A 57,032-nucleotide genomic window follows, 5' to 3' on the forward strand; every position below is an offset into this window, starting at 1 on the left:
GACAGGGTGCGGCTCACCGCTGGAAACCTGGGGCGCAACCGTGGCGGCCACAGGCTCACCGGCGACCGGGGCCGACTCCGACGCCCCGACGACAGGGTGCGGCTCACCGCTGGAAACCTGGGGCGCAACCGTGGCGGCCACAGGCTCACCGGCGACCGGGGCCGACTCCGACGCCCCGACGACAGGGTACGGCTCACCGCTGGAAACCTGGGGCGCAACGGTCGCCCGGTGCGCGTCGGCGACGTGCCCGGGCTCGGCACCCGCGCGCACCGGCTCCACGCCGACGAGCTCGAGCGTGTCGGCGGACGATCGCGCTGCGTCGGTCTTGTGCGACTCGCCCGCCGCCTGCCCAGCCTTGCCCAGGCCCGCGTCACGGCCGCCATGCGGCTCAGCTGCCCGCACCGCCCCTGCCCCTGGGCCCATGTCCCCGATCTCGTCGGCGAGTTGGTGGACGACGATGCCGTGGCGGAACGCCGTCTCGCCGACCTCCGCGCAGGTACTGCCGTACACGGAGAGGCGGTTGCCGCCTTCTCGTACGACCTCGACGGAGCGCTGTGCGGTGCGGGCCTGCTTGGCCAGGAGAGCCGCCAGACGGGCCGCGTGCGGGCTGCGTACGGCGACCCGGGGACGCAGGCGGGTGCGTGCGAACTCCGCGGCCTCCTGGTCGGCCACGAGCCTCCCCTGTTCCAGCGTGACGACGCGGTCGGCGGTGCGCGCGGCCTCCTTGGGGTCGGCCGTGGTGAACAGGACCGTGCCGCCCTGGGCGGCGTGTGCGCGCAGCATGCCGTGCAGCCAGTGGCTCTCGCGGGCGGACAGCCCGTCGGCGGGATCGTCGAGGACGAGCGTGTGCGGGTCGGCCAGGAGGACGCAGGCCAGGCCCAGGCGGCGGTCCATGCCGCGTGAGAGGGTGCCGAGGCGTTCGCCGCGCAGGCTCACGAGCCCGACCGCCTCGAGCACTTCGTCGGCGCGCCGGACCGGAACGCCTGCGGCGGCGCACAGCATGCGCAGATGACCGCGGACCGTGCGGGCCGGGTGACCCGGCACGTCGCCCAGCAGCACACCGACCTCGCGCGAAGGGTGGGCGATGCGGCGCAGGGGGCGGCCCCGGAAGTAGGTGATGCCACGCCCCTGTTGGAGGTCCAGCATCAGTCTGAGAACTGTCGTCTTGCCTGCGCCCGGTGCTCCGAGCAGCGCGGAGACGCGGCCCGCTCGCGCCTCGAAGGAGACGTCGTCGGCTGCGGGCGGAAGCTCTTTGCGGGGGTTGCTGGTCAGTCCGAAGGCCTCGATCACCCGCAGCAAGATAGCGCGCTATGTCCGGTTTTTCGGGCAGCGCGAGGCCTGCCTCGGGCACCACAATCGCTCTTGTCCGGGCAGCGGGCGCGTGGCGGTCCGGACCCGGCGTCACACCTCGGGGCGCAGCATCGGAGGGTTGAGCAGAGTCGCACCACCGGCACGGAAGAGCTGAGCCGGGCGGCCGCCCTGGCGGGTGGTCGTCCCACCGGTGGGGACGAGGAAGCCCGGTGTGCCCGTGACCTTGCGGTGAAAGTTGCGCGGGTCGAGCGCCACGCCCCACACCGCCTCGTAGACACGGCGCAGCTCTCCGACGGTGAACTCGGGCGGGCAGAAGGCTGTGGCCAGCGACGAGTACTCGATCTTGGACCGAGCACGCTCCACACCGTCCGACAGGATCTGCGCGTGGTCGAACGCGAGCGGCGCGACCGGCTCGGCGTCACGCCCGTAGCCGCCCTGCTGCAACAGTTCCTCCACGGGAGCCCAGCGTGCGTTGCTTGCGTCGCCGCCTGCCCTGGGCGCGGGCAGGTCGGGAGCGAGCGCGAGGTGGGCGACACTGACGACCCGCATCCTGGGGTCCCGCTTGGGGTCGCCGTAGGTGGCGAGCTGTTCCAGGTGGGCCCCATTGTCCTGGGCGGGGACGGACGGGTCGTGGACGCGCAGCCCGGTCTCCTCGGCCAGCTCGCGTGCCGCGGCCTGCGCCAGGTCCTCGTCGGCCCGTACGAAGCCGCCGGGGAGCGCCCAACGCCCCTGGAACGGCGGTTCGCCCCTGCGTACAGCCAGCGCACACAGGGCATGGCGGCGCACGGTCAGCACGACCAGGTCCACGGTGACGGCAAAGGGTGGAAACGCTGACGGGTCGTAGGGCATGCGGCGATCATAGTCGTCTGCCTGACGATAAACACTCTCTTCGCCGGTCGCATCGGCGACTGATCCACTTCGGTCGGATATGGACTTCACTCTCCGGCCCGGTTGTCAGCGGTTGAACGTCGTACCAGGTCACACCCCCAGTTGAAGTCCGTCGGCCGCTTCCTCGACCATGGCGAGGCCGAGCCGACTGACGCGCACGGAGAACGGGGCGTTCGCGATCCGCAGTCCCGTGAAGCCGATCTCGCCCAGAGGCGCGCTGCGCATGGGGTGCAGGGTGACCGTCCCGGCCGGGGCGTCGGGGCGGATGCCGACGAGCGCGGTCAGCAGCAGCACTCCGGCGGCCGCCGATGTGGCCGCCGGGCGACAGGCCGCCGGGTGCGGGAGAGGAGCGCTCCCCTCCGTGCGCTGTTCCCCCGCGTACATGTCGGGCAGCCGGTGGGCGAAGGTCTCGGCGGCCGCGAGTACGCCGCGCAGCAGCGAGGTCGCCTCCTTCTCGTAGCCGGCGGCGGCCAGGCCCGCGACGGCGAGTGCGGTCTCCTGGACCCGTACGGCCCCGGCGCGGTGGCCGAACGGATTGAATCCCGGTTCTTTCGCGCCCAGTCCGCGCAGGCCCCAGCCCGAGTCCATGACAGGGCTGCCGAGCAGCCGGGCGAGCTTCTCGGTCTGGACTTTGTCGAGCAGACCGGGTGCCTGGGCGCCCTCGCCCAGCAGGCCGGTGTCGAGGAGGTGGACGGCGGCCGCGCCCAGATGAGGTATGGGCCTGCCGTCCGGGGCACGGGCTGCCGCCGGCCGACCGCCCCCGAGGTCGTCGACCCAGAAATCCCTGCGGAAGTCGGTTCTCAAGGCCTGTGCCCACTGCCGGAGTGCCGGTCCGCCCGAGCGGCCGCAGGCGTCGAGCAGATCGGCGCCGAGGAGCCCTGCACGGTGTGCGTGGGCCTGTGTCTCGCAGCGGACGGGACCGCCGGGGTGCGGGTCGCTCAGGTACGTGTCGTCGCCCACGGTGGTTCGCAGCCAGGACAGACAGCGCTCGGCGGCGGGCAGCAGTTCCTCCGTCTCCTGCTCGCCGAGACCCCAGCGGCGGGCCTCGGCGAGCAGTGCGGGGAAGAGCAGTGTGGCCTCCGTACCGGTGCACTGCGGGGGAAGGTGCGGGCCTGCGTCCCGTCTCGGTCCGGGGATCATCCCGGACTGTGGTCCCGGGCCGGTCAGTTGGGTACGGGCGAGGATCCGCAGCGTCCCCGCTGCCAGGCCCGTACCGAGCGGCAGGGCCATCCGGGCGGCCACGAGCGCGTCGGCGGGGGCCAGACCGCAGCGCCAGGGTGCCCCGGCCGCGAGGTGGGTGTCGGAGGGGTTCGCGGAATCACGCAGCAGGAGGGCCTGGAGGTCCTCGATGCTCGTCCTCAGGAGGGGGAGGACTCTGGGGTCGTCCCCTTCGGCTCGCACGGCGGCGAGAGGGCTGGTCGCCGCGCGGCCCACGGCTCGGAGGGGACCGGCGCCGTCCGATCGCACCCGCAGCTCCACGCTTGTGCTGCCGCCCGGCGGCAGGTCGAGCTCCCACCGCAGCAGCCCGGCCGAGGCCAGGGCGTCCGAGGGAGGCGGCGCGGCCGTGACGGACGCGTTGCCGGTGGCGCAGGACCAGCGCAGGCCGGAGTCGTGGACGCCGGCGGGGAGTTCGGGTCCGGCGCGGCCCGAGGCGATCGACCCGAGGTCGGCGAGGTCCGTGCCCAGGGACACCTCGACCGGCAGACGCAGCGGGCGGGGTGCCGCGCTGTGCAGGGTGATCCGCTCCGTGCCGTCCGCGAGACGGTTGCGTTCCACGACCACGTCCGGATCCGGGCCTGCCTGCGGCGACGTGCGGAGCGTGCCCACGAACCTGGCGCGGTCGGCTGCAGCCATGCGGGCCTGCACGGCGAGCGGTTCCCGCCCGGCCACGCGGATCGCGCACCGGGAGAGCACGCGCCGGCCGGCACGATAGAAGCCTTCCAGCCCCCGGCCGGTCATCTGCCCTCCCTCCGTCGAGATGGCCAGACCGGGAAGCGCGACACAGATCATCATGGTGTGGGCGGGCGGCAGGTCGGCAGACCAGCGCAGGCCGGGGGTCGTGGCGCCCCGGGGAGGCCCGGCGGGCTGCCCCGCGGAGGACGGGAGTCGGCTCTGAGGCAAGGGCGGCAGGGGCGAACCGTCCCCCGAGGCGGCACCAGGACGACGATTCTGGCTCGCCCTGTGGGGGGACGAACGGCCCCGGTCCGGTGTCGAGGGCGGACACGAGCCCGGGCCGGTGGGGAGCGAGGCTGGTGAGGCACCTCCGGGGAGCCTGGGCCCGACTCCGTCGACACGTGCCGCCGGCCGCGGAGGGGCGTCTTGGTCCCCCGACCGCAGAGTCCCGGCCCCGGGCAGGCCGGGGCTCGACGCGCGGGGCGGCGGGGGCCCGCCCGGGGCGTGGCGGTCGTCGGCGGCGGGGGAGGGCGGAGTCGGCTGATGCATGGAGAGGCTTCCTCTGAGCTCTGTGCGCCTCGATCGGGTTCGGCGCCGGTACCGGAGGGCTCCGACGGGGCCGGGGCAGTGCGGCGTCACACCCCGTCCAGGCGTTCCGCCACTCAGGTGAACGGCGTGACCCTCCTGCGGGTCACGCCCGCGTTCCCGCCCCGGGCGCGCCGAGGCCACCAGGAGGACACTCACTCCTCCCCCTCCGTGCTCTGCCCGGGCTGTACGCCTTCCTGGCCCGCGCCCTGGCACGGCATGGCCGCCTGCCGCGACGCACGCGCACGCGTGCCGCCCGTGCGTACGCTGCCTGACCGCGCGGTACCCACGGCCGCTCGCCCGACGCGCGTGCCGGCTTCTTCGGCACCGGCAGGGCGCGCGGTGCCCGTCGAAGTACGCCGACGGGAAGCCCGGGCGCTTGGGGCACGGTCTCCCGCGCGGGCACCGCTCCGGGCCGTGCCGACGGCACCTGCGGAACGGGTACGGCGTGGGCGACGCGAGGGCACCACTGTGGACGCGGGCGCGGGCTCCGGCTCGCACTCGGGCACGGCTGGCTCGTCCGGGGCGACCCCCTCGGCGTCCGGCCGAGCCGGGGAGCTGTCCTTCTGCGCGACGGAGCTGTCCGCCCGCCCGGCGGAGTCATCTTCCCTGGCCTGGGAGCTGTCCGCCGGCTCGACGCAATCCTCCGCCCCACCAAGGAAACCGCCCATTCGCTCGACGCAGTCGTCCGCCGGAGCCAGGGAGCCGCCCACCCGCTCGACACACTCTTCCGTCCGAGCCAGGGAGCCGCTCGCCCGAGCATCCAAGCCGTCGGCCCGAACGGCCGAGCCGACAGCTCCCGGGCGCCCATGACCTTCGCGCTCCGCACGCAGGCAGCTGCGGATCGACTCCGGGTCCAGGCCCTCATTGCAGGCCTGGTGCAGGAGACGCGCGAAGAGGTAGTCGGGATCCGCGCTCAGGGCCATGGCGAGGGCTTCCCGGGCCTCCAGTTCGTCGCCGGTGGACCATGCGACCCATCCGGCGAGAGTGAGCGGCGCAGCGGCGTGCTCGCCGTAGGGTCCGACGCAGCGGCGGGCCAGCGACCGCCAGAGGCGAAGGGCCTGTCCGGCCTCGTCACCCTCCATCCACTCGGCCGCGCGGTCACGGGTCGCGCGGTCCTGGAGGCCGAGGATCAACCGCGCTGCCTCGTCGTGCCCGAGTAGTTCGTCGTCCCGGAGATCCGCCAGGAGCATGCCGGAGACGGGCTGCGCCCCGGCGAAGCGGTCCAGGATCCGCCCGGCCAGTTCCAGTGTCTCGTCGGCCACCTCGGCTCGGCCGGCATCGTCCAGGATCCTCGGGACCAGCGCCAGGCTGGCGGCGTCCAGGGCGGTCTCCTGCTCGAGAGCGGCGGCGTTCTCCCAGGGGAGCAGCCGGGCCCGCAGCTCTCGCAGGGTGCCGCGCACCTGAATCCCCGCGTAGGTGGCAGCAGCCGCCAGCACCGATGTGCCGGGCAGGCCCATGAGGGCTCCCTCGGGCGGGCAGCATGCCGGGTTGTCACAGCAGTACGACCAGTAACGGCCGTCGGAGATGCACAGGGCCTCGACCACCGTCACGTCCAGGGAACCGCACTCCACGCGCAGCTTGTGGGCCAGCGGCCTCAGCCGCTCCATGACCTGTCGGCCGGACTCGCCCTTCTCCGGTTCCTGGCAGAGGAACGCGACCATCGAATCGGGCCGGGCCCCTCGGCGCTCGCTGCCTGTCACCAGGCCGTGGGCCAGTTGCCGGGCCGCTGACGGCCAGTCGTCCGCGTTCGCCGGGATGCCGAGCCGGGCCCGGCCGCCGAACCGCCCGCGTCCGTCCCTGTCGTGCAGGGCGACCAGGACGATGCTGTCCTCGGGGCGGTATCCGAGCAGATACGGCAGGGCGTCGGCCAGCTCGGCCGGGGTGCGCAGGGTGACCTGATGTTCGCCGCCATGGCCGTCATAGGCGGGACTGGGGACGTGCGGCCCGGTCCCGGCGCTCCCCCGCAGGTCCTGTCCACCGTCCTTGTGCATGCCGTGCGCGTCGGGCCCGCCGATGTCGCCGTTTTCGGAGGATCCAGTCGTTTCGCTGTGGTTCGTCATGCGAAGACGATCTCGCGGAATCCGAAGCTCCGCTTGACCCTGTGGATAACTTCGATCAGGGACACGTCACTCAAGACTGCGAGGTGCCTGATTACCTCGTGCACCGCTCGCGCTGTCAGTGCCGTCCTGTTGTATGGAACGCATGGAGCACACGAGCAACGCGGATCTCCGGGCGGCGGCCGACGCGGTCCTCGCCCGTCTCGTCGGGGACGTCTCGGGAACGGCCCGGCTGCGCGAGGACCAGTGGCGGGCGATCGAGGCACTGGTCGCCGACAGACGGCGCGCCCTTGTCGTCCAGCGCACGGGCTGGGGCAAGTCCGCGGTCTACTTCGTGGCGACCTCGCTGTTGCGGGCCCAGGGCAGCGGTCCGACCGTGATCGTGTCCCCGCTGCTCGCGCTCATGCGGAACCAGGTCGAGGCGGCGGCCCGGGCCGGCATCCACGCCCGGACCATCAACTCCTCCAACACCGAGGAGTGGGAGGCCGTTCAGGACGAGATCGCCGCGGGTGAGGTCGACGTCCTGCTGGTGAGTCCCGAGCGGCTCAACAACCCGGACTTCCGGGATCAGGTGCTGCCCCGGCTCGCGGCCGCCACCGGGCTGCTGGTGGTGGACGAGGCGCACTGCATCTCCGACTGGGGCCACGACTTCCGGCCGGACTACCGCCGCCTGCGCACGATGCTCGCCGACCTCCCTCCCGGTGTGCCGGTGCTCGCGACCACCGCCACCGCCAACGCGCGCGTGACCGCCGACGTCGCGGAACAGCTCGGCACCGGCGGCAGTTCGGACGCCCTCGTGCTGCGGGGTCCGCTGGACCGGGACAGCCTGAGTCTGAGCGTGCTACGGCTGTCGGACGCCGCGCACCGGATGGCCTGGCTCGCCGAACACCTCGACGAACTGCCGGGTTCCGGGATCATCTACACGCTCACCGTGGCCGCCGCCGAGGAGGTCACCGCCTTCCTCCGGCAGCGCGGGCACACGGTCGCCTCGTACACGGGCAAGACGGAGAACGCCGACCGTCAGCAGGCCGAGGAGGATCTGCTCGCCAACAAGGTGAAGGCGCTGGTCGCCACCTCCGCGCTCGGTATGGGCTTCGACAAGCCCGATCTGGGCTTCGTGGTCCACCTCGGGTCACCCTCCTCCCCCATCGCCTACTACCAGCAGGTGGGCCGCGCGGGACGCGGTGTGGAGCACGCCGAGGTGCTCCTGCTCCCCGGGAAGGAGGACGAGGCGATCTGGGAGTACTTCGCGTCGCTGGCCTTCCCCACGGAAGAGCTGGTGCGCCGCACGCTCGACATCCTCGCGCACGCGGAGAAGCCCCTCTCGCTGCCCGCCCTGGAGCCCCTGGTGGAGCTGCGCCGCTCCCGCCTGGAGTCCATGCTCAAGGTCCTCGACGTGGACGGGGCGGTCAAGCGGGTCAAGGGAGGCTGGATCGCGACCGGGCAGCCGTGGACGTACGACGCCGAGCGGTACGCGTGGGTGGCGCGTCAGCGGAAGGCCGAGCAGCAGGCGATGCGCGAGTACGCGTCGACGACGGACTGCCGGATGGAGTTCTTGCAGCGCCAGCTGGACGACGAGGCCGCCAAGCCGTGCGGTCGATGCGACAACTGCGCGGGCCCGCGCTTCACCGCGGACATGTCCGAGGAGGCGCTCGACGCGGCGCGCGTGGATCTGGGGCGGGCGGGTGTCGAGGTGGAGCCCCGCCGGATGTGGCCGACCGGGCTGCCGGCGATCGGAGTGGACCTCAAGGGACGTATCCCGGCCGGCGAACAGGCCGCGCCGGGTCGTGCGTTGGGGCGCCTGTCGGACATCGGCTGGGGCAACCGGCTGCGGCCCATGCTCGCGGCCCAGGCCCCCGACGGACCCGTGCCGGACGACGTGGCGAAGGCCGTGGTGGGCGTGCTGGCCGACTGGGCCAGGGGACCCGGCGGCTGGGCCCCGGGTGCGTCGGACCCGCAGCCCCGCCCGGTGGGCGTCGTCACCGTCGCCTCGCGCGCACGGCCCCGGCTGATCCACTCCCTGGGAGCACGTATCGCGGAGGTCGGTCGGCTGCCGCTGCTGGGGGCCGTCGAGTACACGGGCGACGTGCACCCGGGGCCCCGGAGCAACAGCGCGCAGCGGCTGAAGACGCTCGACGGGGCACTGACCGTGCCGCCCGCCCTCGCGTCCGCCCTTGCCGAGGCCCAGGGCCCGGTCCTCCTCGTGGACGACTACACGGAGACCGGCTGGACCCTCGCGGCCGCGGCCCGCATGCTCCGACGCTCCGGTGCGCAGGGGGTGTTGCCGCTGGTGCTGGCCGTGCAGGGCTGACCGCGCGTCGAGAACCACGGCCGCCGCACCCTGGCCGGGCATCGGCGCTCTGCCCGGGCACCGCCACCTGCCTGGTCGCGCACACCTCTGGACGCCATGCACCCCCGTGGCGTACGAACGTGTCGTGCTCGAACGCCCCATGGGTGGCCCGGCGACGCACAGGGTGGGGATATTAGCCGCGCATCATCTGATAACGGTCGGCTGCCCCAATTGCTCGTTGCCGCATTCAAGTTCGACAGGAAGAATTGAGGTCCGCTCCCGCACGGCACGACCGCCGGTCCGGTAGGGCTTCGCTGCGGTGCGCGCTCCCAGAATCCGACCCCGCCCGCAGTGTGGGCGCGTAGCCGAAGGGAGGACCGTGACCTTCGGATTCGCTCCGGCCTCGGCAGCGGCGTCGACGTCCGCCGCTTCCGCCAACCGCTTGCTCGAACCCGCGGAATGGGCCGCCGCCGGGATCCCGCTGCTCCGCAACCCCCGTGAAGTCGTCAGCGGACTGCACGCCCGGCACCACCCGCAGCCGGCGACCGCTGTCATCGCCGTGCTCGACCCGGACGAGCGGCTGCGGGCGAGCGCCTCGTTCGTCCGCCGACCGGCCCCGGCCGACGGCTGGATGTTCCGCAACGTGCTGCTGGCGCAGCTGCGCCGGATCATCCCGCACGATCTGCGGCGCCGCACACCGGTGCGCACCGCCGTGCTGCTCTACTGCCGTGAGGGCGACGCGCGTTGGACGGAGGAGGACGGCGCGTGGATGTGGGGACTGCGCGACGCCTGCACCCTGCACGGGCTGCGCTGCGGGGCGTACATCACGCTGACCCGTGACGGCTGGCAGGTGCTCGGCGAGGGCCGCGGCGGACGCCGCCCCCACTCGGCCTCGGCACCGGAGCCGTTCGCCACGTCGGAGGCACCGCCGCCGCTGCCGCGCACCGGTGGCGCCGCATCCGAGGTGCTGCGCCGCGCTGCGGCGGCACGCTGAGGCCCCGGGCAGACCGTTCCGCACGGACTCGGGCCGAGCGCCGGCGCACGGCACACCACGGTTCCTGTGACCGACGGTCGGAGCGAGCCCCCGGACAGCGCTGAGGCCACCCGGGCAAGACCCGTACGCCGCCCCGCCGTTCAGCCCTCCGGGCACGCCGAACCAGCCGCCGTGCGGAGCCGCCGGAGCGGCGCCTGAAGTCAGCCCCCGGCGCCCGACCGGACGCCGCGGCACCAACTCAGACGCTCGTGCCCAGCACCGAGTTGATCCGCTGCGGATCACCGCAGACGATCAGCAGGGCGGTGGCCCGGGAGTGAGCCAGGGACAGGGCACTCGCGGCTGCGGCCTCGGCACCGCCGTTGACGGCGACCACGATCACCGGACGAGACGCGGCGCGGCCGGCGACGGTGGCGTCCGTATAGAAGACGTCGTCACCGGCGTCGTGCTGGGCCCAGTAGGAGGTCTCGCCGAAGGACAGCTCGTGGGCGGCCCACGGGTGCTGTTCGCCGGTCGTGACCACCAGGACGTCGCCGGGGGCGCGGCCGGACTCCAGGAGCAGGTCCACGGCCTCCTCGGCGGCGTCGAGCGCGCCTTCGGCTGAAGCCGGGATCAGCTGGATCTGCGGCGCGGCCGGAGCGGCGGCACCGGCTGCGGGACCCGACGGGCCGGGCTTGGCGGCCGCGTCACGCGGCGTGCGCTGAACCGGCGGCGCGGGCCGAAGAGGACCGGGACGCCCGGGACGCGACGGAGCCGCGGGACGGGGGCCGGGTACGGGGCGAGGGGTCGGCGCGGTGCGGCCGCTGGCCGGAGTGGCGCGGGGACCCTGGGCACTCTCGTGAATCTGAGGCTCCTCGGGAATGAGAGGCATGGGTTGATATTTATCAAACGTTGGTACGGCCCGCTTCGGCGGGTGGCGCATGCGTGCGAACGAAACCATCAGAAATCGAAGCCGAGCTGACCCTCGATTTCCGGAACGCTTCCGTCCGTACAGCTGCGGACCTTCTTGAGGTGCCGCCACTGGGGCAGCGCATCAAGATACGCCCACGACAACCGGTGGTAGGGGGTGGGGCCCCGCTCCGCCAGTGCGGTCTTGTGCACGGGTGAGGGATACCCGGCGTTGTCCGCAAAACCGAAGTCTGCATGGTCGATACCCAGTTCGGCCATCATTTTGTCGCGCTGAACCTTGGCGATCACCGAGGCCGCCGCCACCGCCACGCACGACTGGTCGCCCTTGATCACCGTACGGACCCGCCAGGGCGCACCGAGGTAGTCGTGCTTCCCGTCGAGGATGACGGCGTCGGGGCGGACCGGCAGGGAGTCCAGGGCACGGCCCGCGGCGAGCCGCAGCGCGGCCGTCATCCCCAGGTCGTCTATCTCCTCCGGGGAGGCGTGTCCCAAGGCGTACGACGTCACCCACTTCCGCAGTTCCTGGGCGAGTTCGGTGCGTCGCTTGATGGTGAGCAGCTTCGAGTCGGTGAGACCCTCGGGCGGCCGGCGGAGTCCGGTGATCGCCGCGCAGACGGTGACGGGACCGGCCCAGGCGCCGCGCCCCACCTCGTCGACACCTGCAACGATCTTCGCTCCGGTCGTGGCTCGAAGGGAGCGCTCGACGGTGTGAGTAGGCGGTTCGTACGGCATGGCGACCCTAGGTTACGCCGCCCGGAACCGCCCGCGACACCCCGGTCGGCCCCGGCGGTGTCACGACCCTCGCCGGCCCCTGTCAGGCGCCGCTCGACCGCAGCAGCGGAACCATCAACTGGCCGATCATCTCCTCGATTTCCTGGTCCCTCCATTCGCAGCCGCACATCTTGGAGCGGTACATCATCATCGCCGGGATGGCATCGAAGACGTATCCGTTCGCAGCGTCGGTACGCACCTCGCCGCGCTTGATTCCGCGCTCGATGACCTCCCGCAGCGCCTTGATCGTGGGCTCCACGACCCCGTCGAAGATCACGGCATGAAAGCGCTCGGCCTGCGTCGTGTCGCATTCGTGAATCACCGAGCGAAGCGCGAAACCCGGACGGGAGAACATCGCGTCACGGACTCGCCGGCACAGCGCCAAGAGGTCCTCGCGCACGCTGCCCTCGTCCGGTACCGCACCGAAGGGCGGCATTCCGGAGCGCAGGGCGTCGGCGACGAGGTCCTCCTTGGACGGCCAGCGCCTGTAGACGGCGGCCTTTCCCGTCTGGGCGCCGGCGGCGACGCCTTCCATCGTCAGGCCGTTCCAGCCGACGGTGCTGAGTTGATCCAGCGCGGCGTCGAGGATCGCGCGTTCGAGCACGGCGCCGCGGCGGCGGGCGGCCGTCTGAGCGGGGGCGTCCGCCCAGCTCGGGGTAACCATCGAACTCTCTCCAACGAGCAGAGGAAGCGGGGATTTTGGGGGCGGGGAACGTGCCGGACGGCAGCAAAGGGGGACGTGCCGCACGACGACGCCACAAGTGAACGCTTGCGTTCACTGTCGGGGACTCACTACCGTTGACGCGACAGTGAACGCGAGCGTTCACTAACGCACTCGTGGGGGACCCATAGTGACAACCTCTCCATTACTCAAGGACCAGAAGCCAGGTGCGGCACGCCGGGAGGGACGCCCCGGCATCGCGCTCACCGTCATCGCGGCCTGCCAACTCATGGTGGTACTCGACGCGACGATTGTGAACATCGCGCTCCCGCACATTCAAGACGCACTCAAGTTCAGCACCACCGACCTCACCTGGGTCGTCAGCTCCTACACACTCACCTTCGGCGGTCTGCTGCTCCTCGGCGGCCGCGCCGGTGACATCCTCGGGCGCCGCCGGGTGTTCATGACCGGCATCCTGCTGTTCACCTTCGCCTCTCTGCTCGGCGGGCTGGCCCAGGAGCCGTGGCAGTTGCTGGCCGCGAGGGTCCTCCAAGGCGTGGGAGGCGCGATCGCGTCGCCCACCGCGCTGGCGCTCATCACCACCACGTTCCCCGAGGGCCCGGAGCGCAACCGGGCCTTCGGTGTCTTCGCCGCGGTGTCCGCGGGTGGTAGCGCCATCGGCCTGCTCGCGGGCGGCATGCTCACCGAGTGGCTCGACTGGCGCTGGGTGCTCTTCGTGAACGTGCCGATCGGCGTGTTGATCGCCGTGCTCACTCCGCTCTACATCGGCGAGTCCGAACGGCACACCGGCCGCTTCGACATAGCGGGCGCGGTGACCTCCACCGCGGGCATGGCATCCCTCGTCTACGGCTTCATCCGGGCGGCGGACGAGGGCTGGCGGGACAGCCTGACCATCGGGTCCTTCGCCGCCGCGGTGGTCCTGCTGCTGGCCTTCGGGGTCCTCGAGTCCCGGGCCAAGGAGCCGATCACCCCGCTGCGGATGTTCACCGACCGGAACCGCTCGGGCACGTACGTGATCATGCTGAGCCTCGCGGCGGCGATGTTCGGCATGTTCTTCTACATCGTGCTGTTCGTGCAGAACGTGCTCGGCTACAGCCCGATCGAGGCGGGGCTCGCCTTCCTGCCCGTGACGGTCGTGATCGCGCTCGGCGCGGGTCTGTCGCAGCGGTTCCTGCCGGTGTTGGGCCCCAAGCCGTTCATGCTCCTGGGCTCGGCGCTCGCGGCGATCGGCCTGGCCTGGCAGGCGCTCATCAGCTCCGGCAGCTCGTACGTCGGCGGCGTTCTCGGTCCGATGCTGGTGTTCGGCTTCGGCATGGGGCTGAACTTCGTGACACTCACGCTCACCGCCGTCTCCGGTGTCGCCCAGCACGAGGCCGGCGCCGCGTCCGGGCTGCTCAACACCACGCAGCAGGTCGGCGGATCGCTGGGGCTGTCCATCCTGACGACGGTCTTCGGCACGGCGACCAGGGACGAGGCGGAGAAGCAGCTTCCGCAGTTCATGGCCGAAGGGTCCGCGGAGCAGAAGGCGGAATTCGCCACGACACATCAGCTGCCCGCGCCGTGGGGACACGAGGTGCTGGCCCAGGGCATCTCCGCTGCCTTCGTCCCGGCCGCGGCCATGGCTGTCCTCGCCCTGGCCACCGCCTGGTTGGTGATCCGGGTCCGCAAGAGCGACCTGGAGGCGCTCTCCGGCTCGGCCGGGCCGGGGCTGGGCTGACGCAAAGGCATCGTGAGACGACTTCGGCGGCTCGTCGGCGGGCTTGAAGCAGGCCTGCCGTCGGCTGTCGAGTCGGTCCGCCGCCGGCAGCGGATGGCCGGACCGTGTCCGGGGGCCGGACGGCGAGGGCAGCGGTCCGGTCATCCGCACATGTCCCACGCGACGTACGCATGTGTCCCACCAGCGGATCAGAACAGCGAGCAGGACCTCCATGATCACCTCCCTTCGGCTCCCTGCACGTATCTCCAGCGTGTGCGGCCTCATGGCTCGCACAGCGGATGTCATTACAACGAGCAGCCGGTCACGGAGAGTTCCCGAGAGACACGGAGAGTTCTGTTCCCTGGGCCGATGCGGGAGAGTTCTGATCGCTCAGACCGACGCGCGAGAGTTCCGTCCGCTGGACCGACGCGGGAGACTTCTGACCGCTAGGCCGACGCGGGCACCCAGTCCGGCAGCGGCTCCGTGCGCTCCACCCACTCGGCGGGTGGCGCCCCCGCCTTCCCCGAGGCGATCACGCCACCCACGATGGCGCAGTTGGTGTCGACGTCCCCGCCGGCCTGGGCGGTCGTCCAGAACGCCTGCTGGTAGTCACCGAGGCTGCGCGCGGCCGACCAGAGGGCGAAGGGCACGGTGTCGTGGGCGGTCGTCCGCCGTCCGCACCCCAGTACCGCCGCGACCGTGGCCGGGTCGCCGTAGTCGAGCATGTCCCGGGCCCGACGCAGCCCCGCGCCGACCGCGCTCCTCTTCGGCACCAGGTCGATGACCCCGTCGAGGAGGGCCCCGGCACCGGGCGGCCCGCCGGGGGCGGCGGCGAACGCGGCGGCCGCGGAGACGGCCATGGCACCGACGACGGCCTCGCGATGCTGGTGGGTCGTGTAGGCCGAGATCTCCGCCTGGTGGGTCGCCTGCTCCGGATCGTCCGCGTACCAGGCACCCAGCGGGGCGATCCGCATCGCTGCGCCGTTGCCCCAGGAACCCTGTCCGTTGAAGAGCGCGGCGGCGAGTTCACGCCAGTCGCCCCCCTCCCGGACGAGCCGCAGCAGGCGGTTGACCGCAGGACCGTAGCCCCGGTCGAAATCGTGGTGCGCGGCGAAGGAGCGCGCCAGGGCGTCCTGGTCGATGCGGCGGTGAGCGACCAGGACGGCGACGACAGAGGCGGCCATCTCCGTGTCGTCAGTCCACTGCCACGACCCGGACGGCACCTCGCGGCGCTTCAGCAGCGGGTAGTTCACCGGCACGAAGTACTGGGAGCCCAGGGCGTCTCCGACAGACAGTCCGCGCAGGCTGGCCAGGGCGCGGTCCAGGCGCCCGTCAGGGGAGGAATCAGCGGTCATCGCCCTGCCCACTCTATCCGGTGATCCCGTAGGGCTCGGGATCTCGCCAGCGGTCGAACTGCCGGTCAAGCGTGTACTTGCCGTCGTCTCCCAGAACGAGCATCCGCACCTCGCCGTTCCCCGGGTTCGCCAGCGACTCGAACTCAGCGACCGTCCAGTGGAACCACCGCATGCAGAACAGCCGCATGGCCAGACCGTGGGTGACGATCAGGACGTTCGGCGGATGGTCGGGGTCCTCGAAGCTGCGGAACAGGCTCTCCAGGAAGCCGCCGACCCGGTCGTAGACGTCGGCACCGGACTCGCCCTGGGCGAACCGGTAGAAGAAGTGGCCGTACGCGTCACGGTAGGTCTTCTGGAGGCGCACCTCGTCCCGGTCCTGCCAGTTGCCCCAGTCCTGCTCACGCAGTCGGGGTTCCTCGCGTACCCGTATGAGCCCGGGGTCGAGGCGGAAGGCGCGCAGCGTCTCGTGCGTGCGGCGGTACGGGGAGACGTACACGCTGACGCGCTCGCCGCCGAACAGCTCGCGCAGTTGCTCGCCCGTCGCCTCCGCCTGCCGCCGGCCCCGCTCGGTCAGCGCCAGGGCGTGGTCGGGTTCACGCTCGTACACGGAGTCATCAACATTGCCCGTTGACTCGCCGTGCCGGACAAGGACGATGCGCCGTGGTCGTGCCATGCCGAAACCCTAGATCGGGTGAGGGCCCGTCGAGCACCCGTACCACGCCCATACAGCGTAGGTCACACACATCCTGCACCACAGATCACACAGGTCGCACGCCTGTCCGCCCGGAATCAATCGGTTCCGGCCTGTCCGACCCACCCGGAAATCAGACCGTCCAGCTCGGCTCCATGTCCACGACGTCCCCGGTGAGCGCCGCCACGTCCGCCTCCGTCTGGGCCCGCAGGGCGAGCCGCTCCACGCGCTCGGCGCGGTACTTGCCGTGCTCGGCGGCCGACCGCCACATCGACAGCACCATGAACTCGTTCCCGGGCGCCTCGCCGAACAGTCCGCGCACCATGCCGGGCGAGCCGGCCATCGCCGGGTTCCAGACCTTCTCCTGCATCAGCACGAAGTGCTCGACCCGCTCCTCGCGGACACGGCAGAGCGCCACGCGCAGCAGGTCGGCGTCCGCGAAACGCGGTTCGAAGCCGGTCTTCACATCGAAGCGGTAGTCGAAGAGCCTTACCTGGGCATCTTTGAACGTGCCCGACTGGGCCGACGCGAGCCGGTCGTGAGATCGCGCCATGAAGGAGTCGTAGAAGGCGCGGCTCTCCCAGAACGCGAAGACGTGCGCCACGTCCGGCCGCCCCCGGCTCCAGCCACCCCCCTGTCCCCGAAACCCCGGCTCCCCCAGAAGCCCCGCCCACTTCCGCTGCCCCCGCTCGAAACCGCGGCGGTCCACCACGGTGCAGCGAATCCACTTGACCAGCACCGCGCCATGGTAAGGCCACGGAGCGTGGCGCCGGTCACTCTCGGCTGGACCGCTCTCCGGCGCGCGCACCCGCACGCGTGGCAGGATGGACAAACAGTCATGACTGCCCGGCAGTTGAGGTGAACGGGCGGTCGGTACGGGGAAGGGGACGCCGGTGGACGGGCTCAACAAGGGGCTTCGCAAGGTCGAGATCGCGGTGCGGTGGGATCCCAGTCCGGCGGGGCAGCCGTCCACCGACCTGGACCTCGTCGCGGCGACCTATCCGGCGGACGATCCGTACGGCGATCCCGCCTATGTGGTGCACTTCGACAGCCGCTCCCCCGACGGCACCATCTATCTCAACCGGGACAGCAAGGACGGCCAGGGCTTCGGCTACGACGAGGTCATGACGCTGGAACTCGACCGGCTCGACGGCCGGTACGCGCGCGTGGTGGTCGGTGTCGTCATCCAGCAGCGCCCGGCGGAGCGCACATTCGTCAGTGTGGTGAACCCCGGGCTGCGTATCCGCGAGGGGTACACCGTCCTGGCCGAGGACGACTTCGGGGGTGTTCTGGGGGCCACGGCGGCGACGGTCGCGGAGTTCGTCCGGGACGGCTCCGGTCCCTGGGGCTTCCGCCCCGGCGTCCGTGGTTTCGAGGGTGACCCCGTGGACTTCGCCAGGGCGATGGGTGCCGCGCGCCGGCCGTGAGTTTCCCCCGGAGCCTGCGGGGTCAGGGGTGAGCTCGGTGTTCCCGGACGGTTGGAACTGCGAGGCCCGGCTGGTCGACGGCCGATGGGTCGAACGCCGTCCCCGCCGCCCGGATTCGGGTGAACCCCTGGCAGAGCGCGCCTTCCAGGGACGCGCCTCGGGGCTGTTCCTCCGGGCACTGCACAGGGTCGACACCACAGAAGTCGACACCACAGAAGCCGTGTGACGCGGCGTGCCGCCCGCGCGGGAGGTGTTCCGGGAACGCGCCGCCCTGGCGGCCGCTCCAGGGCTCGTGTCCTGCTCTCCTGCCGCCGGACCCGGCGCGGGACGGTATCCGTGGGACACCGGTGAGGACACCGTCCGTTCGGCGTTGGACGGCGTAGTGGACAGGCTCCCCGACAACCGCAGCCCGTGACGACGAGAGGGGCACCGGCCCGAAGGCGGTGCCCCTCTGTCATCTACTCAGGCGCTGGGCGTCAGCTGCAACCGCTGGTCGAGCCGCAGCCCTCGCAGATGTAGCAGGAACCGGCGCGCTGCATCTTCGTACCGCAGGAGAAGCACAGCGGGGCGTCGGCCTGGATGCCCAGCTGCATCTCCACCAGTTCGGCACTGGTGTGGGCCTGCTGCGGGGCGGGCTTGGCCGCCTCATCGTTCTGCGGCGCGGAGACTGCCTTCAGCTCCTGGGCGCGCGGCGCCGACTGGGCCAGGCCCTCGACGTCGACCTCGTCCTCGTTCGGCTCGTACGAACCGGTCTCCAGGTGACGCTGACGCTCCTCGGCGGAGTGGATGCCGAGTGCGGAGCGCGTCTCGAACGGCAGGAAGTCCAGCGCCAGGCGGCGGAAGATGTAGTCGACGATCGACTGCGCCATCCGCACGTCCGGGTCGTCCGTCATACCGGCCGGCTCGAAGCGCATGTTCGTGAACTTCGAGACGTACGTCTCCAGCGGGACGCCGTACTGGAGGCCGACGGAGACCGCGATGGAGAAGGCGTCCATCATGCCCGCGAGGGTCGAGCCCTGCTTGGACATCTTCAGGAAGACCTCGCCCAGGCCGTCGTCCGGGTAGGAGTTGGCGGTCATGTAGCCCTCGGCACCGCCGACGGTGAAGGACGTGGTGATGCCGGGACGTCCCTTCGGAAGGCGCTTGCGGACCGGGCGGTACTCGACGACCTTCTCGACCTTGGCCTCGACGGCGGCGGGCTCCTCGGTGGTCTTCTCCTCCCACTTCTTGGTGGAGAGCGGCTGGCCGACCTTGCAGTTGTCGCGGTAGATCGCGAGCGCCTTGACGCCCAGCTTCCAGGCCTCGAAGTAGATCTCCTCGACCTCCTCGACGGTCGCCGACTCCGGCATGTTGACCGTCTTGGAGATGGCGCCGGAGATCCACGGCTGGATCGCGGCCATCATGCGGACGTGGCCCATCGGGGAGATGGCCCGCTCGCCCATGGCGCAGTCGAACACCTCGTAGTGCTCGGGCTTGAGACCGGGCGCGTCGATCACGTTGCCGTGCTCGGCGATGTGGGCGACGATCGCCTCGATCTGCTCTTCCAGGTAGCCCAGGCGGCGCAGGGCCTGCGGGACGGTGCCGTTGACGATCTGCATCGAGCCGCCGCCGACCAGCTTCTTGAACTTGACCAGCGCGAGGTCGGGCTCGACACCGGTGGTGTCGCAGGACATCGCGAGGCCGATGGTGCCGGTCGGGGCGAGCACGGATGCCTGGGAGTTACGGAAGCCGTTCTTCTCACCGAGGCGCAGCACGTCCTGCCAAGACTCGCTGGCGGCGGCCCACACCGGGGTGTCCAGGTCGTCCATGCGGACGGCCTTGTCGTTGGCGTCCGAGTGCTGCTTCATAACGCGCTTGTGGGCGTCGGCGTTGCGGGCGTAGCCGTCGTACGGGCCGACGACCGCGGCGAGTTCGGCGGAGCGGCGGTACGCCGTGCCGGTCATCAGGGAGGTGATGGCACCGGCGAGGGAGCGGCCGCCGTCGGAGTCGTAGGCGTGGCCGGTGGCCATCAGCAGGGCGCCGAGGTTGGCGTAGCCGATGCCGAGCTGGCGGAACGCGCGCGTGTTCTCGCCGATCTTCTGGGTCGGGAAGTCCGCGAAGCAGATCGAGATGTCCATCGCGGTGATGACCAGCTCGACGACCTTCTGGAAGCGCTCGGCCTCGAAGGACTGGTTGCCCTTGCCGTCGTCCTTCAGGAACTTCATCAGGTTCAGCGAGGCCAGGTTGCAGGACGTGTTGTCCAGGTGCATGTACTCGCTGCACGGGTTCGACGCGGTGATCCGGCCGGACTCGGGGCAGGTGTGCCAGTTGTTGATGGTGTCGTCGTACTGGATGCCGGGGTCGGCGCAGGCCCAGGCGGCCTCGGCGATCTTACGGAAGAGCGACTTGGCGTCGACCTCCTCGATGACCTCGCCGGTCATCCGGCCTCGCAGGCCGAACTGGCCGCCCTGCTCGACGGCCGTCATGAACTCGTCGTTCACGCGGACCGAGTTGTTGGCGTTCTGGTACTGGACGGACGCGATGTCGTCGCCGCCCAGGTCCATGTCGAAGCCCGCGTCGCGCAGGACGCGGATCTTCTCCTCTTCCTTGACCTTGGTCTCGATGAAGTCCTCGATGTCCGGGTGGTCCACGTCGAGGACGACCATCTTGGCGGCACGGCGGGTGGCGCCACCGGACTTGATCGTTCCTGCGGAGGCGTCGGCGCCGCGCATGAAGGAGACGGGACCGGAGGCGTTGCCGCCGGAGGACAGCAGTTCCTTGGAGGAACGGATCCGGGAGAGGTTCAGGCCGGCGCCGGAGCCGCCCTTGAAGATCATGCCCTCTTCCTTGTACCAGTCGAGGATCGACTCCATGGAATCGTCGACGGACAGGATGAAGCAGGCGGAGACCTGCTGGGGCTGCTTGGTGCCTACGTTGAACCAGACAGGGCTGTTGAAGCTGAAGATCTGGTGCAGGAGGGCGTACGCCAGCTCGTGCTCGAAGATCTCGGCGTCGGCGGGCGAGGCGAAGTACTTGTGGTCCTCTCCGGCCTTCCGGTACGTCTTCACGATGCGGTCGATCAGCTGCTTGAGGCTGGTCTCGCGCTGCGGGGTGCCGACGGCACCGCGGAAATACTTGCTGGTGACGATGTTGACCGCGTTCACCGACCAGAAGTCGGGGAACTCGACGCCGCGCTGCTCGAAGTTGACGGAGCCGTCGCGCCAGTTGGTCATGACGACGTCACGGCGCTCCCAGGCCACCTCGTCGTACGGGTGGACCCCAGGGGTGGTGTGGATGCGCTCGACACGCAGGCCCTTGCTCGCCTTGGTGCTCTTGGCGCGGGAACTCCGTGCCGGACCACTCGCCGTCTCTGTCATGCCGCCTCCCTGTACGGGCGAAAACGCCCTGAAGTGCCCCGTTGTTCCCGTGGCACGGTGTTCTGTCTGGTGTTGCGGGCACCCACTCACATCGCCCGCAACAGGTCTTCACATCGCCGCCGCCCGGCCGGGCCCGGAGCTGCCGTCCGGGTCCGGCCCGCCGGTCAGTCGGCGGCGCCTGCGGGCTCGGGGACGTGTGACGTCCCTCCGGGCCCGCGGTCGTCTTCCTGGCTCCCCGCACCCGCGTCCTCGCGGTCGCCGTCGTCCGTGCCGGGGGGTCCCGTCTCTTCCCTGAGCTCCGCGATGGCCGCCTCGAAGTCCTCGAGCGAGTCGAACGCCCGGTAGACGGAGGCGAATCGCAGATAAGCGACGAGATCGAGCTCCTGCAACGGGCCGAGTATGGCCAGCCCCACGTCGTGGGTGGTCAGCTCGGCGCTTCCGGTGGCCCGCACCGCCTCCTCGACCCGCTGGCCGAGCTGGGCGAGCGCGTCCTCGGTGACGGGCCGTCCCTGACAGGCCTTGCGCACACCATTGATGATCTTCGTACGGCTGAAAGGCTCGGTGACTCCGGACCGCTTGACCACCATGAGCGAGCACGTCTCCACGGTCGTGAAACGACGGGAGCAGTCAGGACACTGGCGGCGCCTGCGGATCGACGTGCCGTCGTCGGTCGTACGGCTGTCGACGACACGGCTGTCGGGGTGCCTGCAGAAGGGGCAGTGCATGAACTCCAACCCTCCTCACAGCAGACTCAATAGCCTCGCTGGGTCTCTTGCGCCCCACGAAGCAGCCCCAAGCATAGGCGATGACCATGGGCACCAAGACCCGGGGGACCACAACTTGTGGGCTGCTGTTGCAATCCAACCACTAGATGTGGGGATTGGCTCATACACCCACGCCGTATGCGCGTGTCGCGCGCGTAGATGCGGGTGACGCGCGACCGACCCGGCCGCGCGGGCCTCGTACGCCCGCAGCCGTACCGCCGGACACGCCCGGCCGCGCCCCGCCGGCCGCATCCGTACACGCACAGCCGTATCGCTGCGGCACATGCGGAGATACCGTGGGCGCCGCGAGGAGGGGACGTGGGACTCCGGCACAGATGAGAGCTGGTCCCGGGGCGGGGGAACGCCGGATGGCAGACTGGGCAACAGACCCCGAGGCGGCCACCCCGGCGGTGAAGAGTACAGCAATGGGCGCTTTTGCCCACCAGGTGGAGCGGTAGCCAATACACCCGGACACATGATCGCGTCAGCCAATTCGCGATTTTTCACTCGAACGTGTGTTTGGCGCAACCTTTCGAAAGCAACTACCGTTGTCCAGCAGGGAGACCATCGAGAGGGGCCGACGTGACCACCACCGCAGACAGTGCCGCCATCACTGCCCAGGACCGCTCCCAGGGCCGACTGGAGCCGGTGCACGCGATGAACGAAGCCACGAACCCGGAGGGGCACAAGCGCTCCCTGCCGGGACGACCTCCCGGCATCCGGGCGGACAGTTCCGGACTCACCGACCGCCAGCGTCGCGTGATCGAGGTCATCAGGGACTCTGTGCAGCGGCGCGGCTACCCGCCGTCGATGCGCGAAATCGGCCAGGCCGTCGGCCTGTCCAGCACGTCTTCCGTCGCACACCAGCTGATGGCACTGGAGCGCAAGGGCTTCCTGCGCCGTGACCCGCACCGCCCTCGCGCGTACGAGGTGCGCGGTTCCGACCAGGCCGCCTCCGTGCAGCCCACAGACACCGCGGGCAAGCCGGCCGCGTCGTACGTCCCGCTGGTCGGCCGCATCGCCGCCGGTGGCCCGATCCTCGCCGAGGAGTCCGTCGAAGACGTCTTCCCCCTCCCCCGCCAGCTCGTCGGCGACGGTGAGCTGTTCGTCCTGAAGGTCGTCGGTGACTCGATGATCGAGGCCGCCATCTGCGACGGCGACTGGGTCACGGTCCGCCGCCAGCCGGTCGCCGAGAACGGCGACATCGTGGCCGCGATGCTCGACGGAGAAGCCACCGTCAAGCGGTTCAAGCGCGAGGACGGCCACGTCTGGCTCCTGCCGCACAACGCGGCCTACGAGCCGATTCCCGGCGACGACGCGACCATCCTCGGCAAGGTGGTGGCCGTACTGCGCCGCGTCTGACACCGCGCACCGCGTCGGGTGGGCCCAGTCGGCCCGCCCTCTGACCGGGCCCCGGGACCCCTGCGCCGGTTCCGGGGCCCTGCGCTGTCCGGGCCCGAACAGCGCAGGGCCGGGGTCGGCCGGCGGCTCCGCAGCCGCAGACCGACCCCGAGGCTCACTCGGCTTCCGTCTGCTTCGCCAGCGCGTCGATCGCCGCCAGCGACTTCCGCACCTGGTTACGGTCCGTCGTGTACCAGAAGTCGGGCAGTGACGCCTGCAGGTAGCTCCCGTATCGGGCCGTCGCCAGACGCTGGTCCAGCACGGCGACCACACCGCGATCGCCCGACGCCCGTACGAGACGGCCGGCGCCCTGGGCCATGAGGAGCGCGGCGTGGGTGGCGGCGACCGCCATGAAGCCGTTGCCGCCCGCGTCCTCCACGGCCTTCTGGCGGGCGCTCATCAGGGGGTCGTCGGGGCGCGGGAACGGGATCTTGTCCATGACGACCAGCTGACAGTTGGGTCCGGGGACGTCCACGCCCTGCCACAGCGACAGGGTGCCGAACAGGCAGGTCTTCGGATCGGCCGCGAAGTTCTTGATGAGCTCGCCGAGCGTCTCCTCCCCTTGGAGGAGGATCGGGAACTCCGGGATCCGGGAACGCAGTTCCTCGGCGGCCAGCTGGGCGCCCCGCATGGAGGAGAACAGGCCCAGGGTGCGGCCGCCCGCCGCCTGGATGAGCTCCGTGAGCTCGTCGAGCATGTCCCCGCGGTCACCGTCCCGCGCGGGACGCGCCAGGTGCTTCGCGACGTACAGGATGCCCTGCTTGCGGTAGTCGAAGGGCGAGCCGACATCGATGCCCTTCCACTGCGGCAGGTCATCACCCTCGGTGCCCTCGGGGGCGAGCCCCAGGGAAGCGCCGACACCGTTGAAGTCGCCGCCCAGCTTCAGCGTCGCGGACGTCAGGACCACGGAGCGGTCCGCGAAGAGCTTCTCCCGCAGCAGGCCCGAGACGGACATGGGGGCGACGCGCAGGGAGGCACCGAAGCGGTCATGGCGCTCGTACCAGACCACGTCCCACTCGGAGCCGTTCGTGATCCGTTCCGCCACGTCGTGCACGTTCTCCACGGAGGCCAGGGCCTGCTTGCGGACCGCGTCCTCGTCCTGGACGGACTTGTCGCGGGTCGTGCCGATGGCGGAGATGACGGTGCGGCACGCGTCGCGCAGCGCCATGAGGGCGTAGCCGAGGTCCTCGGGGATCTCTTCCAGGCGGCCCGGCAACGCGAGCTCCATCAGCCGTTCGAAACCCTCGGCGGCGGTCTGGAGCTGGTCCGCCGCCTTCTCGTTGACGAGTTTCGCGGCCCGGCGCACCGCACGGTTGACCTGGCCGGGGGTGAGCTCCCCGGTGGCGACTCCGGTGACGCGCGAGACCAGCTCATGGGCCTCGTCGACGATCAGCACCTCGTGCTGCGGAAGGACCGGGGCGCCCTCGATGGCGTCGATCGCGAGCAGTGCGTGATTGGTGACGACGACCTCGGAGAGCTTGGCGCGCTCGCGGGCCATCTCGGCGAAGCACTCCGCGCCGTAGGCGCACTTCGATGCGCCCAGGCACTCCCGCGACGACACCGACACCTGGGCCCAGGCCCGGTCCGAGATGCCGGGTGTGAGGTCGTCACGGTCGCCGGTCTCGGTCTCGTCGGCCCAGTCGCGCACCCGCAGCAGGTCCTGGCCCAGCTTGCTGGTGGGCGCGGCCGCCTCGAACTGGTCGAAGAGGCCCTCCTCCTCGTCCTGCGGGACACCCTCGTGCATGCGGTGCAGGCACAGGTAGTTCGACCGGCCCTTGAGCATCGCGAATTCCGGGCGGCGGCGCAGCAGGGGGTGGAGCGACTCGACCGTTCTCGGCAGGTCGCGCTCCACCAGCTGGCGCTGAAGGGCCAGGGTGGCGGTCGCGACGACCACACGCTCCCCGTGCGCGAGCGCGGGCACCAGGTAGCCCAGCGACTTGCCGGTGCCGGTGCCGGCCTGGACCAGCAGGTGGGAGCCGTCGTCGATCGCTTCCGCGACGGCTTCGGCCATGGCCACCTGACCGGGGCGCTCCGTACCGCCGACGGCAGTGACGGCAGCATGCAGGAGTTCGGGGAGTGAGGGCTTCGTCATAGCGCGACCACCCTACGACCCAGCACTGACAAACGGGTGATCAAGGCGGGGACGGGGGACGGGATCAAGACCTTGGACTCCTCGGTGAGGTGGGGCGGATGGGAGAGGGGGCGGCCCGGAGGGCGTGACCGGTTCGGGACGGGCAGGGCAGCGCGGCCGTGGGCAGGGCGGGGTGGCGCGAGTTGTGGCGGGGCGGGCCGGAGGGCCTCGGCCTTCCACTGTGGCCGCGCGGATGGGGTGACGATCGGCTTGAGAAATCTCTGCGGCATGAGCGGGAACTGCGGCGGCACGCGCCGCGTTCAATGAGTGATGGCGCGATAACACAGCGCTACAGCAGATGCCGAAGGGACCGGTCTCGGACCATGAGGGCGGCTCGCTTGTCGGGCAGGTCGACCTCGGCGGAGAACCGGAAGCCGGCGGTCAGGAAGGCGGCAATGGAGGGGGTGTTGCGAATGTCGGGTTCCGCGATGACGCGTGCGCAGGAGGGCCGCTGCGCGAGTACGAGATCGGCTACGGCTCGCAGCATCAGACCGCCGAGACCACGCCCTCGGTCGGCGACAGCGCCGACCAGGAGGTGGAGCCCCGTGTCGTGAGGCCTGGCCGGGTAGTGGCGGGCCAGCGGATCCAGGTCCGCCCGGTAGATCTCCCAGTAGCTCATCGGTGTTCCGTCCAGCACACCGACGCACGGCGCGCTGCGTCCGTCGCCGGCCAGCTGGGCCAGCACGTGGTCCTCGGTCGCGTTCTGGGGTCCGGACAGCTCCCAGAAGGCCGCAGCGGCGGGGTCGTTCATCCAGCGGCTGATGAGCGGAAGATCACGTTCGACGCGCACGGGGACGAGGTGGAAGACGCCGACGGGTGTGTCGGTCGGGCCCCAGTCGGCTACGCGGTCGAGGAGATCGTCCTCGGCCGGGAGGACCGAGAGAACAGAGGCCTCACGGGTCACGGCGATGGAGGCGAAAGGCTGGGCCATGGTCTGGTCCGGCCGCCGTGCTCCGTGGCTGTCGGACGCCTCTTCCGCGATGAGGGCGAGGAGTTCGTCCGGGAGCCGTAGGTCCATGGTGTCTTCGCCGTGCCCCCTCCCACCGGAATCCGCACCGGGGGCCGCGCCGACTCCCGTGCTCCGGTCGGCGTCGGAACCGACGCCGAAGCGGGTGCTGGAGCCGGCCCCGGCGTTGATGTCGGCGGTGGCGGGGGCAGCGGTACCGGTGTGGGCGGTCGGGTCGGCGGGAGGCACCAGACGCTCCTCTCGGGAAAGGCGGGAAAGGGGTGAGGCGTGTCCTCAGGGTTGAAGGAGGTCCGTTGTGATCAGGGACGGGTCAGGGTGATCAGCAGTGCAGGGGGTTGGCGATGGTGACGTAGACGGACTGGGTGGCGACCGGGCCGATGAGTTCGTCGAGGCCATGGAGCCGGGTCAGCAGGTTGGCCTTGCAGCGCAGTACGGGTGAGTCCAGCAGCCGGGCCGGAAGCGAGGAGCGCAGCCGGGCCGGGCCGGAGGCGACGTTCCCGAGGAAACGGCGGAAGGCGGCGAGCAGCAGTCGTTCGTCGGCCAGTCGCTGGGAGCCGAACGCGCCGATGAGGCCGAGGACGTTGTTGACCGCCAGGTAGTAAGCGAACCGCTCGTCGGTGACCTCGTCACAGACGAACGTGTCGCTCCGCTCCCCGATGCCGGGCAGCCGGGCGTCGAGGTCCGCGCGCCGGGACTCGCGGAAGTAGTAGCCCTGGTTGTCGCGGTAACGGCCGCCCCTTGGCCATCCGTCGGCGTCCAGCAGGAGCAGGGTGTTCTGCTGGTGAGCCTCCAGGGCGATGCCGGCCTCACCGTCCAGCCACAGGACGGGACGCACGACGTGCTCGAGGTAGCGCAGAAACCACTCGGCGGCGACGGCCCCACGGGGCCGACCGGTCCGGCGAGCGAGACGCGTGACGACCTCGGCCAGCCGAGAGCGCAGGACCAGGCCCTGGTTCTCCGGGCGGCCGGGAGCGGTTCCCGGCCGACCAGGTGAGCAGGGGCGCGGCGAGACGAGTCCGGCGACGCAGGAGACATCGTCCGAGGGGTCGAACGGGTTGTGGCGGATCACCACGTCCAGTCCGGGCAACGGGACGCTGTCGGAACCTCCGCCGTCGCATCCATCGACAGCGATCCAGGCCGGGTCGCGAACGATGTCGAAGCACGGATGCACGGCCCGCCACTGCTGCGCGAGTCCGCTGCGGAGCAGGCGGTGGACCTCGACGCCGCGGTGGAGTTCCTTACGGAGGTTCTCGCGACGGGAGTTGGTGATGCGCAGGCCCAGCGACAGCTTGAGCATCGCGGGGGCACCGGTTTGGTAGACGGTTCGTACAGAGGAGGTGGGTTGCCAAGGGGTGCCGTGGGTGCCGAGGTCGCGGAGCAGTCCGCTGTCGAGCAGGGCAGCGGTCTCCGGGCGGTGCCGGATCTCGCGTGCCTGCCAAGGGTGGAGGGGCAGTAGGGCGTACCCGTCCGGCAGCGGCAGGTCGGTCCCGGCCAGGCGTGCGGTGAGTCGGGCCGCGGCGACGGGGCGGCCGCGTTCGGTCCAGGCGGAGTCGGTGGCGAGGACGGAGGGGGCGGCAGCCATCCAGTGCAGGGGGAAGGCGCCACGCACCTCGGGCGAGTACAGCCGTGCTTCGGCCTCGGACAGACCGTCGCGGCTCTTCGGCGTCGGGTGCAGGGGGTGTCCGAGGACGAGTGACTGTTCCGCGGCCAGGAAGAGGTCGGGGCCGTCGACCGGGTGTTCGCGGCGGTCGCTGAGGAAGGCGGCGACGCGGCGGAGGGAGTCGGCAACTCCGGCGACGAGTCCGACGCCGTCGCCGTTACTGGCGCAGTCGCCGTGGCCGCGGCCGTTCTCGTCTGCGGGCGTCTCCCTGGAGAGCAGAGCGGCGACCGTGACGGCGTCGGCCGGTGGGGTGTGGTCGGGAGCGTCGGCCAGACGCGGGAGACCGAAGCGGTGCCAGCCTGTCGGGGACCAGTAGTGGACGGGGGCGAGCAGGGCCGTGCCGCTGGCAGGAAGGGGGATGCGGAGGATGTCGTCGGCGGGGGCGGGCTGGTCGGTCTCGCGCACCCAGCAGCGGAGCAGCGTCTCCACGGCTGCTGTCTGGGCGACGGTGTGCGGGTCGGGATGCTCCGAGAGGTCGGCGGTGACTCCGCCGGCCCTGAACTCGCCGCCCCGCACCTCACCGTCCCTCACCTCCACGTCCTGCACCTCGGCGAGCTGCGCCGCCCCAGGCTTCTGACACGGCACCGTCGGGACCACCGGGTTCACCGACGCCCGCGAGGCCCGGACGTCAGCAGAGCCTCGTTCCGGCGTCGTGGCGTGGTCGTCGGGCTCGGGGATGGCGTTCAAGACAGGTACCTCGCTGGGTGGTTCCGGGGCGTGCGATCGGGGCCTGCGAGCCGGGGGTCCCGCACAGGCTCGCGGCGTGAAAACTCGCGGTGTGAACGCTCATGGCATGAGCTCTCGCGGGATCGAGGCTCACCGCGCAAACGGCGCTGGCGCCGCGCCCCCATCGCACCGAGCCGCCGCCCGGACAGCATCGGCCAGGCGGTCCTGCACGGCGGCCGCCTGTTCGTCCGTGATCGTCAGGGGCGGCAGCAGCCGGACGACGCCGGCATGACGGCCGCCGAGTCCGACGATGAGGCCGCGCCGCAGGCACTCCCGCTGGACTGCGGCCGCCAGTTCGGGAGCGGCGGGGAGAGGCGCCCCCGCAGCCTCAGCCACCCGCCCGACTCCCCCGGCCGCTCCCTCCGGATCCACGAACTCCACCCCGATCATGAGCCCCCGCCCTCGCACATCCCCCACGCACGGAAACTCCCCGGCCAGGCCCTGGAGTCGACTGAGCATGCGCGCTCCGAGAGTCGCCGCGCGCTCGGCGAGGTGGTTTTCCCGGACGTGGGTGAGAGTCGCCGTGCCGGCGGCCATGGCGAGTTGGTTGCCGCGGAAGGCGCCGGCGGGGGCGCCGGGTTCCGGGATGTCGAGGTCGTCGCGGTAGACCACGACGGCCAGCGGCAGGCTGCCTCCGATGGCCTTGGAGAGGACCATCACGTCGGGAGTCACTCCGCTGTGCTCCACGGCCCAGAAGGCACCGGTCCGCCCGACGCCCGTCTGGCTCTCGTCGGCGATCAAGGGGACGGACCGGTCGGCCGTGAGCTGCCGCATGCGCCGCAGCCAGGCGTCCGGTGCGGGGATCACCCCGCCCTCGCCCTGGACGGGCTCGACGATCATCCCGGCGGGGAGCGGGGCGCCCGGCCCGGAGTCGTCGAGGACGGACTCGGTCCAGCGGGCGGCGAGGTCGGCCCCGCGCTCGCCCCCGACGCCGAAGGGGCAGCGGAAGTCCTGCGGGTAGGGCAGGCGGACGACCCGTCCGTCGTGGGCGCCGGCGGACGCGTCGAGTGCTCCGGCCGTCCTTCCGTGGGTGGCGCCGGTGAACGCGATGAGGCCGGTCCGGCCGGTGGCCGCGCGCACGAGTTCGCAGGCGGTCTCCACGGCGTCGCTGCCGGCCGGTCCGCAGAACCGCACGCGGGCCCGGTCGGCGAGCCCTGGGGGCAGGGTGCGGAACAGCTCGGTGATGAAGGCGTCCTTGACGGGTGTGGCCAGGTCGAGGGCGTTCAGGGGCGCGCCGGAGTCGAGGACCTTGCGGATGGCTTCGAGGACGACCGGGTGGTTGTGTCCGAGGGCGAGCGTGCCGGCGCCGGAGAGGCAGTCCAGGTAGCGGCGGCCGTCCGCGCCCTCGATGGTCAGACCCCGGGCCCGCACCGGCACGATCGGCAGGGCGCGGGCGTAGGTGCGGGCCGCGGACTCGCGCGCGGACTGGCGGCGCAGAATCCCCTCGTGCGCGGCGCGCGGTCCCGGTGCCGTGTCGTCGACGGCACTTGGGAGGGCCCTGACCGGCATACGCCCCACAGCAGCCTCCTCGGACGCACATCCCCCATGGGTGGATTCCGCCACGACTTCCCTGACCTCCCACTGGGCACGGGCATAGAGGACCGCACACAGACAGCAGGCCCCTCATCGCTACCAACCCCGGTCCGCTCACCGGGTTACGGGTTGCCTCAAGATCCTTTCCGTGACGGAACTGTTGCGGTTCCGTCGGGCCGCCCCCACAGCCGCCGCATAGTGTGTGGTGCCGTTCCCGGACGCCGTGAGCTCGGCCTGAACTCCCCATGAGTCGGGGAAACCAGGGCCGAAGCACCGGTTCGTCCATGTTCGTTCCACATCAGGGGGAGTCACATCATGCGATCCACACGGCCGTCGTCCACCGCCAGCCGAGAGGGGAGGTCGCGCCGCAGGAACTCCCCCGTGCTGGCCGCCGTTGCCCTCGCCTCGGCGCTCGCGCTGACCGCCACCGCCTGTGAGTCGGGCGACGCCGCGGCGGGCGGCGAGGCCTCCGCGTCGGCGAGCGCCTCCGACGACGGCAAGCTGAGGATCCCGGACGACATCAGGGACCGGCTCCGCGAGCACGGCATCGACGTCGACAAGTGGAAGAACGGCGCCTGGAAGAACTGGGATCGGGACGACTGGCTGCGCGAGGCCAACGAGTACATCAACCCGATCATCGAGGGGCTCTGGGACCCGGACCGCATGCGGGAGGCCGAGGAACCCGACCAGGGCGTGGACGACAGCGACCTCGCCGGTGACCAGGGCGTGACCGACCCCACGCCCGAGCCGGTGCAGGCGCAGGCCGTGCCTCCGTCGTACCACGCCAACGCGCCCACGGCCGGGAAGGTGTTCTTCGACTCCCCCAAGGGCTCGGCCGTCTGCTCGGCGACGGTGGTGAAGGACCCGGCCCACCCGGGCAAGTCCAACCTCGTGTGGACGGCGGGCCACTGCGTGCACGCGGGCAAGAAGGGCGGCTGGTACCGCAACATCGCGTTCGTGCCGTCGTACAACGACGACGGCAAGCCGGTCGCGGAGCTGGAGAACGCCACCAGGGAGGACGTCGCTCCCTACGGTGTCTGGTGGGGAGAGTGGGCGCAGACATCGGCACAGTGGATCGAGCAGGGCGGCTCGACGGGCGGGGACGGCGCGCCCTACGACTTCGCGGTCATCCATGTGACGCCGGAGAAGGGCAGCGGCAAGTCTCTGGAGGAGACGGTCGGTTCCGCGCTGCCGGTCGACTTCAAGGCTCCCGCCGTACCGAAGGTGAAGAGCGTCACGGCGATCGGCTACCCGGCCGCACCGCCGTACGACGGGCAGAAGCTGTACCGCTGCCAGGACCGGCCGGGCCGGCTGTCGGTCACCGCGTCGGACCCGACGATGTACCGCATGGGCTGCACCATGACCGGCGGTTCGTCGGGGGGCGGCTGGGTCGCGACGGGCTCGGACGGCAAGCCGGCGCTGGTGTCCAACACCTCGATCGGCCCGGTGACGTCGGGCTGGCTGGCCGGCCCGCGGCTGGGCGAGGTGGCGAAGGGCGTGTACGACTCGGTCAGCGAGAAGTTCGCGGGCCGGTGACGACCCACTGAGCACCGTCGGCGGTGGGGTGGTGCCCGTGCCCACCTGGCGCAACGGCCCGTGGACTCACGGGAACCTCCCCACCCCACCCCCGTACGTCCTCAACTTCACGGGCACAGTGGGGTGTCGCACCGGGTGGGCTCCGGCGCCAGGCATGACATGCCCGAGCCCCGAGCAGGGTGCCAAGTCCCTGGAGGAGACGGTCGGCGCCGCGCTGGACGTGGACTTCTTCGCGCCGTCCGCGGCCGAGGCCGCCAAGCTGGGCGCCTGGGGCTACCCGGCGGCGCCGCCCTGCAACGGCCTGAAGATGTTCAAGTGCATCGACGTCCCGGGCCGGTTCTCGCTCAGCCCGAGCCTGCCGACGATGTACCGCATCGACTGCACCATGATCGGCGGTTCGTCCGGCGGCGGCTGGTTCCGGGTGCTGAAACGGCAAGTCCGTGCTCGTGTCCAATTCCTCGATCGGCCCGGCCGACAACAGCTGGCTCGCCGGCCCGCAGCTGGGCCGTGATGCCGAGGCGCTCTACCGGAACATGAGCAAGACGTACGGCGGTCGGTGACCGGGACCTACCGAAGGCCCGCTGCCCGCGGATGCGCTTTCCAGGGATCGTCGCAACACGTGGTCGGTCGATCAGCCCGCCAGTAGTTCACGCAGGCGCTCGGCCTGGTTTCCCAGCCGAGCGTTGTGCGTGAGCGGCCGTCATTGCTTGCCGCGCAGGCGGGCGATCTGTTGCCGGGAGAGTTCAACGGTGCGCCGCATGTGCCGGTACAGCAGGGCGCGCTCGTCCTCGGTGTAGTCGGCGAACATCGCCCGCCATCCCTCGCCCAGCTCCGACCACAGTTCCATGAGATCCCGCATCGCCTCCGGGACAGGCTCCACCCGGACCCGGCGGCGGTCGGTCTTGTCGCGGTGCCGGACCACGTAGCCGGCCTTCTCGAGACGGTCGACCAGCCGGGTCGCCGAGCCGCTGGTCAGGCCGGTGAGTTCGGCGATCCGGCCGGTGGTGAACGGGCCGGGCTCGGCGGTCAGCAGGTTGAGGCACTGGACGTCGGTGGGGTGCAGCTTGAGATGGTCCGCAACCGCCTGGTTGAACATGACGTACGAGGCCAGGTAGCGGCGGGACTCCTGCTGGAGATCGTCAATGAGCATGCACACCATCCTTAATACCTGCGCGACGCAGCAACTGCGTTGTACGGTAACCGCATGACGAAGGAACCATACCGGCCCGTGGTGGCCGTCGCCGGAGCGACCGGCGCCCAAGGCGGCGCGGCCGCCCGCTCGCTGCTCGATCAGGGCTTCCAGGTCCGGGCTCTGACCCGCAATCCCGACTCGGCGGCCGCCCACGCGCTGAGGGTCCTCGGCGCCGAGGTGCACGCCGCCGATTTCGACGACAGCAAGTCGCTGGAAGCCGCTCTGAAGGGCGCCGACGGATTGTTTGCGATGTCCACGCCATTCGGCTCCAACCCGGAGACCGAAGTCCAGCAGGGCATCGACCTGCTGGAGGCCGCCCGTGGCGTCGGGCACATCGTGTTCACCTCGGCCGCGCACGCCGACCGCAGCACGGGCATCCCGCACTTCGACAGCAAGTACCGCATCGAACGGCACCTGCGAGGGCTGGGTGTGCAGTGGACGATCCTCGGCCCGGCCGCGTTCATGGACAACTACACGGTCGAGTGGTCGCTCGAGGGTCTGCGCGATGGCCGGTTCGTGCTGCCGATGCCGGCCGACCGGCCGCTGCCGCTGATTCCCGCGCGGGACATCGGCGCCTTCGCGGCCCATGTTCTCGCGCGGCCGGAGGAGTTCGCCGGCAGGCGCATCGACATCGCCTCCGACGAGCTGACCTGCCTGGAGATCGCGGAAGCCCTGACCGGCGTGTGCGGCCGGCCGATCGTCTTCGAGCGGCTGCCGATCGCCCATGTCGAGGCGTTCTCGGCCGATCTCGCCGCGATGTTCCGCTACTTCACCGAGGTCGGCCTCGATGTGGACGTGAACGCGCTGCGGCGCGACTTTCCGGAGATCGGCTGGCAGCGCTTCGGCACCTGGGCGGCCAAGCGCACATGGCCGGTCAGCTGAGTCCACGCGGTCAGCACATGGCCGGACTCACGCCGCGAGCAGTTCACGCAGGCGCTCGGCCGGGGTTTCCCAGCCGAGCGTTTTGCGTGGGCGACCGTTGAGTTCGGCGGCGACAACGGCCGCGCTGCCAGGGGCTGGCCGGATCACAGATGTAGACGGGGACGTCGGTGGCGATCGTGAACTCGGGGTGTCGGCCCATCTCGTTGCCCTTGTCCCAGGTGAGCGAGCGTTTCAGGTGGGACGGCAGCGTCTGCACGGTCCCCACCAGCGCATCGCGGACCAGCTCGTGCCCCGGCCATTCGGCAGATGCTGGAGCATCACGTAGCGGGAGGCACGCGCGACAAGGGTGCCGATGGCGGAGGCGCCGTCCTTGCCGATGATCATCACCATCGGGTCGCGGAAGCGGGGCCGACGCTGCTGAGCCTGACGGCGGGGGTTGCGCCGCACGCGACGTGCCTCGGGGGCCTGAGCTGCGTGCGGGCGGTAATGCCACTGACCACGGGTCCCGACAGTGCGGTTGCGGCGTACGTACCTCGCTGCTGATGGCCGAGGGATTGCGGCCCAGTTCAGCAGCTGTCGCGCGGATCGCGGCCTTCCCCGCAGCCGGTCGGCGATGCAGATCCGGTCGTCCTCACGCAGGTGGAACGGTGGCACGCCTTCTTGTTGCTCAGGCCTGCTGCGTGAGCTGGAGGTATGCCTCCCGCTCACGCAGCAGCTTCTTGCGTCCCTGAACTACGTCTGACGCCGAAGCCGTCAGAGCGCCGGCGCCGGGACGTACGGCGAGAGCTCCGCCGCCAGTTCCTCGTGCACCCGCACCTTGAGCAGAGTGCCCTCCGGGGTGTGCTCCTCGGAGAGGATCTCACCCTCGTCGTGGGCACGGGCGACCAGCTTGCCGTGCGTGTACGGCACGAGTGCCTCGATCTCGACCGACGGGCGCGGCAGCTCGTTGTCGATGAGCGCGAGCAGCTCGTCGATGCCCTGGCCGGTGCGGGCCGAGACGGCCATGGACCGCTTCTCGACACGCATCAGCCGCTGGAGCGTCAGCGGGTCGGCCGCGTCGGCCTTGTTGATCACGACGATCTCGGGTACGTCGGTGGCGCCGACGTCCCTGATCACCTCGCGCACGGCGGCCAGCTGCTCCTCCGGGTTCGGGTGGGAACCGTCCACCACGTGCAGGATCAGGTCGGACTCGCCGACCTCCTCCATCGTGGAGCGGAACGCCTCGACCAGGTGGTGGGGCAGATGGCGGACAAAGCCGACCGTGTCGGCCAGCGTGTACAGCCGGCCGCTCGGCGTCTCGGCCCGGCGCACGGTCGGGTCGAGGGTCGCGAACAGGGCGTTCTCGACCAGCACGCCCGCGCCCGTGAGGCGGTTGAGCAGCGAGGACTTGCCGGCGTTGGTGTAGCCCGCGATGGCGACCGAGGGCACCTTGTGGCGCTTGCGCTCCTGGCGCTTGATCTCGCGGCCGGTCTTCATGTCCGCGATCTCCCGGCGCATCTTCGCCATCTTCTCGCGGATCCGACGCCGGTCCGTCTCGATCTTGGTCTCACCGGGACCACGGGTGGCGAGGCCGCCGCCCTTGCCGCCGCCCATCTGACGGGACAGCGACTGACCCCAGCCTCGGAGCCTCGGCAGCATGTACTGCATCTGCGCGAGCGCGACCTGCGCCTTGCCCTCTCGGGACTTGGCGTGCTGGGCGAAGATGTCGAGGATCAGGGCCGTACGGTCGATGACCTTGACCTTGACGACGTCCTCGAGGTGAATGAGCTGGCCCGGGCTGAGCTCACCGTCGCAGATGACGGTGTCCGCGCCCGATTCGAGGACGATGTCGCGCAGCTCCTCGGCCTTGCCGGAGCCGATGTAGGTGGCCGCGTCGGGCTTGTCGCGGCGCTGGGTCACACCGTCGAGCACCAGTGCGCCGGCCGTTTCCGCGAGGGCGGCGAGCTCCGCGAGGGAGTTGTCCGCGTCCTGCACGGTTCCCGAGGTCCAGACGCCGACGAGCACGACCCTCTCCAGACGGAGCTGGCGGTACTCGACCTCGGTGACGTCCTCGAGCTCGGTGGAGAGGCCCGCCACACGGCGCAGAGCCGCGCGGTCGGAGCGGTCGAACTGTTCGCCGTCCCGCTCTCCGTCGATCTCGTGGCTCCAGGCGACGTCCTCTTCCATCAGGGCATCGGCCCGAAGACCCTCGGGGTGGCTGTGCGCGAAGCGCTTGGTGTCCTGGGAAGGGGAAGAAGAGGAGGTCATTGGATCCTTACGTAGCTGGGAAACCGTTTACCGCGACGGAGCGCTGCGAGCTTTCCGTCACCGGCATAACGCGCGAGCACTCCGGGAGATTCCCGGCGCTCCATGCCGCGCCGACCTGAAGATAGTCGCACGGCACGGGGCGTCTCGTCACCGTGTTATCGAGCGGCCGTCTTCGCGTGTGCGGCCGGTTTCGCGGCTGCAGGCGTCTTCGCAAGCGCAGCCGGTTTCGCTGACGCAGCCGGTTTCGCCGGCGCGGCGGGCTTCCAGTCCGGGTGCCCCGGCATCGGCGGGGTCTTCTCCCCGTACAGCCAGCCCTGGAAGAAGCCACCCAGGTCGCGCCCCGAGATCTCGGCGGCGAGCCGGACGAAGTCCTCCGTCGTGGCGGTGTCGTCCTGGTAGCGGCCGACCCAGGCGCGTTCCAGTCGTTCGAAGGCCGGGCGGCCGATCTCCTGGCGCAGGGCGTACAGGACGAGCGCGGCACCGTCGTAGACGTTGGGCCGGAAGATGCTGGTCTCGCGGCCGGGCTCGGGGGCCTTCGGGGCTGCGGGTGGTCCGCCGGCAGCGCGCCAGCGGTCAGAGGCGCCGTACGCGGCCTGCATACGGTCCCGCATCGGCTTACCGGCCTGCTCCTCGGCGTACAGCGCCTCGTACCAGGTGGCGTGCCCCTCGTTGAGCCACAGGTCGGACCAGGTGCGGGGGCCGACACTGTCGCCGAACCACTGGTGGGACAGCTCGTGGATCATGATCGACTCGACGTACCACGCGGGGTAGACGGGCTCGGTGAATAGCTCCCGCTCGAAGAGGGAGAGCGTCTGGGTCTCCAGTTCGAAGCCGATGGAGGCGTCGGCCATGAGCAGGCCGTACGTCTCGAAGGGGTAGCGGCCGACCTTGCTCTCCATCCAGGCGATCTGCTCCGGGGTCTTCTCCAGCCATGGTTCGAGCGCCTTGCGGTGCCTGGTCGGGACGACGTCCCGTACGGGCAGTCCGTGCGGTCCGGCGCGGTGCAGCACCGTGGAGCGGCCGATGGAGACCTGGGCGAGCTCGGTGGCCATGGGGTGCTGGGTACGGTACGTCCACGTGGTCGCCCCGTCGGACTTGTCCACCCCGGCGGACAGGCCGTTGGCGACGGCCGTGTGGCCGTCGGGCGCGGTGACCCGGAAGGTGAACATCGCCTTGTCGGAGGGGTGGTCGTTGCACGGGAACACCAGGTGCGCGGCGTCGACCTGATTGGCCATGGCGAGGCCGTCCGCGGTGCGCACCCAGCCGCCCTCCCGGCCCTCGGCGGGCACCGGGTCGCTGGTGTGCCGCACGGTGATCCGCATCCAGTTGCCGTCCGACACGGATTCCTCCGGCGTGATCACCAGGTCCTCGCCGACGGTGCTGAAGGGGGCGGGCTCGCCGTCGACCTCGACCGAGTGGACCGTGCCGTGGGCGAAGTCCAGGTTGACGCGATCAAGGTCGGCGGTGGTCCAGGCGTCGATGGTGGTGACGGCCCGCAGCGGCTCGCTGTTGGTCCCGGGATAGGTGAAGGAGAGGTCGTACGACGCGACGTCGTAGCCGGGGTTGCCCAGATACGGGAAGAGGCGGTCGCCGACGCCGAGCGGGACGACGGGGGCGCTCGCGGCCACGAGGCAGACGGAGACGGCCGAGGCGAGCAGCGCCGCGGCCGTCCGCCGGCAACAGAAACGGGCACGGGTGCGGTGGGGGGTGAGGCGCATGCCCCAGGGCTATCAGCGCGCGCGTGCGCGGCCGGGACGACGCGCGTCCGGCCCACCCGAACCGGGGACCGGGGCCTGCGCCGGGTGCCGCCCGTGTCCGGTGAGCGGCGTCCGGGCGGGCTCAGCCGCCCTGCGTCTGCGGTTGTGCCCGGGTGACGTCGTAGACCCCGGCCACGTTGCGCATCGCGCGCATGAGGGCGGGCAGGTGGGCGGCGTCCGGGAGTTGCACGGTGTACGTGTGACGGACCTGCTGCTGGGCCGGGGGTTCGACGGTCGCGGAGACGATCTCGGCACCTTCGAGGGCCATGGCCTCCGTGAGATCCGCGAGCAGATGGGGACGGACGAACGATTCGGCGACCAGCGTGACCCGGCACTCGGTGGCATCGCCCCAGCGCACGCCGACCTCCATGCGCCCCGCGTTCTTCATACGGGCCACCGCGGCGCACTCGACGCGGTGCACGGTGACCGCTCCCCCGCGTACGGCGAAGCCGGTGATCTCGTCGGGCCGTACGGGTGTGCAGCAGCCGGCGAGCCGGACGGTCGCGCCGGGCCGGTCGGTGAGGACGTTGCCCCCGGCGGGGCGGACGGCCGCCTGCTCGGGAGCCGGTCCGTCCGGGTCTGATGCGTCGGCGGTCGCCGGTCGGGGAGCCGCCGCGCGCTCCTCGGCCTGCCGGTCCTCCCGGACCTCGCTCCGCTGGGCCTCGGCCTGCGCCGGGTGGGCTGCCAGCCACCGCTGGATGGCGATCCGGGCCGCGGGCGTGTGCGCGTGCTCCAGCCACTCCCGGGAGGGCTCGGACGCCGGGTCCTGGCCCATGAGGAGCTGGACGGTGTCGCCATCCTTCAAAACGGTGCTCAGCGTGGCCAGACGGCCGTTGACACGTGCGCCGATGCACGCGTGCGCGTCCTCGCCGTACTGCGCGTACGCGGCGTCCACGCAGGTCGCACCCTCGGGCAGGCCGAGCGTGCCGCCGTCGGGCCGGAAGACGGTGATCTCGCGGTCCTGGGCGAGGTCCTCGCGCAGGGTCGACCAGAAGTGGTCCGGGTCGGGTGCCGCCTCCTGCCAGTCGAGGAGCCTGGAGAGCCAGCCGGGGCGGGTGGGGTCGACGCGCTCGCCGTCGGCCGGGTCGTCGGGAGCCGGCGCGTACGGGTTACCGAGCGCGACGACTCCGGCCTCGGCGACCTTGTGCATCTGGTGCGTGCGGATGAGGACTTCGACGACCTGGCCGTCCATGAGGGTGCCCCCGGGCGAGTCGGTGCGGGCCTGGGGGAGGGCGACGGCCGTGTGCAGCGACTGGTACAGGTTGAACTTCGGTACGGCGATGAAGTCCTTGAACTCCGATACGACCGGCGTCATGCAGGTGTGGAGTTCGCCCAGGACGCCGTAGCAGTCGGCGTCCTCGTTCACCAGCACCAGCAGACGGCCGAAGTCGGACCCGCGGAGCCGGCCGCGTTTGCGGGAGACCCGGTGCACGGAGACGAAGTGGCGGGGGCGGATGAGGACTTCGGCCGGGATGTCCGCCTCGCGCAGCACGGTGCGCACCTCGTCGGCGACCTCGGCGAGCGGGTCGTCCGCGCGGGCGGCGTTGCGGACGATCAACTCCCTTGTGTGCTCGTACTCCTCGGGGCACAGGATCGCGAAGACGAGGTCTTCCAGTTCGGTCTTGAGCGCCTGGACGCCGAGCCGTTCGGCGAGCGGGATCAGCACGTCACGTGTCACCTTGGCGATGCGTTCCTGCTTCTCGGGGCGCATGACGCCGAGGGTGCGCATGTTGTGCAGCCGGTCGGCGAGTTTGATCGACATGACGCGGACGTCGTTGCCGGTGGCGACGAGCATCTTGCGGAAGGTCTCGGGCTCTGCGGCGGCGCCGTAGTCGACCTTCTCCAGTTTCGTGACGCCGTCGACGAGGTAGCGGACCTCCTCGCCGAACTGCTCGCCGACCTGCTCGAGCGTCACGTCCGTGTCCTCGACGGTGTCGTGGAGCAGGGACGCGGTCAACGTCGTGGTCTCGGCGCCGAGTTCGGCGAGGATCAGGGTCACGGCGAGCGGGTGCGTGATGTACGGCTCGCCGCTCTTGCGCATCTGGCCGCGGTGCGAGGACTCGGCCAGGACGTAGGCGCGGCGCAGGGGTTCGAGGTCCGCGTCGGGGTGGTGGGCACGGTGCGCGTCGACGACGTGGCTGATGGCGTCGGGCAGCCGGTCGCGGGCGGCGGGGCCGAGCAGCGCGGCGCGGCCGAGGCGGCGCAAGTCGATCCGGGGGCGGGCCTTTCTGCGGGGGGCTGTCGGCGTCACCGGTCCTGACACCGCGCCCGGCATCGGGCCTGGGGTCACGGAATTCGTGGCCTCCGCACTCATGGGCACCTCCGGCTGCGTGGACCGGCGGACGGGGTGCCCCAGGGCGGACACGGCTCAGGGGGCGGCTTCGGTCCCCCGTCCGGGCCGGTGCTTGATGCTACCGAGCCCACCATGCCCGGCTGACCGCCTCTCGCCGAGCGTGAAACTGATCACCCATTCGAGGGATGAATGTGAGGTTTGCACCCCCGTACGTCGTGACCATAACAGTCCTGTTCCCGCCAAGTGGCCGGTTCCTTACGGCGGTTTCGGGTCGAGAGGCCGACAGCGCGCGGCAGTTTCAGGACGGTCGGGGCCTGATCACGCGCGCGTGGCGGTGTCCAGCCAGTCCGTGTCGATCTCGCCCTCGGCCACGATCACCGCAGGGCCGGTCATCTCGATCTCGCCGTCGGGCCGCTCGGTGATCACCAGGGTGCCGCCCGGTACGTCCACGGTGTACGTCGCCGGCGTACCGGTGGCCGCCGGGTCGACGCCGTCGCGGCGGGCGGTGGCCACGGCGACCGCGCACGCGCCCGTGCCGCACGAGCGGGTCTCGCCGGCGCCGCGCTCGTGCACGCGCAGCGCGACGTGCCCGGGGCCGCGGTCGACCACGAACTCGACGTTCACCCCGTCCGGGTAGGCGGAGGCCGGGCTGAAGGGCGGCGGGGAGCGCAGGTCACCGGCGTGGGACAGGTCGTCCACGAAGGCGACCGCGTGCGGGTTGCCCATGTTGACGTTGCGCGCGGGCCAGCTGCGCTCGCCGACGCCGACCGTGACGTCGCCCTCGGGGAGCACCGCCCTGCCCATGCCCACGGTTACGTCACCGTCCTTGGCGATGTGCACGGTCTTCACGCCCCCGCGCGTGGCGACCGCGAGGTCTCCTTCCGAGACGTGTCCGGCGCGCTGGAGGTAGTGCGCGAACACCCGCACGCCGTTGCCGCACATCTCCGCGATCGAGCCGTCGCCGTTGCGGTAGTCCATGAACCACTCCGCCTCGGCCGCCATGCCCTTCGCCTCGGGATGCGCCGCGGATCGCACCACGTGCAGCAGTCCGTCACCGCCGATGCCCGCGCGGCGGTCGCAGAGGGCTGCGACGGCGGCCGGGGGCAGGTCGATGGCGTTCTCGGGGTCCGGGACGATCACGAAGTCGTTCTCGGTGCCGTGGCCCTTGAGGAAGGGGATCCGCTTGCTCATTCCTCGATCGTACGGTCTGCTCGGCGGGTCGAGCCGAAGGAGGGTGCCAGGGGTTCCGGCAGTGAGTTCGTGCGGGTGCATCGTGGCTTGTCGCGCCCACGCGGCGGAGCCGCATACCGACACGACCCCGCGCCCCTGAAGGGCGCGGTGCTCTAGCGGAGTCTCGCTACGCGCCAGACCGCCAGCATGACCACCGCGGCCACCATCACCGCGTACGCGAGGACGACCCGCCAGTCGGGTCTGCGACCCGAGCCCTTGGCCGGCAGGCCCGGCCAGGTGTAGCCCACGCGGCGGGCGGCCATCATGCCCCAGCCGGCCGCGCACGAGCAGATCAGCAGCCCGAGCATGGCGATCACGGCCCCGCTGTCGCCGAAGTCGAAGGCGAGCGGGAACGCGAACATCAGGGAGCCGAGCGCGGCCAGGCTCACGATGGGCGCGAGCTGCCAGATGCGCAGCCGACGCTGCGGGCGCAGCTCGACCTCGACCTCGCCCGCGAACATCTCGTCGGGCTCGGGGCCGTCGTCCGTCACGCCCTGCGTCTCGTCGGGCCCGTCGGAGCTGAGACGGTCCGACTCCTGCTCCGGTCCGTCCCGGTGCTCCGGGTCGTCCCGGCGCTCCGGTTCATCCCGGTCGGCGGTGATGTGATCGGTGCCTTGTGCGGTGTCGCGAGGGCCGGCCTCCATCGCCACGCGCCCTCCCAACTAGGACTCAACTCGGTCGATCGAAGCTCGATGATGGCACGCCGCCGCAGGCCCGGATGACGGCCTGGGCGTCCCGATGCCATGACGTGATCAGGCTGTAACCGGTCGTTCGACGAAAGACAGCGCGAGCTGCGGAAGTTCTGTGAGATCGGCCGCAGCCCCACTCAACCAGTGCACCCGGGGATCGCGCCTGAACCATGAATCCTGACGGCGCGCGAAGCGCTTGGTGGCACGCACGGTCTCGGCCCGCGCATCCTCCAGGGTGCACTCCCCGGCGAGCGCCGCGAGCACCTGCTGGTAGCCGAGCGCGCGCGAGGCGGTACGCCCCTCACGCAACCCCTGCGCCTCCAGTGCGCGCACCTCATCCACGAGGCCGGCCTCCCACATCCGGTCGACCCGGCGCGCGATGCGCTCGTCCAACTCGGGCCGGGCCACGTCGACGCCGATCTGAATCGTGTCGTACACGGAGTCGTGGCCGGGGAGATTGGCGGTGAAGGGCCTGCCGGTGATCTCGATCACCTCCAGGGCCCGGACGACCCGGCGGCCGTTGCTCGGCAGGATCGCCCGCGCGGCCTGAGGGTCGGCGGCGGCCAGACGGGCGTGCAGCGCGCCGGAGCCGCGCAGCGTCAGCTCCTCTTCCAGGCGGGCGCGGACCTCGGGGTCGGTGCCGGGGAACTCCAGGTTGTCGACGGCCCCGCGCACATACAGTCCGGAGCCGCCGACCAGGATCGGCCAGCGACCCTCGGCGAGCAGGGCGTCGATCCGCTCACGGGCCAGGCGCTGGTACTCGGCTACGGACGCCGTGACGGTCACGTCCCAGATGTCCAGGAGGTGGTGGGGGACGCCGCCGCGCTCCTCGGGCGTCAGTTTGGCGGTGCCGATGTCCATCCCTCGGTAGAGCTGCATGGAGTCGGCGTTGACGACCTCACCACCGAGACGCTGGGCCAGGAAGACGCCCAGATCGGACTTTCCGGCCGCAGTTGGTCCGACGACGGCGATGACGCGGGGGGCGGGGGGTGCACTGCTCACCGACCCAGTCTCGCAAACCTCGAACCCTGCTCTCGAACGAGTTACGTGACGCCACGGCCCCGGGGTCGTTGCCCGTTGCGAGGTTCCTGCCGCCGGATCGCAGAGGCGGTGGCCCGGGTCGCGCAAACGGACGCACCGGGCGACGCGGGATTTCGCCCGCACGAGTAACGTATGGAGTGAATATGGGAGTTTTTGCACGACTTCTCCGGCGGTCCAAGGCCACGGATGAGACGCCTGCCGCCGAGGTTCAGGCCGACAAGACGACGGCCGGGACCGGAGTGGAGGAAACGGCCGGGGCAGAGGCGGCGAAGGAGGCTGACGGAGCAGCGGAAGCGACCGAGCCGGCGGCTGAGGCGGCCGAGGTCACCGAGACCGAAGGCGTCGACATCCCCAAGCAGCAGTCCACCGACAAGCCGGCCGACAACGAGGCCGGCGAGGGCGCCCGCACGTGACCGCCCCGCGCGAGGGAAGGTGAACCATGGGTCTCCTGGACAACGTGAAAGCCAAGCTGGGCCCGGCCAAGGGCAAGGTCTCGGACCTCGCGCAGCGGCACGAGGACAAGATCCAGCACGGCCTCGACAAGGCCGCGCAGGTCGTCGACAAGAGGACCAAGGGCAAGTACAGCGACAGGATCCAGTCGGGCACGGGCAAGGCCAAGGGCGCCATGGACCGACTCGCGCACCAGGGCGACAGCGGACCGGACGCGGGCGGCACGCCACCGCCGCCGGGCGCGGGCGGCAGCACCATGCCGCCGGACAGGGGCCGTACGGCACCGCCGCGGGACGCCGGAGGCACTCCGCCGCCGGACGCACCACCGCCCACTTCCTGAGCGCACATCGACGCAGAAGGTCCTGAACACGCATCGGCACACCGAAGGGCACATCGGCGGACGGCCGCGGAGCACGAGGGCTCCCGGCCGTCCGCCGTTTCCCGCGCCCGCCGCCGGGGCCGCCCCGGCGCCGGGTCTACGACCAGGTGGCCACGATGTATCCCACCCCGTACGGCGCGTCCTCGTACAGCAGTGATCCGCCGAGGGCCGCGCCCTCGGCCGCGCCCGCCAGCACCTGCCAGGGGGCCCGTCCGGAGGCCTTCAGTTCACGCGCCGGCCCGGTGTCCAGTGTGGTGAGCGCGGCCACGTCCGCCGTGCCGAGTACGCGCGCGACCTCCGCGTCGAAGGGCGCCGCCCGTTCGTCCAGATACCCCGGGGCCTTGAGCGTCCGGCACGCGCTGGCGTCACCCATCACCAACAGCGCGACCCGCTCGGACCGTGTGGCGAGGTCCCGTCCGATCCGGGCACATCGCTCGGGCGCGAGCAGGTCCCCCACGCCGAGTCCCTCGACCGGGGCGTCGGACCACCCCGTCCGCTCCAGCAGCCATGCGGCCACCGCCAGCGAGTACGGCAGCGGTTGTTCCGCGGGCGAGCTCTCGTCGCCCTGTCCCAGCCGTACGTCGAGATCGACGCCGAAGCCCCGGAACGAGCCCCGCGTGCCCTCCGGGTACGTCTCGGGCCCGGTGCTCTCCACCGGCCCGACGACCACGAGCCGGCCGGGCCGGGCGGCGGCGAGCACGCCCAGCGCGTCCGTGCAGGCGGCCCGCGCGGCGTCCAGCTCCGGAGCGGCGCCCGCGGCGACGTCGGGCACCAGGAGGGGCGGGCAGGGGCAGGCAGCGGCGGCGACAAGCATGATCGGCAGGGTAACCCGCGAGCCCTTCGGAACAAGCCACAGCCGGAGCCAACCGCAGCCGGACTCAGCCGCGGTCAGGTCCGGCTCCGGTCAGGTCCGGCCGCGGCAGGCCACGGCCCGGCTCAGTCGCAGCCGCAGCCGCTCGCCGCCACCGGGAGCGGCTCGGGGACGCCGATCTTCGGCAGGCCCAGGAGCACACCGGCCGACTGGGCCGGCTTGCCCGCCTTCTCGGCATTGCGCTTCTCCCAGGCGTCGCCCGCGCGCGTGCGACGCACGCCCAGCACCGGCCCCTCGGCGAGGAGGTGGTGCGGGGCTGCGTAGGTGATCTCGACCGTGACCACGTCGCCGGGGCGGACCTCCTGGTCCGGCTTGGTGAAGTGGACGAGGCGGTTGTCGGGGGCGCGGCCGGACAGGCGGTGGGTGGTGTCGTCCTTGCGGCCCTCGCCTTCGGCGACCATCAGCTCCAGCGTGCGGCCGACCTGCTTCTTGTTCTCCTCCCAGGAGATCTCCTCCTGGAGGGCGACGAGACGCTCGTAGCGCTCCTGAACGACCTTCTTGGGGATTTGGCCGTCCATCTCGGCGGCCGGGGTGCCCGGGCGCTTGGAGTACTGGAAGGTGAAGGCCTGGGCGAAGCGGGCCTCGCGCACCACGTGCAGCGTCTGCTCGAAGTCCTCGTCGGTCTCACCGGGGAAGCCCACGATGATGTCGGTGCTGATCGCCGCGTGCGGGATGGCGGAGCGGACCTTCTCGATGATCCCCAGGAAGCGGTCCTGGCGGTAGGAGCGGCGCATGGCCTTCAGGACCGGGTCCGAGCCGGACTGGAGCGGCATGTGCAGCTGCGGCATCACGTTCGGCGTCTCTGCCATGGCGGCGATGACGTCGTCGGTGAAGTCGCGCGGGTGCGGGGAGGTGAAGCGGACGCGCTCCAGGCCCTCGATCTTCCCGCAGGCGCGCAGCAGCTTGCTGAAGGCCTCACGGTCGCCTATGTCGGAGCCGTACGCGTTGACGTTCTGCCCGAGCAGCGTGATCTCGGAGACGCCCTCGGCGACCAGGGCCTCGATCTCGGCGAGGATGTCGCCGGGGCGGCGGTCCTTCTCCTTGCCGCGCAGGGCCGGGACGATGCAGAAGGTGCAGGTGTTGTTGCAGCCGACGGAGATGGAGACCCAGGCCGCGTACGCGCTCTCGCGCCGCGTCGGCAGCGTCGAGGGGAACGCCTCCAGCGACTCGGCGATCTCGACCTGCGCCTCCTCCTGCACGCGCGCGCGTTCCAGCAGGACCGGCAGCTTGCCGATGTTGTGCGTGCCGAAGACGACGTCCACCCAGGGCGCCTTCTTGACGATGGTGTCGCGGTCCTTCTGTGCCAGACAGCCGCCGACCGCGATCTGCATGCCGGGGCGGCTGGCCTTCTTGGGCGCCAGGTGACCGAGGTTGCCGTAGAGCTTGTTGTCGGCGTTCTCACGCACGGCGCAGGTGTTGAAGACGACGACGTCGGCCTCGTCGGCGCCCTCGGGGGCGCGGACGTAGCCCGCGTCCTCCAGCAGACCGGCCAATCGCTCGGAGTCGTGGACGTTCATCTGGCACCCGTAGGTGCGTACCTCATATGTGCGCGTGCCGCCCACTGACTGGCTCCGGTCGATGCTGCTCATAGGGACAAGGGTAGGCGGTCGGCGGAGGTGGCTCGGCCGCCTGTGGACAACCCGGGGCCGGGCTCATGCCTCTATGAGACCGGCGCGGATCGCGTACCTGGTCAGCTCCAGGCGGTCGCGCATGCCGAGCTTCTGGAGGAGGTTGGCGCGGTGGCGTTCGACCGTCTTGGCGCTGATGAAGAGGAGTTCGCCGATCTCCTTCGAGGTGTGGCCCTCGGCGACCAGCTTGAGGATCTCCTCCTCGCGTTCGGTGATGGCCCGTTCCGGCAGTCCGTCGCCCCGGTGCAACCGCTCCAGGTAGGAGCGGACGAGGGCCCGCTCGGCGCCCGGGTAGATGAACGGCTCGTCGCGCACGGCCGCCCGGCAGGCCTCGACCAGGTCGCGGTCGGCGACGGACTTGAGGACGTAGCCGCTGGCTCCGGCCCTGAGCGCCTCGAAGAAGTACTCCTCGTTGTCGTACATCGTCAGGATCAGGATGTGCAGCGCGGGCAGCCGGCGGGAGAGTTCGCGGGCCGCCTGGAGGCCGGTCATGCGAGGCATGGCGACGTCCAGGACGGCCAGGTCGACGTCGGTGTCCCGGGCGCGGGCGACGGCCTCGGCCCCGTCCCCGGCCTCGGCCACGACCGTCAGGTCGGGCTCCCCGTCCAGGATGAGGCGTACTCCCCGGCGTACGAGGGTGTGGTCGTCGGCGAGCAGGACGCGGATCGGGGACCGGGCGGTGGTCGACGGGCTTCCGGGCGTCACCGGCGTGGACATCAGCGTGCTCCCTCCGTCACCGGTATGCGCAGGCGTACGTCGGTGCCCCGGTCGGGGGCCGGTTCGAGGGTGAGGGAGGCGCCGATCAGGAGGGCGCGTTCGCGCATGCCGGTGATTCCGGCGCCCTCGGGGGCGTCGCCGAGGCCCGTGCCGTTGTCGCGTACGAGGAGTTCGACACCGCCGGGGACCGGCCGGAGGCGGAGTTCGGCACGGTCGGCGCCGGCGTGCCGGGCGGTGTTGGTCAGGCCTTCCTGGGCCACTCGGTAGACGACGAGTTCCGATTCAGGGGTCAGGGCGGAGAGGTCGCCGGTGACGTGGTGGCGCACGGTCAGCCCATGGGTCGTGAACTCGGCGGCGAGCGAGCGCAGGGCGCTGGCCAGGCCGAGTTCCTCCAGGACGCCGGGGCGCAGTCGGCGGGCGATACGGCGGATCTCGTCCAGGCCGGCCCGGGTCGCCTCCTGCGCCTGGCCGACCTCCTCGCGAAGGTCCCCGGGCGCCCGGTCCGCGACCCGCTTGAGCTGGAGGAGGACGGCGGTCAGGGTCTGCCCGACCTCGTCGTGGAGCTCCCGGGCGATCCGGTGCCGTTCGCTCTCCTGTGCGGACAGCGCCCGGGCGGCGCCCGCGGCCCGCTCGGCCTCCAGCCGGTCGAGCATCGCGTTGTACGTCGTGATCAGCCCGGCCGTCTCCGCGGGGCCGGCGACCACCGGGCGGGAGCCCGGACGCAGCAGGTCCACGGTGGCCATGGCCCGGTCCAGCCGTTGCAGGGGCCCGAGGCCGAAGCGCAGCACGAGCGCGTTACCTGCGAGCAGCGTCGCCAGGCCGCCGAGCAGGACGAGCGCCTCGCCCGCCAGGACGGGGGTCGACACGGTGACCGGGCCGAGCAGCAACGCGGTGGCCACGACCAGGCCCGCCGCGTTGAGCGAGAAGATCCGCCAGAACAACGACACGTTCCTGGATCCGCTCCTTCCGGCCTTCGCGTATGACACCGCCTCCTCCACCCTCTCCGGCGACCGGCCGCTGCGTATATCCGTCACGACACCCATGTCGTCACCGTACGGCCGGATGACAGCATGCGGACTTGACCCGTCCGTTGATCGACCCGTTCACCAGACCGACAAGAGCCAGACGGACAAGCCGAACAAAAGCAAGACGACAACAAGAGCAAGACGAAACAAGGGGAAGAAACGTGTCAGCTCCGCGCCTGAGGGCGACGCCGCTGCCGGGCATCGGGGTCCAGTACGACCTGGAGACCCGCGAACACCGCCATCTGTCGGTGGTGGCGCACCGCGACGGCACGCGCACGGTGAACGTGTACCGGGCCGACGATCCCGACTCCTGCGCGCAGTCCCTGCGACTGTCCAGCTCGGAGGCGGGTTCGCTGATCGACGCGCTGAAGCCGTCCCACCACAGTCCGAGTCTGCTGTACACCACGGACCTGGGGCTGGTCGCCGAGCGGATCGAGGTGGCCGCGACCTCACGCTGGAACGGGCGGGTGCTGGGCGACACGCGGATGCGGACGGATACGGGCGCGTCGGTCGTGGCGGTGCTGCGCCGGGCCGAGGCCATCCCGTCCCCCGCGCCGGACTTCCGGCTTGCGGGCGGTGACACGCTGATCGTCGTCGGCACCCGTGAGGGCGTCGACTCCGCCGCGACGATACTCGGTCGGGAGTGAGCCGGTGCACTCCGCGGTCCTGCTGATCGAGTTCGGTTCCATCATCCTCGGCCTCGGCCTGCTCGGCCGGTTCGCCGCCCGTTTCCGGCTGTCGCCGATACCGCTGTACCTCCTGGCCGGTCTGGCCTTCGGCGAGGGCGGTCTGCTGCCGCTGGGCGCGAGCGAGGAGTTCGTCGCCACAGGTGCCGAGATCGGCGTCATCCTGCTGCTGTTGATGCTGGGCCTGGAATACACGGCGAGCGATCTGGTCTCCAACCTCAAGACCCACTATCCGTCCGGCCTGGTCGATTGCGCGCTCAACGCGCTGCCGGGGGCCGCGGTGGCGCTGCTGCTCGGCTGGGGGCCGGTGGCCGCCGTCGTCCTGGCCGGTGTCACCTGGATCTCGTCGTCCGGCGTGATCGCGAAGGTGCTCGGCGATCTGGGCCGGGTCGGCAACCGGGAGACGCCGGTGATCCTCAGCGTGCTCGTGCTGGAGGATCTGGCGATGGCGGTGTACCTGCCCATCGTCACGGCGCTGGTGGCGGGGGCCGGGCTGCTGGCCGGCAGCCTGACCCTGGCGATCGCGCTGGGCGCGGCGGGCCTCGTGCTGTTCCTGGCGCTGCGCTACGGAAGGGTCATCTCCCGCTTCGTCTCCAGCGACGACCCGGAGAAGTTGCTGCTGGTCGTGCTGGGGCTGACGATCCTGGTCGCGGGCGTGGCGCAGCAGCTCCAGGTGTCGGCGGCGGTGGGGGCCTTCCTGGTGGGCATCGCGCTGTCGGGAGAGGTGGCGGAGGGTGCGCACACTCTCCTCAGCCCCCTGCGTGACCTGTTCGCGGCGGTCTTCTTCGTCTTCTTCGGGCTGCACACCGACCCGTCCAGCATCCCGCCCGTTCTGCTGCCCGCCCTGGGCCTGGCCGTCGTCACCGCCCTGACGAAGATCGCCACCGGCTACTGGGCGGCACGGCGGGCCGGGATCTCCGTCAAGGGCCGCTGGCGGGCGGGCGGTGCGTTGGTGGCCCGTGGCGAATTCTCGATCGTCATCGCAGGCCTTGCGGTCTCGGCGGGCATCGAACCGTCCCTCGGCCCTCTGGCCACGGCCTACGTCCTCATCCTGGTCGTCCTGGGGCCCCTCACCGCGCGCTACACGGAGCCCGTGGCGGCTTGGTGGAGCCGACGCCGCGCGTCGCCCCGGGGTGCGGCGGAGACGACGCCCCGGGCCCAGGAGGCGGACGCGCCGGTGGCCGACTGAGGGGCGGCGCCGGGCAGGGAGCAAGGGAGCCGGAGCCGCCACCGGCCCGGGCGGCCGCCAGACGCCGGACAAGGGAGCCACCGCCCACCTGGCAGCCACCAGACGCCGGACGAGGTCAGCCGTCGGACCGAACGGCGGCTCAGGCGCCGGCGGCCGGCTTCCACCCCTGCTGCCGCAGCACCCCCGGCACATCCGGTGCCTCGTAGTGCTCCCCCTTGAGCACCTTGCCGTCCTCGCGGCGGGAGACGGAACCGTCGGGACCGATCTTGGTCATGTTGGAGCGGTGGATCTCGGCCAGCACCGCGTCGAGGTCGATGCCGTGGACGAGGGCGGTGCCGTAGGCGACGTAGACGACGTCGGCGAGTTCGTGGGCGAGCCGGTCGAGCGGGCCCGTCACCGACACCTCGGCCACCTCCGCGGCCTCCTCCGCGAGGAGTTCACCGCGGTGGGCGGCGAGTTCCGGGGACACCTCCGTCGGGGTACTGCGGGCGTCCAGGCCGAAGGCGAGGTGGAATTCACGGACCAGGTCTGCGGGCGAGGAGCTCATGGGGGGCGACCTTAGTGGCCGCCACTGACACTCCCTCGCCCCACCCCGTGAGTCCGCCCCTGGTCAGCGGGGCACACGGCTGGCAGGATCTCGCGCATGCCCAAGACGTTCCCCCCTCTCGGCAGGCGCCGGGCCCTTCAGGGCGGCGCCGCCTCTCTCGTGGTCCTCGGGCTGCTGCTGTGGTGGCTGCGCCCCTGGGCCGAGCGGCCTCCGGACGGGACGATCAGGTTCAGCACGGGCACGCAGGCGGGGGTCTACCACGAGTACGGCGAACTCCTGCGGACCGAGATCGACAAGGACATGCCCGATCTGAAGGTGCGGTTGCTGACCAGTGCCGGTTCGCAGGAGAACGTCGCGGACGTGGCGACGGGCAAGTCCGACTTCGCGATCGCAGCGGCCGACGCGGTCGCCACGTACAAGCTCGACAACAGCACCGGCGCCGACCGACTGCGCGGTGTCGCGCGGCTGTACGACGACTACGTCCAGCTGGTCGTACCGCCGGACTCGGACATCCGCTCCGTCGCGGATCTGCGGGGCAAGCACGTGGCCATAGGGCTGCCGAACTCCGGCGTGCGGCTGATCGCGAACAGTGTGCTCAAGGCGGCCGGCATCGACCCGGAGAAAGACATCAAGCCCTCGTCGGACGGCATCGACACCGGACCCAGGCGGCTGGGGCACGGCCTCGACGCGTTCTTCTGGTCGGGCGGACTGCCCACGGACGGGCTCAGCCGGCTGGCCAAGAAGTCGGCGTCGGCCTTCCGCTTCGTGCCGGTCGACCCCGCCCTCGTGGCCAAGCTGCACGACCAGGGCGGTGCCACGCGCTACTACCGCGCCACCAAGATGCCGGAGTCGGCCTACCCCACCATCCAGCGCGGCGACCCGGTCCCCACCTTGGCGGTGTCCAACCTGCTGGTCACGCGCGACGACATGGATCCCCGGCTCACCGAGTGGCTGACCCGTACGGTGATCGACAGCCGGGACGGCATCGGCGCGACCGTCCACTCCGCCCAGCTCGTCGACGTCCGCACGGCGATCTACACGGACCCGCTCAAGCTGCACGACGGGGCCAGACGCTACTACCGGTCGGTCAAGCCATAGCCCTGCCGTCGGGCTTCGCTACGCCGGTCCGACCCTCGGCACCGCCACCGTCACCTTGAGCCCGTGCGGCTCGTGATGGTCGTACGCGATCGAACCACCGCCCGCCGCGAGCAGCGCCCGCGAGATGGACAGTCCGAGGCCCGAGCCCTTGATGTTCTGGTGGCGGCTGCTGCGCCAGAAGCGATCGCCGATGCGGGCCAGTTCCTCGTCGGTGAGGCCGGGCCCCTGGTCGGTGACGACGACGGTGGAGATGTCACCGTTGGAGGCGACGGTCACCTCGACGGTCCGGCCCTCGGGCGTGAACTTCACCGCGTTGTCGATGATCCCGTCCAGCGCGCTGGACAGCGCCACCTGGTCGGCCCACCCGGTCGTCGGCGGGCAGTCGCCCACCAGGCGTACACCCTTGGCCTCGGCGGTCGGGGACCAGGCCGCGACGCGTTCGGCGGCGAGCTCGCCGATGTCGGTGATCTTCAGATCGGCCTCGGTGTGCTCGGCCAGCGCCAGGTCGAGCAGGTCGTCCAGAACCTGCGCGAGGCGCTTGCCCTCGGCCTGGACCGAGGCGATCTCCTTGTTGCCCTCGGGCAGTTCGAAGGAGAGCAGCTCGATGCGCAGCAGCAGAGCCGCGAGCGGGTTGCGCAGCTGGTGCGAGGCATCTGCGACGAAGGCGCGCTGCTGCTCCAGCACGTCCTCGACGTTGTCCGCCATCTCGTTGAACGACCGGGCCAGCCGCCTGAGTTCCGGTGGACCGCCGGCGGCGGCGACCCGGGACTTCAGCCGCCCCGTGGCGATGTCGTGGGTGGTGGCGTCCAGCACCCGTACGGGCTTGAGCACCCAGCCGGTCAGCCGCAGAGCCGCGCCGACGGCCAGCAGCATCGCGGCGAACTCTCCCGCGCCGATGACCAGCCAGCCGTGCAGCGTGCGTGAGCGCAACTGCCCGGTGGGCGAGTCCGTGACGACGACCGCGACGACGTCACCGTCCCGGATGACCGGCGAGGCGACCACGAGGTTGCCCCGCTGCCAGGGCCACACCTGCCGCGGGTCGTGGCTGCGGCGGCTGAGCAGCGCCTCGTCGAAGGCGTCACGCACCTCGCCCTGATCCGGCAGGGACCACCCGGCGGGTGCGTGGGCCATGGCACTGCCGCTGCGGTAGAAGACACCGGCCCGGATGCCGTAGACCTTGTAGTAGCTGTCGAGTTCGCTGCTGAGTGTGGCCAGACGCTCGTTCTCGAACGCGCTGGCGGTCCCGGTGGGCGAGTCGGTGACGAACTGGGCGAGGGCCGCGAAGCGTGCCGTGTCGTCGATCCGGTCGACGACGACCTTCTGCTGCTGGGCGCCGGCCAGACTGACGGCGAGCGGGACGCCGAGCGCGAGCAGCACGGCCGCCATCAGGACGATCAGCAGCGGGAGCAGACGAGTGCGCACCCGGCCCCGCTATCCGGCAGGCGCGACGAGCCGGTAGCCGACGCCGCGTACGGTCTCGATGAGGGCCGGCATGCGTAGCTTGGCGCGCAGGGACGCGACGTGCACCTCCAGCGTCCGCCCGGTCCCCTCCCAGCTGGTCTGCCACACCTCGCTGATGATCTGCTCCCGGCGGAAGACCACCCCGGGCCGCTGCGCGAGCAGGGCCAGGAGGTCGAACTCCTTGCGGGTCAGCTGGATCACCGACCCGTCCACGCTGACCCGGCGCGTGGGCAGCTCGATGTGCACCGGGCCGAGGCGCAGCTCGGTCTCGATGCCGCTGGAGGTGTCCTCGTGGGAGGTGCGCCGGCTCACGGCGTGGATGCGGGCGAGCAGTTCCCCGGTGTCGTACGGCTTCACCACGTAGTCGTCGGCGCCGAGATTGAGGCCGTGGATGCGGGAGCGCACGTCGGAGCGCGCGGTCACCATGATCACCGGCGTGCTGGTGCGCTTGCGGATCTTGCCGCAGACCTCGTATCCGTCCTGGTCGGGCAGGCCCAGGTCGAGGAGGACGACACCGAAGCCGTCGACCTCGGGGACCAGCGCCTGGAGGGCCTCCTCGCCGCTGCGCGCGTGCGTGACGTCGAACCCGTGCCGCGCCAGAACCGCCGACAGGGCGGCGGCGACATGGTTGTCGTCCTCGACGAGCAGCAGTCTCACCCGGGCCCCCTTCGGTTCACTGGCCGTACGATCCATCTGTGTACAAAAACGTGTGCACGCGTGACTGCACCTTGTGCAGTCACGCTGATGGATGAGGACGGCGTCAAGAGGGTTCCGGTTGCGGAGAGCTTCCGTTACCCGGCCGATATGAGCGCTGCTCGCAAGTGCTACGACACGTGTCCGATTGCTATCGGATCGTGATGCTCAGATTCCCCTCAGATGTAATGACGCAGGTCGTAGAGGGTTACTACTGTCCTCCGAAACCGAGGAGGACGGAGCCTGAGAGCGATGACCGAAGTATCGGTGGCCAAGGAAGATGTGGCCGCGACCGGAGAACTGGTCGTCCTGAAGAGCGTCAACAAGCACTTCGGCGCGTTGCACGTACTCCAGGACATCGACCTGACGATCGCCCGCGGCGAAGTCGTCGTGGTCATCGGACCCTCCGGGTCCGGCAAGTCCACCCTGTGCCGCACCATCAACCGCCTGGAGACGACCGACTCCGGCTCGATCACGATCGACGGCAAGCCGCTGCCCGCCGAGGGCAAGGAGCTGGCCAGGCTGCGCGCCGACGTCGGGATGGTCTTCCAGTCCTTCAACCTCTTCGCGCACAAGACCGTGCTCGAGAACGTGATGCTCGGCCAGATCAAGGTCCGCAAGAAGGACAAGAAGGCGGCCGAGGAGCGGGCCCGTGCTCTGCTCGACCGGGTCGGCGTGGCCGCGCAGGCCGAGAAGTACCCGGCACAGCTCTCCGGCGGCCAGCAGCAGCGCGTCGCGATCGCGCGGGCGCTGGCCATGGAGCCGAAGGTCATGCTCTTCGACGAGCCGACCTCCGCGCTCGACCCCGAGATGATCAACGAGGTGCTGGAGGTCATGCAGCAGCTCGCCCGCGACGGTATGACCATGATCGTGGTCACCCATGAGATGGGTTTCGCACGATCGGCCGCAAACCGCGTGGTGTTCATGGCGGACGGCCGAATCGTCGAGGAGGCTGCGCCCGACCAGTTCTTCAGCAATCCGCGCAGCGACCGTGCCAAGGACTTCCTGTCGAAGATCCTGCACCACTGACGGCGCGGGTCGCGTCCGACGCGCCCCATGTCGCCCACCCCTTGAGGGCCCGCATCTCTTCACCAGCCAAAGGATGTTCACCATGAAGCTCCGCAAGGTCACCGCCGCCTCGGCCACCGTCTTCGCTCTCGCCCTGACCGCCACCGCCTGCGGCGGCGACAACAAGGACGGTGACAACTCCGGCTCCGGCGACGGCAAGACGATCACGGTCGGCATCAAGTTCGACCAGCCGGGTCTCGGCCAGAAGACGCCGCAGGGATACGCCGGCTTCGACGTCGACGTCGCCACGTACGTCGCGAAGAAGCTCGGTTACGACGCCGACCAGATCGAGTGGAAGGAAGCGAAGAGCGCCGACCGCGAGACCATGCTCCAGCGTGGTGACGTCGACTTCATCGCGGCGACCTACTCGATCACCCCCGAGCGCCAGGAGAAGGTCGACTTCGCCGGCCCGTACCTGCTGGCGCACCAGGACGTTCTGATCCGTGCGGACGACAACAAGATCAAGTCGCCCAAGGACCTGAACAACGCCAAGCTGTGCTCGGTCACCGGCTCCACCTCGGCGCAGAACGTCAAGGACAAGCTGGCTCCCAAGGCGCAGCTGCAGCCGTACCCGACGTACTCCGCGTGCCTGCCCGGCCTGCAGAACGGTGCCGTCGACGCGCTGACCACCGACGACTCGATCCTCGCCGGTTACGCCGCCCAGTCGCAGTTCAAGGGCAAGTTCAAGCTCGGCGGCTTCAAGCTGACCAACGAGAACTACGGCATCGGCGTCAAGAAGGGCAGCGACCTCAAGGACAAGATCAACAAGGCCCTTGAGGACATGGTCGCCGACAAGGCCTGGCAGAAGGCCGTGGACAAGAACCTCGGCCCGGCCGACTACAAGAACGAGCCGGCGCCGAAGATCGGCGAGATCAAGAGCTGAGGCAGCGCCTGACAGGGTGCGCCGCCCACCGGAAGGGGCGGCGCACCGGCGTGGGCATCCCTACACGCGGAAGCACGGGAGATCGTGTTCGACTTTCTTGAGGATTACGACCTGCTGGGAGCCTTCTGGACGACAGTGCAGCTCGCTGTGCTCTCCGCCGTCGGCTCCCTTATCTGGGGCACCCTGCTGGCCGCCATGCGTGTCGGCCCGGTGCCGCTGATGCGCGCATTCGGGACCGCGTACGTGAACATCGTGCGGAACATCCCATTGACCGTCATCATCCTGTTCACGTCGCTGGGCCTGAACCAGACGTTGGGAGTCTCCCTCGGCGCGAACGACGTCGAGACGATCAACTTCCGGCTCGCCGTCCTGGGCCTGATTCTCTACACCTCGTCCTTCGTGTGCGAGGCGCTGCGCTCCGGCATCAACACGGTGCCGGTCGGGCAGGCGGAGGCGGCCCGCGCGATCGGTCTCAGTTTCAACCAGGTGCTGGGTCTGGTCGTGCTGCCGCAGGCGTTCCGTTCGTCCGTCGTACCGCTGGCCAATGTGCTGATCGCCCTCATCAAGAACACCACGGTGGCCGCTGCCATCGGTGTCGCCGAAGCGGCGGTACTGATGAAGGAGATGATCGAGAACGAGGCACAGTTGCTGCTGATCTCCGCGATCATCGCGTTCGGTTTCGTGGTCCTGACGCTGCCGACCGGCCTGTTCCTCGGCTGGGTGGGCAAGAAGGTGGCGGTGAAGCGATGAGCTCCGTTCTGTACGACGCCCAGGGACCTCGCGCCAAGCGGCGCAACGTCGTCCTCACGGTGGTCTTCCTGGTCGCAGTCGCCGCGCTGCTGTGGTGGGTGTTCAGGACCCTCAAGGACAAGGGCCAGCTGGAATGGGCCTTGTGGGAACCGTTCTTCTCCGGCAGCGAGGCCTGGTCCACGTACATCTGGCCGGGTCTGCAGAACACCCTGAAGGCCGCCGCCCTGGCGGTGATCATCGCGATGCCGCTCGGCGCGGTTCTCGGTATCGCCCGTCTGTCGGACCACGTGTGGGTCAGGGTGCCGGCCGCGGTCGTGGTCGAGTTCTTCCGCTCCATCCCCGTGCTGGTGCTGATGATCTTCGGCCTCGCCCTCTTCGCGGAATACACCAACGTCACCTCCGACGACCGTCCGCTCTTCGCGGTCGTCACCGGCCTGGTGCTGTACAACGCCTCCGTCCTCGCGGAGATCGTCCGGGCGGGCATCCTGGCCCTGCCCAAGGGCCAGTCCGAAGCGGCGATGGCGATCGGCCTGCGCAAGGGCCAGCTGATGCGCCTGATCCTGCTGCCGCAGGCCGTCACCGCGATGCTCCCGGCCATCGTGAGCCAGCTCGTCGTCATCGTGAAGGACACCG

At 70.9% G+C, this 57,032-nt stretch carries 46 protein-coding genes and 2 pseudogenes (1 of these 48 only partly in view); 17 read left to right on the forward strand and 31 right to left on the reverse strand.

All coding sequences use genetic code 11. The features are described from left to right. The 4 genes from ACZ6TU_RS34815 to ACZ6TU_RS34830 all read right to left on the reverse strand — a co-directional run. Positions 1 to 1,290, reverse strand: a 1,290-nt coding sequence (locus ACZ6TU_RS34815) for an ABC transporter ATP-binding protein (RefSeq protein WP_469552872.1), incomplete at its 3' end; no start/stop codon positions are given. A 111-nt stretch (positions 1,291 to 1,401) separates the two neighbouring features. Further along, positions 1,402 to 2,160 (reverse strand): NUDIX hydrolase, encoded by a 759-nt coding sequence (locus ACZ6TU_RS34820; RefSeq protein WP_184989227.1) that lies wholly within the window; start codon positions 2,158 to 2,160, stop codon positions 1,402 to 1,404. Positions 2,161 to 2,289: 129 nt separating this feature from the next. Beyond that, entirely contained in the window at positions 2,290 to 4,212 is a 1,923-nt protein-coding gene (locus ACZ6TU_RS34825; protein WP_469552924.1) for a glycogen debranching N-terminal domain-containing protein, read from the reverse strand. A gap of 620 nt (positions 4,213 to 4,832) precedes the next feature. Next, positions 4,833 to 6,740, reverse strand: coding sequence for a DUF4192 domain-containing protein (locus tag ACZ6TU_RS34830; protein WP_467681010.1), 1,908 nt, complete (start codon positions 6,738 to 6,740; stop codon positions 4,833 to 4,835). 142 nt (positions 6,741 to 6,882) lie between these two features. On the opposite strand from ACZ6TU_RS34830, the gene ACZ6TU_RS34835 reads away from it, so the two are divergent. Together ACZ6TU_RS34835 and ACZ6TU_RS34840 are read left to right on the forward strand one after the other, a co-directional pair. Beyond that, positions 6,883 to 9,048: a RecQ family ATP-dependent DNA helicase gene (locus ACZ6TU_RS34835; protein ID WP_467681012.1), complete on the forward strand. Its 2,166-nt coding sequence runs from the start codon at positions 6,883 to 6,885 to the stop codon at positions 9,046 to 9,048. 358 nt (positions 9,049 to 9,406) lie between these two features. Beyond that, positions 9,407 to 10,021, forward strand: coding sequence for a hypothetical protein (locus tag ACZ6TU_RS34840; protein ID WP_467681014.1), 615 nt, complete (start codon positions 9,407 to 9,409; stop codon positions 10,019 to 10,021). Positions 10,022 to 10,259: 238 nt separating this feature from the next. On the opposite strand, the gene ACZ6TU_RS34845 is transcribed toward ACZ6TU_RS34840, so the two are convergent. The 3 genes from ACZ6TU_RS34845 to ACZ6TU_RS34855 form a co-directional block, all read right to left on the reverse strand. Beyond that, complete coding sequence (locus tag ACZ6TU_RS34845) at positions 10,260 to 10,889, reverse strand: hypothetical protein (RefSeq protein WP_467681016.1); 630 nt, start codon at positions 10,887 to 10,889, stop codon at positions 10,260 to 10,262. Positions 10,890 to 10,957: 68 nt separating this feature from the next. Then, positions 10,958 to 11,659, reverse strand: coding sequence for a ribonuclease HII (locus ACZ6TU_RS34850; protein ID WP_467681018.1), 702 nt, complete (start codon positions 11,657 to 11,659; stop codon positions 10,958 to 10,960). 82 nt (positions 11,660 to 11,741) lie between these two features. After that, on the reverse strand, positions 11,742 to 12,362 hold the full coding sequence (locus tag ACZ6TU_RS34855) for a TetR/AcrR family transcriptional regulator (RefSeq protein ID WP_467681020.1): 621 nt from the start codon (positions 12,360 to 12,362) through the stop codon (positions 11,742 to 11,744). 187 nt (positions 12,363 to 12,549) lie between these two features. Here ACZ6TU_RS34855 and ACZ6TU_RS34860 point away from each other — a divergent pair, with 187 nt between their 5' ends. Next, a complete protein-coding gene (locus ACZ6TU_RS34860; RefSeq protein ID WP_467681022.1) occupies positions 12,550 to 14,097 on the forward strand; it encodes an MFS transporter in 1,548 nt (515 codons plus the stop codon). A gap of 425 nt (positions 14,098 to 14,522) precedes the next feature. Here the strand turns inward: ACZ6TU_RS34860 and ACZ6TU_RS34865 are convergent, their stop codons facing one another. The 3 genes from ACZ6TU_RS34865 to ACZ6TU_RS34875 form a co-directional block, all read right to left on the reverse strand. Further along, a complete protein-coding gene (locus tag ACZ6TU_RS34865) occupies positions 14,523 to 15,431 on the reverse strand; it encodes an ADP-ribosylglycohydrolase family protein (protein ID WP_469552877.1) in 909 nt (302 codons plus the stop codon). 13 nt (positions 15,432 to 15,444) lie between these two features. After that, positions 15,445 to 16,104 (reverse strand): histidine phosphatase family protein, encoded by a 660-nt coding sequence (locus tag ACZ6TU_RS34870; RefSeq protein ID WP_467681026.1) that lies wholly within the window; start codon positions 16,102 to 16,104, stop codon positions 15,445 to 15,447. A gap of 151 nt (positions 16,105 to 16,255) precedes the next feature. Next, entirely contained in the window at positions 16,256 to 16,861 is a 606-nt protein-coding gene (locus tag ACZ6TU_RS34875; RefSeq protein ID WP_469552879.1) for a YdbC family protein, read from the reverse strand. A gap of 154 nt (positions 16,862 to 17,015) precedes the next feature. Between ACZ6TU_RS34875 and ACZ6TU_RS34880 the strand changes: the two genes are divergently transcribed. Further along, on the forward strand, positions 17,016 to 17,549 hold the full coding sequence (locus tag ACZ6TU_RS34880; RefSeq protein ID WP_467681030.1) for a TerD family protein: 534 nt from the start codon (positions 17,016 to 17,018) through the stop codon (positions 17,547 to 17,549). 476 nt (positions 17,550 to 18,025) lie between these two features. On the opposite strand, the gene ACZ6TU_RS34885 is transcribed toward ACZ6TU_RS34880, so the two are convergent. After that, the gene (locus ACZ6TU_RS34885; RefSeq protein WP_467681032.1) at positions 18,026 to 20,905 is read right to left on the reverse strand and encodes a vitamin B12-dependent ribonucleotide reductase; all 2,880 of its coding nucleotides are present in this window, start codon (positions 20,903 to 20,905) and stop codon (positions 18,026 to 18,028) included. A 164-nt stretch (positions 20,906 to 21,069) separates the two neighbouring features. Further along, positions 21,070 to 21,630 carry a transcriptional regulator NrdR gene (gene nrdR, locus ACZ6TU_RS34890; protein WP_467681034.1) on the reverse strand — a complete coding sequence of 187 codons (561 nt, stop codon included), beginning with the start codon at positions 21,628 to 21,630 and terminating at the stop codon, positions 21,070 to 21,072. A 621-nt stretch (positions 21,631 to 22,251) separates the two neighbouring features. Here nrdR and lexA point away from each other — a divergent pair. Next, the gene (gene lexA / locus ACZ6TU_RS34895) at positions 22,252 to 23,031 is read left to right on the forward strand and encodes a transcriptional repressor LexA (RefSeq protein WP_030845416.1); all 780 of its coding nucleotides are present in this window, start codon (positions 22,252 to 22,254) and stop codon (positions 23,029 to 23,031) included. A 154-nt stretch (positions 23,032 to 23,185) separates the two neighbouring features. Here lexA and ACZ6TU_RS34900 read toward each other — a convergent pair whose 3' ends face one another. The 4 genes from ACZ6TU_RS34900 to ACZ6TU_RS34915 all read right to left on the reverse strand — a co-directional run bounded on the left by ACZ6TU_RS34900 (position 23,186) and on the right by ACZ6TU_RS34915 (position 30,063). Further along, a complete protein-coding gene (locus ACZ6TU_RS34900) occupies positions 23,186 to 25,162 on the reverse strand; it encodes an ATP-dependent DNA helicase (protein ID WP_467681036.1) in 1,977 nt (658 codons plus the stop codon). Between the two features lie 328 nt (positions 25,163 to 25,490). Further along, positions 25,491 to 26,396 (reverse strand): GNAT family N-acetyltransferase, encoded by a 906-nt coding sequence (locus tag ACZ6TU_RS34905; protein ID WP_469552883.1) that lies wholly within the window; start codon positions 26,394 to 26,396, stop codon positions 25,491 to 25,493. 91 nt (positions 26,397 to 26,487) lie between these two features. After that, entirely contained in the window at positions 26,488 to 28,365 is a 1,878-nt protein-coding gene (locus tag ACZ6TU_RS34910) for an IucA/IucC family protein (protein WP_469552926.1), read from the reverse strand. Positions 28,366 to 28,644: 279 nt separating this feature from the next. Further along, complete coding sequence (locus ACZ6TU_RS34915) at positions 28,645 to 30,063, reverse strand: diaminobutyrate--2-oxoglutarate transaminase family protein (RefSeq protein ID WP_469552928.1); 1,419 nt, start codon at positions 30,061 to 30,063, stop codon at positions 28,645 to 28,647. A 339-nt stretch (positions 30,064 to 30,402) separates the two neighbouring features. On the opposite strand from ACZ6TU_RS34915, the gene ACZ6TU_RS34920 reads away from it, so the two are divergent. Both ACZ6TU_RS34920 and ACZ6TU_RS34925 read left to right on the forward strand, forming a co-directional pair. Then, on the forward strand, positions 30,403 to 31,623 hold the full coding sequence (locus tag ACZ6TU_RS34920) for a trypsin-like serine peptidase (RefSeq protein WP_467681040.1): 1,221 nt from the start codon (positions 30,403 to 30,405) through the stop codon (positions 31,621 to 31,623). Positions 31,624 to 31,792: 169 nt separating this feature from the next. Then, positions 31,793 to 32,183, forward strand: a pseudogene (locus tag ACZ6TU_RS34925) (hypothetical protein); the annotation flags it as partial. A 140-nt stretch (positions 32,184 to 32,323) separates the two neighbouring features. On the opposite strand, the gene ACZ6TU_RS34930 reads toward ACZ6TU_RS34925, so the two are convergent. Beyond that, positions 32,324 to 32,773 (reverse strand): MarR family winged helix-turn-helix transcriptional regulator, encoded by a 450-nt coding sequence (locus tag ACZ6TU_RS34930; protein WP_467681042.1) that lies wholly within the window; start codon positions 32,771 to 32,773, stop codon positions 32,324 to 32,326. 54 nt (positions 32,774 to 32,827) lie between these two features. On the opposite strand from ACZ6TU_RS34930, the gene ACZ6TU_RS34935 reads away from it, so the two are divergent. Beyond that, positions 32,828 to 33,697 (forward strand): NmrA/HSCARG family protein, encoded by an 870-nt coding sequence (locus ACZ6TU_RS34935; RefSeq protein ID WP_469552885.1) that lies wholly within the window; start codon positions 32,828 to 32,830, stop codon positions 33,695 to 33,697. 27 nt (positions 33,698 to 33,724) lie between these two features. Here ACZ6TU_RS34935 and ACZ6TU_RS34940 read toward each other — a convergent pair. The 7 genes and pseudogenes from ACZ6TU_RS34940 to miaA form a co-directional block, all read right to left on the reverse strand. Beyond that, a pseudogene (locus ACZ6TU_RS34940) lies at positions 33,725 to 34,402 on the reverse strand (IS30 family transposase); the annotation flags it as partial. A gap of 48 nt (positions 34,403 to 34,450) precedes the next feature. Continuing rightward, complete coding sequence (gene hflX / locus ACZ6TU_RS34945) at positions 34,451 to 35,944, reverse strand: GTPase HflX (RefSeq protein WP_467681046.1); 1,494 nt, start codon at positions 35,942 to 35,944, stop codon at positions 34,451 to 34,453. A gap of 155 nt (positions 35,945 to 36,099) precedes the next feature. Continuing rightward, a complete protein-coding gene (locus ACZ6TU_RS34950) occupies positions 36,100 to 37,662 on the reverse strand; it encodes a M1 family metallopeptidase (RefSeq protein WP_469552887.1) in 1,563 nt (520 codons plus the stop codon). Between the two features lie 121 nt (positions 37,663 to 37,783). Further along, positions 37,784 to 40,015: a RelA/SpoT family protein gene (locus ACZ6TU_RS34955; protein ID WP_467681050.1), complete on the reverse strand. Its 2,232-nt coding sequence runs from the start codon at positions 40,013 to 40,015 to the stop codon at positions 37,784 to 37,786. A gap of 297 nt (positions 40,016 to 40,312) precedes the next feature. Next, positions 40,313 to 41,185, reverse strand: coding sequence for a diaminopimelate epimerase (gene dapF / locus ACZ6TU_RS34960; protein ID WP_467681052.1), 873 nt, complete (start codon positions 41,183 to 41,185; stop codon positions 40,313 to 40,315). 152 nt (positions 41,186 to 41,337) lie between these two features. Beyond that, positions 41,338 to 41,868: a hypothetical protein gene (locus tag ACZ6TU_RS34965; protein WP_467681141.1), complete on the reverse strand. Its 531-nt coding sequence runs from the start codon at positions 41,866 to 41,868 to the stop codon at positions 41,338 to 41,340. A 108-nt stretch (positions 41,869 to 41,976) separates the two neighbouring features. Then, positions 41,977 to 42,915 carry a tRNA (adenosine(37)-N6)-dimethylallyltransferase MiaA gene (gene miaA, locus ACZ6TU_RS34970; RefSeq protein ID WP_467681054.1) on the reverse strand — a complete coding sequence of 313 codons (939 nt, stop codon included), beginning with the start codon at positions 42,913 to 42,915 and terminating at the stop codon, positions 41,977 to 41,979. A gap of 182 nt (positions 42,916 to 43,097) precedes the next feature. Here miaA and ACZ6TU_RS34975 point away from each other — a divergent pair, with 182 nt between their 5' ends. Both ACZ6TU_RS34975 and ACZ6TU_RS34980 read left to right on the forward strand, forming a co-directional pair. Continuing rightward, on the forward strand, positions 43,098 to 43,367 hold the full coding sequence (locus ACZ6TU_RS34975) for a hypothetical protein (protein WP_469552889.1): 270 nt from the start codon (positions 43,098 to 43,100) through the stop codon (positions 43,365 to 43,367). A gap of 26 nt (positions 43,368 to 43,393) precedes the next feature. Further along, complete coding sequence (locus tag ACZ6TU_RS34980) at positions 43,394 to 43,744, forward strand: antitoxin (protein WP_469552891.1); 351 nt, start codon at positions 43,394 to 43,396, stop codon at positions 43,742 to 43,744. A 136-nt stretch (positions 43,745 to 43,880) separates the two neighbouring features. Here the strand turns inward: ACZ6TU_RS34980 and ACZ6TU_RS34985 are convergent, their stop codons facing one another. The 4 genes from ACZ6TU_RS34985 to ACZ6TU_RS35000 form a co-directional block, all read right to left on the reverse strand. Continuing rightward, the gene (locus ACZ6TU_RS34985; RefSeq protein WP_469552893.1) at positions 43,881 to 44,597 is read right to left on the reverse strand and encodes a class III extradiol dioxygenase subunit B-like domain-containing protein; all 717 of its coding nucleotides are present in this window, start codon (positions 44,595 to 44,597) and stop codon (positions 43,881 to 43,883) included. 122 nt (positions 44,598 to 44,719) lie between these two features. Next, positions 44,720 to 46,243: a tRNA (N6-isopentenyl adenosine(37)-C2)-methylthiotransferase MiaB gene (miaB, locus tag ACZ6TU_RS34990; RefSeq protein WP_469552895.1), complete on the reverse strand. Its 1,524-nt coding sequence runs from the start codon at positions 46,241 to 46,243 to the stop codon at positions 44,720 to 44,722. Positions 46,244 to 46,306: 63 nt separating this feature from the next. Beyond that, on the reverse strand, positions 46,307 to 46,999 hold the full coding sequence (locus ACZ6TU_RS34995) for a response regulator (protein WP_469552897.1): 693 nt from the start codon (positions 46,997 to 46,999) through the stop codon (positions 46,307 to 46,309). Further along, positions 46,999 to 48,042, reverse strand: a complete 1,044-nt coding sequence (locus ACZ6TU_RS35000; protein WP_467681066.1) for a sensor histidine kinase — start codon at positions 48,040 to 48,042, stop codon at positions 46,999 to 47,001. The genes ACZ6TU_RS34995 and ACZ6TU_RS35000 overlap by 1 nt, the downstream gene beginning before the upstream one ends. 143 nt (positions 48,043 to 48,185) lie before the next feature. On the opposite strand from ACZ6TU_RS35000, the gene ACZ6TU_RS35005 reads away from it, so the two are divergent. Together ACZ6TU_RS35005 and ACZ6TU_RS35010 are read left to right on the forward strand one after the other, a co-directional pair. After that, positions 48,186 to 48,671 carry a cation:proton antiporter regulatory subunit gene (locus ACZ6TU_RS35005; RefSeq protein ID WP_467681068.1) on the forward strand — a complete coding sequence of 162 codons (486 nt, stop codon included), beginning with the start codon at positions 48,186 to 48,188 and terminating at the stop codon, positions 48,669 to 48,671. A gap of 4 nt (positions 48,672 to 48,675) precedes the next feature. Further along, positions 48,676 to 49,899 (forward strand): cation:proton antiporter, encoded by a 1,224-nt coding sequence (locus tag ACZ6TU_RS35010; protein WP_467681070.1) that lies wholly within the window; start codon positions 48,676 to 48,678, stop codon positions 49,897 to 49,899. Between the two features lie 139 nt (positions 49,900 to 50,038). Here the strand turns inward: ACZ6TU_RS35010 and ACZ6TU_RS35015 are convergent, their stop codons facing one another. Further along, entirely contained in the window at positions 50,039 to 50,446 is a 408-nt protein-coding gene (locus ACZ6TU_RS35015; RefSeq protein WP_469552900.1) for a pyrophosphohydrolase domain-containing protein, read from the reverse strand. A gap of 96 nt (positions 50,447 to 50,542) precedes the next feature. Here ACZ6TU_RS35015 and ACZ6TU_RS35020 point away from each other — a divergent pair, with 96 nt between their 5' ends. Further along, a complete protein-coding gene (locus ACZ6TU_RS35020) occupies positions 50,543 to 51,544 on the forward strand; it encodes a TAXI family TRAP transporter solute-binding subunit (protein ID WP_467681074.1) in 1,002 nt (333 codons plus the stop codon). An 18-nt stretch (positions 51,545 to 51,562) separates the two neighbouring features. Here the strand turns inward: ACZ6TU_RS35020 and ACZ6TU_RS35025 are convergent, their stop codons facing one another. Next, positions 51,563 to 52,966, reverse strand: coding sequence for a sensor histidine kinase (locus ACZ6TU_RS35025; RefSeq protein ID WP_467681076.1), 1,404 nt, complete (start codon positions 52,964 to 52,966; stop codon positions 51,563 to 51,565). A 9-nt stretch (positions 52,967 to 52,975) separates the two neighbouring features. After that, positions 52,976 to 53,662 (reverse strand): response regulator transcription factor, encoded by a 687-nt coding sequence (locus tag ACZ6TU_RS35030; protein WP_467681078.1) that lies wholly within the window; start codon positions 53,660 to 53,662, stop codon positions 52,976 to 52,978. Between the two features lie 288 nt (positions 53,663 to 53,950). On the opposite strand from ACZ6TU_RS35030, the gene ACZ6TU_RS35035 reads away from it, so the two are divergent. The 4 genes from ACZ6TU_RS35035 to ACZ6TU_RS35050 form a co-directional block, all read left to right on the forward strand. After that, on the forward strand, positions 53,951 to 54,727 hold the full coding sequence (locus ACZ6TU_RS35035; protein WP_467681079.1) for an amino acid ABC transporter ATP-binding protein: 777 nt from the start codon (positions 53,951 to 53,953) through the stop codon (positions 54,725 to 54,727). Between the two features lie 82 nt (positions 54,728 to 54,809). Next, positions 54,810 to 55,649 (forward strand): glutamate ABC transporter substrate-binding protein, encoded by an 840-nt coding sequence (locus ACZ6TU_RS35040; protein ID WP_469552903.1) that lies wholly within the window; start codon positions 54,810 to 54,812, stop codon positions 55,647 to 55,649. Positions 55,650 to 55,733: 84 nt separating this feature from the next. Next, positions 55,734 to 56,399 carry an amino acid ABC transporter permease gene (locus ACZ6TU_RS35045; RefSeq protein ID WP_467681083.1) on the forward strand — a complete coding sequence of 222 codons (666 nt, stop codon included), beginning with the start codon at positions 55,734 to 55,736 and terminating at the stop codon, positions 56,397 to 56,399. Beyond that, positions 56,396 to 57,032 carry the 5' portion of an amino acid ABC transporter permease gene (locus ACZ6TU_RS35050; protein WP_467681085.1) on the forward strand. It continues 260 nt past the right edge of the window, so only the first 637 of its 897 coding nucleotides appear in the window; the start codon lies at positions 56,396 to 56,398; the stop codon falls past the right edge of the window. Before ACZ6TU_RS35045 ends, ACZ6TU_RS35050 begins: the two co-directional genes overlap by 4 nt.

It is taken from the genome of Streptomyces sp. NPDC052064 (genome assembly GCF_055585925.1).

Excerpts from the sequence above, each read along its gene's own strand:
- ACZ6TU_RS34820 (WP_184989227.1), bottom strand. The coding sequence starts at position 2,160 with ATGCCCTACGACCCGTCAGCGTTTCCACCCTTTGCCGTCACCGTGGAC.
- ACZ6TU_RS34825 (WP_469552924.1), bottom strand. The coding sequence starts at position 4,212 with ATGATGATCTGTGTCGCGCTTCCCGGTCTGGCCATCTCGACGGAGGGA.
- ACZ6TU_RS34830 (WP_467681010.1), bottom strand. The coding sequence starts at position 6,740 with ATGACGAACCACAGCGAAACGACTGGATCCTCCGAAAACGGCGACATC.
- ACZ6TU_RS34835 (WP_467681012.1), top strand. The coding sequence starts at position 6,883 with ATGGAGCACACGAGCAACGCGGATCTCCGGGCGGCGGCCGACGCGGTC.
- ACZ6TU_RS34845 (WP_467681016.1), bottom strand. The coding sequence starts at position 10,889 with ATGCCTCTCATTCCCGAGGAGCCTCAGATTCACGAGAGTGCCCAGGGT.
- ACZ6TU_RS34850 (WP_467681018.1), bottom strand. The coding sequence starts at position 11,659 with ATGCCGTACGAACCGCCTACTCACACCGTCGAGCGCTCCCTTCGAGCC.
- ACZ6TU_RS34855 (WP_467681020.1), bottom strand. The coding sequence starts at position 12,362 with ATGGTTACCCCGAGCTGGGCGGACGCCCCCGCTCAGACGGCCGCCCGC.
- ACZ6TU_RS34865 (WP_469552877.1), bottom strand. The coding sequence starts at position 15,431 with ATGACCGCTGATTCCTCCCCTGACGGGCGCCTGGACCGCGCCCTGGCC.
- ACZ6TU_RS34870 (WP_467681026.1), bottom strand. The coding sequence starts at position 16,104 with ATGGCACGACCACGGCGCATCGTCCTTGTCCGGCACGGCGAGTCAACG.
- ACZ6TU_RS34885 (WP_467681032.1), bottom strand. The coding sequence starts at position 20,905 with ATGACAGAGACGGCGAGTGGTCCGGCACGGAGTTCCCGCGCCAAGAGC.
- nrdR (WP_467681034.1), bottom strand. The coding sequence starts at position 21,630 with ATGCACTGCCCCTTCTGCAGGCACCCCGACAGCCGTGTCGTCGACAGC.
- ACZ6TU_RS34900 (WP_467681036.1), bottom strand. The coding sequence starts at position 25,162 with ATGACGAAGCCCTCACTCCCCGAACTCCTGCATGCTGCCGTCACTGCC.
- ACZ6TU_RS34915 (WP_469552928.1), bottom strand. The coding sequence starts at position 30,063 with ATGCCGGTCAGGGCCCTCCCAAGTGCCGTCGACGACACGGCACCGGGA.
- ACZ6TU_RS34920 (WP_467681040.1), top strand. The coding sequence starts at position 30,403 with ATGCGATCCACACGGCCGTCGTCCACCGCCAGCCGAGAGGGGAGGTCG.
- ACZ6TU_RS34930 (WP_467681042.1), bottom strand. The coding sequence starts at position 32,773 with ATGCTCATTGACGATCTCCAGCAGGAGTCCCGCCGCTACCTGGCCTCG.
- ACZ6TU_RS34935 (WP_469552885.1), top strand. The coding sequence starts at position 32,828 with ATGACGAAGGAACCATACCGGCCCGTGGTGGCCGTCGCCGGAGCGACC.
- hflX (WP_467681046.1), bottom strand. The coding sequence starts at position 35,944 with ATGACCTCCTCTTCTTCCCCTTCCCAGGACACCAAGCGCTTCGCGCAC.
- ACZ6TU_RS34950 (WP_469552887.1), bottom strand. The coding sequence starts at position 37,662 with ATGCGCCTCACCCCCCACCGCACCCGTGCCCGTTTCTGTTGCCGGCGG.
- ACZ6TU_RS34955 (WP_467681050.1), bottom strand. The coding sequence starts at position 40,015 with ATGAGTGCGGAGGCCACGAATTCCGTGACCCCAGGCCCGATGCCGGGC.
- dapF (WP_467681052.1), bottom strand. The coding sequence starts at position 41,185 with ATGAGCAAGCGGATCCCCTTCCTCAAGGGCCACGGCACCGAGAACGAC.
- ACZ6TU_RS34965 (WP_467681141.1), bottom strand. The coding sequence starts at position 41,868 with ATGGAGGCCGGCCCTCGCGACACCGCACAAGGCACCGATCACATCACC.
- ACZ6TU_RS34975 (WP_469552889.1), top strand. The coding sequence starts at position 43,098 with ATGGGAGTTTTTGCACGACTTCTCCGGCGGTCCAAGGCCACGGATGAG.
- ACZ6TU_RS34980 (WP_469552891.1), top strand. The coding sequence starts at position 43,394 with ATGGGTCTCCTGGACAACGTGAAAGCCAAGCTGGGCCCGGCCAAGGGC.
- ACZ6TU_RS34985 (WP_469552893.1), bottom strand. The coding sequence starts at position 44,597 with ATGCTTGTCGCCGCCGCTGCCTGCCCCTGCCCGCCCCTCCTGGTGCCC.
- miaB (WP_469552895.1), bottom strand. The coding sequence starts at position 46,243 with ATGAGCAGCATCGACCGGAGCCAGTCAGTGGGCGGCACGCGCACATAT.
- ACZ6TU_RS34995 (WP_469552897.1), bottom strand. The coding sequence starts at position 46,999 with ATGTCCACGCCGGTGACGCCCGGAAGCCCGTCGACCACCGCCCGGTCC.
- ACZ6TU_RS35000 (WP_467681066.1), bottom strand. The coding sequence starts at position 48,042 with ATGGGTGTCGTGACGGATATACGCAGCGGCCGGTCGCCGGAGAGGGTG.
- ACZ6TU_RS35015 (WP_469552900.1), bottom strand. The coding sequence starts at position 50,446 with ATGAGCTCCTCGCCCGCAGACCTGGTCCGTGAATTCCACCTCGCCTTC.
- ACZ6TU_RS35020 (WP_467681074.1), top strand. The coding sequence starts at position 50,543 with ATGCCCAAGACGTTCCCCCCTCTCGGCAGGCGCCGGGCCCTTCAGGGC.
- ACZ6TU_RS35035 (WP_467681079.1), top strand. The coding sequence starts at position 53,951 with ATGACCGAAGTATCGGTGGCCAAGGAAGATGTGGCCGCGACCGGAGAA.
- ACZ6TU_RS35040 (WP_469552903.1), top strand. The coding sequence starts at position 54,810 with ATGAAGCTCCGCAAGGTCACCGCCGCCTCGGCCACCGTCTTCGCTCTC.